This window comes from Stieleria bergensis, assembly GCA_007745635.1.
GTDB classification, from domain to species: Bacteria; Planctomycetota; Planctomycetia; order Pirellulales; family Pirellulaceae; genus Stieleria; species Stieleria bergensis.
In genome coordinates this window covers 4,688,693-4,740,139 of the sequence record CP036272.1, presented here as the reverse complement: position 1 = coordinate 4,740,139, position 51,447 = coordinate 4,688,693, and the positions used below count along the sequence as shown (strand labels likewise).

The 51,447-nt window shown below is 56.3% G+C and carries 38 protein-coding genes and 1 pseudogene (1 of these 39 running past the window's edge); 15 read left to right on the top strand and 24 right to left on the bottom strand.

Translation table 11 applies throughout. The features are described 5' to 3' along the window. The 3 genes and pseudogenes from SV7mr_RS16785 to SV7mr_RS16775 form a co-directional block, all read left to right on the top strand. Positions 1 to 481, top strand: a pseudogene (locus SV7mr_RS16785) (group II intron reverse transcriptase/maturase); the annotation flags it as partial. Between the two features lie 56 nt (positions 482 to 537). Then, the gene (locus SV7mr_RS16780) at positions 538 to 852 is read left to right on the top strand and encodes a hypothetical protein (protein WP_145274713.1); all 315 of its coding nucleotides are present in this window, start codon (positions 538 to 540) and stop codon (positions 850 to 852) included. A 62-nt stretch (positions 853 to 914) separates the two neighbouring features. Then, entirely contained in the window at positions 915 to 1,634 is a 720-nt protein-coding gene (locus tag SV7mr_RS16775; protein WP_419187502.1) for an outer membrane protein, read from the top strand. Between the two features lie 141 nt (positions 1,635 to 1,775). Here the strand turns inward: SV7mr_RS16775 and dnaB are convergent, their stop codons facing one another. Together dnaB and SV7mr_RS16765 are read right to left on the bottom strand one after the other, a co-directional pair. Beyond that, the gene (gene dnaB / locus SV7mr_RS16770; RefSeq protein ID WP_145274707.1) at positions 1,776 to 3,227 is read right to left on the bottom strand and encodes a replicative DNA helicase; all 1,452 of its coding nucleotides are present in this window, start codon (positions 3,225 to 3,227) and stop codon (positions 1,776 to 1,778) included. 312 nt (positions 3,228 to 3,539) lie between these two features. Further along, the gene (locus SV7mr_RS16765; RefSeq protein ID WP_145274678.1) at positions 3,540 to 5,423 is read right to left on the bottom strand and encodes a DnaA ATPase domain-containing protein; all 1,884 of its coding nucleotides are present in this window, start codon (positions 5,421 to 5,423) and stop codon (positions 3,540 to 3,542) included. A 778-nt stretch (positions 5,424 to 6,201) separates the two neighbouring features. Between SV7mr_RS16765 and SV7mr_RS25515 the strand changes: the two genes are divergently transcribed. Further along, positions 6,202 to 6,339: a hypothetical protein gene (locus tag SV7mr_RS25515; RefSeq protein WP_419187501.1), complete on the top strand. Its 138-nt coding sequence runs from the start codon at positions 6,202 to 6,204 to the stop codon at positions 6,337 to 6,339. 5 nt (positions 6,340 to 6,344) lie between these two features. Here the strand turns inward: SV7mr_RS25515 and ndk are convergent, their stop codons facing one another. Then, the gene (gene ndk / locus SV7mr_RS16760; protein WP_145274673.1) at positions 6,345 to 6,806 is read right to left on the bottom strand and encodes a nucleoside-diphosphate kinase; all 462 of its coding nucleotides are present in this window, start codon (positions 6,804 to 6,806) and stop codon (positions 6,345 to 6,347) included. Positions 6,807 to 7,175: 369 nt separating this feature from the next. Here ndk and SV7mr_RS16755 point away from each other — a divergent pair, with 369 nt between their 5' ends. Together SV7mr_RS16755 and ltrA are read left to right on the top strand one after the other, a co-directional pair. Then, a complete protein-coding gene (locus SV7mr_RS16755; RefSeq protein WP_419187500.1) occupies positions 7,176 to 7,946 on the top strand; it encodes a hypothetical protein in 771 nt (256 codons plus the stop codon). A gap of 663 nt (positions 7,947 to 8,609) precedes the next feature. Beyond that, positions 8,610 to 9,893 (top strand): group II intron reverse transcriptase/maturase, encoded by a 1,284-nt coding sequence (gene ltrA / locus SV7mr_RS16745; RefSeq protein ID WP_419187499.1) that lies wholly within the window; start codon positions 8,610 to 8,612, stop codon positions 9,891 to 9,893. A gap of 156 nt (positions 9,894 to 10,049) precedes the next feature. On the opposite strand, the gene SV7mr_RS16740 is transcribed toward ltrA, so the two are convergent. Both SV7mr_RS16740 and aroH read right to left on the bottom strand, forming a co-directional pair. Further along, complete coding sequence (locus tag SV7mr_RS16740; RefSeq protein WP_419187498.1) at positions 10,050 to 11,003, bottom strand: hypothetical protein; 954 nt, start codon at positions 11,001 to 11,003, stop codon at positions 10,050 to 10,052. A 3-nt stretch (positions 11,004 to 11,006) separates the two neighbouring features. After that, complete coding sequence (aroH, locus tag SV7mr_RS16735) at positions 11,007 to 11,435, bottom strand: chorismate mutase (protein WP_145274663.1); 429 nt, start codon at positions 11,433 to 11,435, stop codon at positions 11,007 to 11,009. 298 nt (positions 11,436 to 11,733) lie between these two features. Here aroH and SV7mr_RS16730 point away from each other — a divergent pair, with 298 nt between their 5' ends. Beyond that, positions 11,734 to 11,988, top strand: coding sequence for a hypothetical protein (locus SV7mr_RS16730; protein WP_145274660.1), 255 nt, complete (start codon positions 11,734 to 11,736; stop codon positions 11,986 to 11,988). Between the two features lie 207 nt (positions 11,989 to 12,195). Here the strand turns inward: SV7mr_RS16730 and SV7mr_RS16725 are convergent, their stop codons facing one another. The 6 genes from SV7mr_RS16725 to SV7mr_RS16700 all read right to left on the bottom strand — a co-directional run bounded on the left by SV7mr_RS16725 (position 12,196) and on the right by SV7mr_RS16700 (position 17,308). Then, a complete protein-coding gene (locus tag SV7mr_RS16725; protein ID WP_145274657.1) occupies positions 12,196 to 12,432 on the bottom strand; it encodes a hypothetical protein in 237 nt (78 codons plus the stop codon). 260 nt (positions 12,433 to 12,692) lie between these two features. Next, a complete protein-coding gene (locus SV7mr_RS16720; protein ID WP_145274654.1) occupies positions 12,693 to 13,226 on the bottom strand; it encodes a glycine cleavage system protein H in 534 nt (177 codons plus the stop codon). Further along, positions 13,210 to 14,526 carry a coproporphyrinogen-III oxidase family protein gene (locus SV7mr_RS16715; RefSeq protein ID WP_145274651.1) on the bottom strand — a complete coding sequence of 439 codons (1,317 nt, stop codon included), beginning with the start codon at positions 14,524 to 14,526 and terminating at the stop codon, positions 13,210 to 13,212. Before SV7mr_RS16715 ends, SV7mr_RS16720 begins: the two co-directional genes overlap by 17 nt. 119 nt (positions 14,527 to 14,645) lie before the next feature. Continuing rightward, positions 14,646 to 15,617 (bottom strand): RluA family pseudouridine synthase, encoded by a 972-nt coding sequence (locus SV7mr_RS16710; protein ID WP_145278526.1) that lies wholly within the window; start codon positions 15,615 to 15,617, stop codon positions 14,646 to 14,648. Between the two features lie 177 nt (positions 15,618 to 15,794). Next, positions 15,795 to 16,820 carry a tetratricopeptide repeat protein gene (locus tag SV7mr_RS16705; protein WP_145274648.1) on the bottom strand — a complete coding sequence of 342 codons (1,026 nt, stop codon included), beginning with the start codon at positions 16,818 to 16,820 and terminating at the stop codon, positions 15,795 to 15,797. A 119-nt stretch (positions 16,821 to 16,939) separates the two neighbouring features. Continuing rightward, positions 16,940 to 17,308 carry a DUF2237 family protein gene (locus tag SV7mr_RS16700; RefSeq protein ID WP_145274645.1) on the bottom strand — a complete coding sequence of 123 codons (369 nt, stop codon included), beginning with the start codon at positions 17,306 to 17,308 and terminating at the stop codon, positions 16,940 to 16,942. A gap of 654 nt (positions 17,309 to 17,962) precedes the next feature. On the opposite strand from SV7mr_RS16700, the gene SV7mr_RS16695 reads away from it, so the two are divergent. Further along, complete coding sequence (locus SV7mr_RS16695) at positions 17,963 to 20,365, top strand: ATP-dependent helicase (RefSeq protein WP_145278524.1); 2,403 nt, start codon at positions 17,963 to 17,965, stop codon at positions 20,363 to 20,365. Between the two features lie 38 nt (positions 20,366 to 20,403). Here the strand turns inward: SV7mr_RS16695 and SV7mr_RS16690 are convergent, their stop codons facing one another. The 3 genes from SV7mr_RS16690 to SV7mr_RS16680 form a co-directional block, all read right to left on the bottom strand. Then, positions 20,404 to 21,825, bottom strand: coding sequence for a sulfatase family protein (locus tag SV7mr_RS16690; RefSeq protein ID WP_473163646.1), 1,422 nt, complete (start codon positions 21,823 to 21,825; stop codon positions 20,404 to 20,406). Between the two features lie 189 nt (positions 21,826 to 22,014). Further along, complete coding sequence (gene aroA, locus SV7mr_RS16685) at positions 22,015 to 23,454, bottom strand: 3-phosphoshikimate 1-carboxyvinyltransferase (RefSeq protein WP_145274639.1); 1,440 nt, start codon at positions 23,452 to 23,454, stop codon at positions 22,015 to 22,017. A gap of 101 nt (positions 23,455 to 23,555) precedes the next feature. Further along, entirely contained in the window at positions 23,556 to 23,858 is a 303-nt protein-coding gene (locus SV7mr_RS16680; RefSeq protein ID WP_419187497.1) for a hypothetical protein, read from the bottom strand. Here SV7mr_RS16680 and SV7mr_RS25510 point away from each other — a divergent pair. Next, positions 23,857 to 24,006: a hypothetical protein gene (locus SV7mr_RS25510; protein ID WP_419187496.1), complete on the top strand. Its 150-nt coding sequence runs from the start codon at positions 23,857 to 23,859 to the stop codon at positions 24,004 to 24,006. The two genes, SV7mr_RS16680 and SV7mr_RS25510, sit on opposite strands and share 2 nt — an antisense overlap. A gap of 68 nt (positions 24,007 to 24,074) precedes the next feature. Here SV7mr_RS25510 and SV7mr_RS16675 read toward each other — a convergent pair whose 3' ends face one another. The 3 genes from SV7mr_RS16675 to SV7mr_RS16665 form a co-directional block, all read right to left on the bottom strand. Continuing rightward, positions 24,075 to 24,560, bottom strand: coding sequence for a hypothetical protein (locus SV7mr_RS16675; protein WP_145274633.1), 486 nt, complete (start codon positions 24,558 to 24,560; stop codon positions 24,075 to 24,077). A 55-nt stretch (positions 24,561 to 24,615) separates the two neighbouring features. Further along, positions 24,616 to 25,389, bottom strand: a complete 774-nt coding sequence (locus SV7mr_RS16670; RefSeq protein WP_145274630.1) for a HEAT repeat domain-containing protein — start codon at positions 25,387 to 25,389, stop codon at positions 24,616 to 24,618. Positions 25,390 to 25,783: 394 nt separating this feature from the next. Then, a complete protein-coding gene (locus SV7mr_RS16665) occupies positions 25,784 to 30,784 on the bottom strand; it encodes an Ig-like domain-containing protein (RefSeq protein ID WP_145274627.1) in 5,001 nt (1,666 codons plus the stop codon). A gap of 958 nt (positions 30,785 to 31,742) precedes the next feature. Here SV7mr_RS16665 and SV7mr_RS16660 point away from each other — a divergent pair. Continuing rightward, positions 31,743 to 33,104 (top strand): enolase C-terminal domain-like protein, encoded by a 1,362-nt coding sequence (locus tag SV7mr_RS16660; RefSeq protein ID WP_145274624.1) that lies wholly within the window; start codon positions 31,743 to 31,745, stop codon positions 33,102 to 33,104. Between the two features lie 54 nt (positions 33,105 to 33,158). Here the strand turns inward: SV7mr_RS16660 and SV7mr_RS16655 are convergent, their stop codons facing one another. Next, positions 33,159 to 34,082, bottom strand: coding sequence for a hypothetical protein (locus SV7mr_RS16655; protein WP_145274620.1), 924 nt, complete (start codon positions 34,080 to 34,082; stop codon positions 33,159 to 33,161). A gap of 292 nt (positions 34,083 to 34,374) precedes the next feature. On the opposite strand from SV7mr_RS16655, the gene SV7mr_RS16650 reads away from it, so the two are divergent. After that, positions 34,375 to 35,364, top strand: a complete 990-nt coding sequence (locus SV7mr_RS16650; RefSeq protein WP_145274617.1) for an ABC transporter ATP-binding protein — start codon at positions 34,375 to 34,377, stop codon at positions 35,362 to 35,364. A 65-nt stretch (positions 35,365 to 35,429) separates the two neighbouring features. Here the strand turns inward: SV7mr_RS16650 and SV7mr_RS16645 are convergent, their stop codons facing one another. The 4 genes from SV7mr_RS16645 to SV7mr_RS25505 all read right to left on the bottom strand — a co-directional run bounded on the left by SV7mr_RS16645 (position 35,430) and on the right by SV7mr_RS25505 (position 41,551). Continuing rightward, a complete protein-coding gene (locus SV7mr_RS16645) occupies positions 35,430 to 36,869 on the bottom strand; it encodes an aldehyde dehydrogenase family protein (RefSeq protein WP_145274614.1) in 1,440 nt (479 codons plus the stop codon). A 120-nt stretch (positions 36,870 to 36,989) separates the two neighbouring features. Further along, complete coding sequence (locus SV7mr_RS16640; protein WP_145274611.1) at positions 36,990 to 38,123, bottom strand: acyl-CoA synthetase family protein; 1,134 nt, start codon at positions 38,121 to 38,123, stop codon at positions 36,990 to 36,992. Positions 38,124 to 38,826: 703 nt separating this feature from the next. Then, positions 38,827 to 39,921 carry a carboxypeptidase-like regulatory domain-containing protein gene (locus tag SV7mr_RS16635; protein ID WP_145274608.1) on the bottom strand — a complete coding sequence of 365 codons (1,095 nt, stop codon included), beginning with the start codon at positions 39,919 to 39,921 and terminating at the stop codon, positions 38,827 to 38,829. Positions 39,922 to 40,264: 343 nt separating this feature from the next. Continuing rightward, positions 40,265 to 41,551 (bottom strand): hypothetical protein, encoded by a 1,287-nt coding sequence (locus SV7mr_RS25505; RefSeq protein WP_419187495.1) that lies wholly within the window; start codon positions 41,549 to 41,551, stop codon positions 40,265 to 40,267. Positions 41,552 to 42,013: 462 nt separating this feature from the next. Here SV7mr_RS25505 and SV7mr_RS16625 point away from each other — a divergent pair, with 462 nt between their 5' ends. Continuing rightward, positions 42,014 to 42,367, top strand: coding sequence for a hypothetical protein (locus SV7mr_RS16625; protein ID WP_145274602.1), 354 nt, complete (start codon positions 42,014 to 42,016; stop codon positions 42,365 to 42,367). 154 nt (positions 42,368 to 42,521) lie between these two features. On the opposite strand, the gene SV7mr_RS16620 is transcribed toward SV7mr_RS16625, so the two are convergent. Both SV7mr_RS16620 and SV7mr_RS16615 read right to left on the bottom strand, forming a co-directional pair. Continuing rightward, entirely contained in the window at positions 42,522 to 44,963 is a 2,442-nt protein-coding gene (locus tag SV7mr_RS16620) for a TolC family protein (RefSeq protein ID WP_145274599.1), read from the bottom strand. Positions 44,964 to 45,346: 383 nt separating this feature from the next. Then, complete coding sequence (locus SV7mr_RS16615; RefSeq protein WP_145274596.1) at positions 45,347 to 46,603, bottom strand: hypothetical protein; 1,257 nt, start codon at positions 46,601 to 46,603, stop codon at positions 45,347 to 45,349. A gap of 750 nt (positions 46,604 to 47,353) precedes the next feature. Between SV7mr_RS16615 and SV7mr_RS16610 the strand changes: the two genes are divergently transcribed. The 3 genes from SV7mr_RS16610 to SV7mr_RS16600 form a co-directional block, all read left to right on the top strand. Next, entirely contained in the window at positions 47,354 to 48,961 is a 1,608-nt protein-coding gene (locus tag SV7mr_RS16610) for a PP2C family protein-serine/threonine phosphatase (RefSeq protein ID WP_145274593.1), read from the top strand. A 439-nt stretch (positions 48,962 to 49,400) separates the two neighbouring features. Further along, positions 49,401 to 50,723, top strand: a complete 1,323-nt coding sequence (locus tag SV7mr_RS16605; RefSeq protein ID WP_419187494.1) for a PP2C family protein-serine/threonine phosphatase — start codon at positions 49,401 to 49,403, stop codon at positions 50,721 to 50,723. 34 nt (positions 50,724 to 50,757) lie between these two features. After that, positions 50,758 to 51,447 carry the start of an ATP-binding protein gene (locus tag SV7mr_RS16600; protein WP_145274587.1) on the top strand. The gene runs 747 nt beyond the window's last position, so only the first 690 of its 1,437 coding nucleotides appear in the window; it begins with the start codon at positions 50,758 to 50,760; the stop codon falls past the right edge of the window.

Sequence of the window (51,447 nt, the reverse complement as noted above, 5' to 3'; positions counted from 1 at the left end):
TCGCTTGCTCGAGTTTGGTCGTTATGCGATCGAGCGTCGATCTGAGCGAGGAGACGGTCGACCGGAGACGTTCGATTTTCTCGGTTTCACGCACCGCTGTGATACCAGCCCAAAGACGGGGTGGTTCATGATTCGCCGCGAGACGATCGCGAGCCGAATGGCTCGTACCCTCTCGGCAATCAAGGCGGAGCTTCATCGTCGGCGACACCAGTCAGTCGGCCAACAAGGTCGGTGGCTGGGTAGTGTGGTCCGCGGCTGGCTGGCCTACTATGCCGTCCCAGGCAATGTGAGCCGCCTACGTCGATTTCGGGACGAGGTTAGCCGTCTATGGTTGCGTACGCTTCGTCGTCGCAGCCAACGCCATCGCTGGCCTTGGCCTCGCATGAAACGGTTGCTGCTGACCTACCTCCCTCACGCCAAGGTACGCCACCCGTATCCAGATCAACGATTTCGCGCCCGAATCAAGGCAGGAGCCGTATGAGACAACACTCAAGTACGGATCTGTGCGGGGGGCGGCCGGAAACGGCCGTTCCTACCGTGACTGAAGTGGTTGGCAACGCCAACCACAGGCAGTCACAACGAAACCCTCCCCGGCCGGCCATTGAGGTCATCAATGCCGCCGCCTTGCAACTCTGTAAATTCATCAGCGCGCCACCACTGCAAACCGGCCGACGGAGGGTGTTGTTGAAAGAACCGTTGCCTGCACTCTCCCGCTTGCGGGAGCGTTTTGATGACAACACCGCCGCGAACGCCAAGGCGGCTGATGCGGTTATAACGATTAACACAGAGGATGCGTTCTGGGAAAAAATTGGTGAGGGCAGTCCCTCATTCTGGTCGATGGAGACCCCGTAACGCTGTTCGGTGAGGGTTTACCGACAGCAATGGATGGGTCGTTGTTTCCATGGATTGGTTTGATGAACGCTTTGCTTCGTTGTTTCAGTGTGGTTGTTCTGTTAGCAGCAACCATTTCAAGCGTCTCTGCCAAGCAACCGCGGTTCTATCTCGGCGGGACCTTGGGAACCAGTGAGTTGTCGTTTCGCGGCACCAGCGAGTTCTTTGTCGAGGAGTTCGAGTTTGATGAACGCGATGAGCAGTCAGTGTTCAACGACGACGAGGGCAGCGCCTCGGAGCGACGTGTCTCCGACGATTTCGCCACCGGCAGTGTTCTGTTTGGTGTGGAGCAACCACTGGGGCAGTATGAATTGCGTTGCGAATCGCAGTTCCTGTTCAGCGAAGACGTGAATCTGTTTGGCGGTCAGGAGCGTATGGGGCCTGCCGTGGTTCTGGAGGATCGTTGTGCCTGGTACGGCAACCTTTGGCTTGATCGATCGATCGCCGAGAACGTTCAGCTGTATGCTGGCGGAGGATTGGGAGCCAGTTCGTTCGATGTCTACTCAGACTTCAGCGAATCCACCTTTGAGGAAACCGCGTTTGCGTGGCAATATGGCGTTGGTTTCATTGTGGTTGTCGCGCCAAGAGTTGAGATGGACTTTGGTTACCGTCGCCTTGACCTCGGTGATTACCAGTTCACTGAGGAGTATGGATTCGGTGACGGAGGCACTGAGACGGTCGTCTCAACCGGCCATCAAGCTGCGGATCAGTTTTCGATCACGCTGCGAGTGTTCACTCGTTAAGCGACGATTCGAACTTGGCCCCTGTGGCAGCTTGGCCCCTGTGGCAGCCGGGCCCCTGTGGTAGCTTGGCCCCTGTGGTAGCTTGGCCCCTGTGGTAGCTTGGCCCCTGTGGTAGCCGGGCCCGTGTGGCAGCCTGGCGGACTAGAATCCACCGGGTGACGTGAATTCGGCGTAATCGCTGAACTCGTCATGATGCTCGGGGGCTCGGCTTGAGAACCGTGTGTAGTCGGATTCCCAAGTCAGTTGCACATCGCCAACCGGACCGTTCCGCTGTTTGGCGATGATGATTTCCGCTTGACCGGCGTACTGTGCTCGGTCTTCGCCGCGATGGTAATATTCCTCGCGGTGGACAAACATAACAACATCAGCATCCTGCTCGATTGCTCCGGATTCACGCAGGTGGCTCATTTTCGGGCGGTGATCTTTGCCTTCTTCGGCTTGGCGGTTTAGCTGTGACAAACACAGCATGGGGACTTCTAATTCCCGCGCCATCCCTTTTAAACGCCGTGCAATCTTGGCCACTTGTTCCTGACGCGGATCGCGAGAGTTGTCCGGTTCGATCAGTTGCAAGTAATCCACAACGATCAAGCCCAGGTTATCGTTGCGGCGTTTGATTCGTCGCGCGGTGGCCGCAATCTCGCTGACCGTTCGGCTGGGGGAGTCGTCGACGAAGAACGGTGCGCTGCTGATTTCGTTGGCTTTTTCCAGCAACCGCTTTTGATCATCCGCGCTGATGGTGCCGTTACGCAAGCGGTGGCCGTTCACGCGTGCCAAGGAGCAGAGCATCCGGTCGGCAAGTTCGATTGCTGACATTTCCAGACTGACAAACAGGACCGGCTGGCGGCCTTCAATGGCGCCGTGTTCAGCGATGTTCATTGCCAGAGCTGTTTTGCCCATCGAGGGACGAGCCGCCAAAATAATCAATTCACCGTTGTGCAGACCGCCGGTCATGGTGTCAAAGTCGCTGAGCCCCGTTTCGCAGGTGCCGTCGGTGACTTCACCACGTAGGCGAGCTTCCATGCGGTCCATCGCTGCGTGCAGGACGTCTTCCATGTTGTGCAGCGAGTTTGATGAGCGCCCATCCATGATCGAGAAAACGCGTTGCTCGGCCTGAGCGACCAATTCACGGGCCTCGCTGTTTTGTTCGTAGGCATCGCGAAGAATGTCTGTGCTGGCGTTGATCAGATTTCGGTACACCGCCTTCTCGCTGACGATCCCGGCGTAATAGACTGCGTGGGCGGCGTTGGGGACTGCGGCAGAGAGCTTTGCCAAATAGGCGGCACCGCCCATCTTTTCAAACTCATCGGATTTCTTCAGACGCGAGACCAACAACGTGACATCAATCTTGTCCCCCGAGTCTGCCATCTCGCGCAGATGCTTATACAAGATCCGGTTGGCATCGTCGTAAAAGTCCTCGCTCTTGAGCGAGGCTAAATCATCACAGACGCTGGGCAGGATCAGAATGCTGCCCAAGACTCCCATTTCGGCTTCTAAGTCAAAGGGCGGCTGACGTTGCAGGATCTCTGCTGCCGACGCTTCGGGTTTCTTCTTTTTTCCTTTGCGTTCAAAGCCGTTGAAGTCGTCTGCGGCCATAACCGATCCTTGGTTGAAACTCGAAAGCTTGGTTGAAGCTTGAAAGCTTGGATGAAACGATAAAGTGAACGAAAGCAGGAATCCGCGTGGCAAGCAGCGTTCGCAAACGAGCCGGGTTTGCCATGGAATTCAAACAAGGCAGCTGATTCAAATAAACCCGTCAAGCGGCTTTCTGGCAACGCCGTCGAACGGGTGCGATCATCGGCAGGCGAGACCATGGGCCACCGGGCGCTACCATCGGCAGTGTTTAGTTTCGCGATGCTGCCAGGACGATTCAAGCAGTTGCCCGGAAGATTGTGGCAAATTATCTGATCAGCCGGACTTCAACAGGGATTCGATTTGGCGCAGAGCTTCGGCAGCACTGACGGCAGCTTGTCCGCGACCGACGGCCTGACCTTGTTGGAGCCATTGGCGGACCCGTTGGTGGGCCAGGATCGCCGTGCTGTGACTGCGACCACCAAAGTGACCGCCAATTTCACTGTAGGCACTGCTGGTCAATTCGCGTGACAAGTACATCGCCAACATGCGAGGTTCGGTCACGGTCTTGGTTTGCTTGCTGGATTGCAAGGTTCCCGGTTCGAGATGGAATTTGCGTTCGACTTGTCGCTCGATCGCCGCCAGTGTGATGGTCACACCACGCGATTGCAGTAAATGTGAGCCGTGCTGACGAATCTGATCCATCGTCGGCATTGCACCGTGCATGCGTTGCAGGACGGAAACCAAGTTAACCACTCCGCTAACCAGTCGTCCATCACCACCTAAGGATTCAGCAATCTCTTGCAGGATCGGTTTGGGCCACGCATACAAGCATTTCTCTTTCGAGCATCGTTGCAGCAGCGTTGCTCGTGTGGCAACATCCAAGGGCTCTAAATGACAGACCAGACCAGACGCTAAACGCCCGGAGAGTTCTCCACCCAAACCATTGATGTCGCCGGGCGACTGCGTCCCAGCAAAGACGATGGGCTTGCCTGCATCAGACATCGCTTGCATCGTGTGGTGCATCTCGCGGATCGTGGCTTTCTTTTCAACCAGGAACTGCACATCATCAATCAGCAAGGCGTCGCAGTCACGAAAGCGATTGCGAAAGTTCGGCAGGCCGTTGGTCTGTAAAGCGCGCAAGAACGAATTGGTAAACTCTTCGGCCGACATCACAATCACTCGCGACATGCGATGATGGCGACGCAAGCGACTCGCGATCGCGGCCAGCATGTGCGACTTGCCACAGCCAGCGGGCCCCCACAGGACCAGTGGCGATGCTAAGGTCGGTCGTTCCAAGACCATTGTGCAAGCTGTCCGCGCCATCTCGTTGCACTTGCCAGCAATGAAACGGCTCCAGGGATCGTCCGGCTTGTTCTCGCCGCTACCCTTTGTGGCTGTTGGCGGAGTTGTATTGCCCTGTCCCAGTTGAGTGCCGGTTGATTTGCTGGCGGCTTGGCGGCTAGCGGACGGCTGGTGCTGAGCTTGGTACTGAGGCTGCGGCTTGGTGTCGGTTGCTTGGCGCTGGTGTTTCTGAGGTGATCCGGAGCCGTGTTCGAGCACGTCACCGAGCGACTGAATGGCTGAGGAGGCGTTCCCACGGGGTGACTTGCGACTTGACCTGCGAGGCTGACGCTTGGCTGGACTGGTATTGGCTGGAGCTGCTTGGGCGTTCGATCGGGGTGCCGCTGGGGCGGTCTCTGGCACAGAGAGCGCTGGAGCTGGTACGCGTTCCGTGGCCGCTGTCTGAGCTGTAGCCCCTGTCTGAGCTGTAGCCGCTGTCTGATCAATGTCTGCTGTCTGATCAATGTCAAAGGGCAGTTCGTTCTGTTTGCTGGCAGGTTGAACGCGCACGACGACCCTTGTCGGACGGCCCAAGGTGGCCGCGGCGGCGGCACGCAATGGTTGGCCAAAATCTTTGGTCAAGCGATCGGCGGCAAACTGCCCCGGCGCGATGGCAACCAACTGAAGTTCGTTGCCTGCATCCTGATTCGAGTCTGTTCCAGAGTCCGTGGTTGTGTTCTGCTGGTCATTCTGCTCGCCACCGTTTTCCAAGAGAAAGCGAATACCACCAAACCAAACTTGGTACCGCTCTTCTCCGACACGCTGCCGAATTGCCTCCTTGAAGGTAACGACGGCATCCTGCTCGTCGTGTTCGTTGTTGCAGCCGTGCTGGGATGTCATACCGGAAGCCCAATCCTCCATCATGGATCGTTGCATGTTTCATGTTGTTGTTCCCGGTCTTTCCCAAAACTTGATGCAGCAGCAAGGTGCAGGAAAAGGCGATCGGGGCAATTGATACGGGCGATTAGCTTAGATAAGGCGTCGTCAGGATTACAGGTGGTGTGACCAACTGACTCCTTCAGCAAATCGGGGATGCTAATCGCTGGGGTGACCTGAGGAGGAGCTGGCGATCGGGGTGATCCGACGCCCCGCTGGCAATTCGTTTTGGCGTCGTTCTGACGTGAGCGAAACGATGCACAAACGGTGTGGCGAAAGAGCCTTGTCGTCATCAGGTGGGCCAGATTCTATGTTTGCTAGCATTTAAGTCAAACCGGTTCGGGCGATGCGAAAGTTTGATTTAGATTTTGCTCCCCGGCAGGCTGTGTTCAGGCGACAAATTCGGGAGAGTTCGCCATCGGTCAACGCTTCTTGGCGTTGGCTCGCCAGGGGGCGTTTTTCAAAAATGCACCTGTGGATAACGTGTTGGTCACTGCTATCGTCTTGGAGGCATCTTTCAAGGGTGTCTGTAAGTCCTTGTATCCATGGTGTTTGCGTCGGAATCACGGCGTCGCAGCAGGTGGTGGACGCCAGGTGCGGCTAGCCACGGTCCGTGGGTGAGCCCAGCGTTGCTTGTCGGCTGGCAGCGACCAGTAGGCGCAATGTCGACGCGCCACCACGCAGGGCTGATGCAAACAGGCCGGTGGGGGCTTTCGGAGACGGGCCGGTGGGGCTGCGCCGCGAGTCCGCAGCACCACGGGGCGGGAAAGGCCCCAGAATGGCAACTCATCCGCGTTTGATGAGTCGCCAGATTGACAACGCCGCGCAGCGGGCAGCAGAGCCTTGGGCGGCCCAGTTGACACTGGCCGAGGGCCACGATCGAGGGTCGCTGCGCGCTGCGTTGATCAACGTGTGACGACCTTAGGCTTCGTCAGCAGCGTGCATGAACGGAGTCAGCACGGGTTGGTAGTGGCAGATTTCCGAATCGTCGAAGTACAGCTCCAGCTCGCGTTTGGCGGCTTCGGGGCCGTCGCTGGCATGGACCAGGTTCATTTGTCGGCTGCTGCTGTAGTCACCGCGGATGGTTCCCGCAGCGGCTGCCAGGCCACTGGTGGCACCAAGCATGTCTCGGACGACTTTGATGACGTCCAAGCCTTCGATGGCCAGGGCGACGATGGGCGCTGCCGTGATAAAGGCTTCCAGTGAAGGGTAAAACGGCTTTTCGACGTGTTCTGCGTAATGCTGCTTTGCCAAGTCAGGAGTGACTTGCAGCATTTTCAGGCCGATGATGTTCAGTCCCTTGTTTTCAAACCGCGAGATGATCTCGCCCATCAAGCGACGTTGAACCGTGTCGGGTTTTAACAGAACTAAAGTGCGTTGCATGAGTTTTCTCTAGACGAATAACAGTGTGGATCGAGCGGCTGGCGGTCAGTCAGCGACGGGCCAGTCCGCCATTGAGGTTTCGAGGGGGATTATCGGGAGTCTGGGCGACGGCGCAAAGGCTGAAACCGGCGAGTTCTGCAGCGCCTCAAAGCTGCGGTGATTGGGCCTAACAAATGTGGCACCCTGCGAACTTCCAGCCAATCCGCCTCGCCGCATTCCCCCAAACCCCTTGAGGCTGATAAATTGGGTGGCGATAGCTCCATGCTTGTTGTGCTGATCAGGGTGTCGCAGCCCAGCATGCGTCTCCTGTAACATGCTTATAATGGTGCTCTCCAATCTGCTTTCCAGCAAAGGACTCAAGGTAAAACGATGACCAGCGAAGAAAACAACAGCAATGAAGACAGCGGCAATGACGGTGGTGGCCGAGAAAGGAAGTCCTCTTCCGGATCGAAAAAGCCCCATCGAATTCTATTGGTGCCGTATCCAAAATTTGTCTTCATGTACCCAACGCTGATTGTTTCCTGTGTCTGCTGGTTGGTGCTTTGGGTCGGTGGCTTCAAAACTGCCAATCCCGAAGAAGACATTTTGCCTGTGGTGATGACACAGATTTTTTTGGCCGTGTCGATGGCGAACTTGTTTGTCTTGGTCTTTGATTTTCCCCGCGCCACCTCGCTAACGTTGATCTTTTTAGTGACGACAGCGGCACTGGGGATCTGGTTAACGGTGACGTTCCAGCCGGACCTGATTCCTGCCTTCGTTGGGTTTATCACCAGCCTGCGTCCGGTGGCCAATGCGAACTTCTTTATGTGCACCTTTCTAGGGATGCTCGTGATGTACATCGCGATTTTCATCAGTACGAAGTTCAACTACTGGGAACTGTCCAACAATGAACTGTTGCATCACCACGGCATGTTGAGCGACTTGAAGCGTTATCCCGCGCCGAACCTGCGTGTGGACAAAGAGATCAATGACGTTTTTGAATACATCTTGCTTGGCTCTGGTCGTTTGATTTTGCATCCTACAACTGAGAAGCGTGCGATTGTGCTGGACAATATTCTATGGGTCAGCAAACGCGAGCAAGAGATGACCAAGATGCTAGGCTCCATCAAGGTCAAGATCGGTGACGATAGCGGCAGCTGATGGCAAAACAGTAGGGTGCCGTGCTTGCGCGCAGCAATAAACTTCACTCTCCCGCTTGCGGGAGAGTCGAGCGTCAGCGAGGTGAGGGGAGTGCCGGGATAAAACCGGATTGAGATAGGGAATGAAAGTGTCCTACGTAGAAAGTCTAGCCAACTGCTATGGCCTCCATCGGAGGTGCAGAGAGGGTAACCGATCTGTGCTGAGCGTCCGACAAGGGGGGAAACGCAGGCCAGCTATTGAGCTCCGAAATCTGAACTTCCGTGTGCCGACCCGGTCCCTCTATGGGGAAGGCAACACCGATGGGTTCGTCATTAGGCGAGAACCCATCGGACACGGCGGAGTCACGAGAACCTGCGCATGCGTGGAAATCTCAATCGCGAGAACCGGGAGATCCGATCGGCCACTGGCAAGTATCCAGTGCGGGCAGCGAACCGTCCAGCGGGAAAGGCTGCCATGAACGCTGATCGGAAGTCGGATGAGTCCATAGTACTGCCGACACAGGCGAACAACGCCGGAACTGAACCGGCCGCGGAGTCTGTCGAGGAAAGGGACTCAGCCAAGATGAGCACCTCGCAGCACGATCGACCCCGAACTTCGAGTCGGACCAAGCGTCGTTCTCGCGGGCTGCTGGGTGTGCGCGAAACAGCGCGGGACTGTCCTGCGTTGAAGTTCGAGAACCTGTTGCATCACATCAACGTTCCCCTGCTGCACGAGGCCTTCGATGATTTGAAGAAATCTGCCGCAGCGGGCATCGACGAGGTGACTTGGCAGCAGTACGAGCAAGACCGAGAAGCCTCGATTGAGGCTCTACACGGTCGTATTCACCGGGGTGCCTACCGAGCGAAGCCCTCCAAGAGAATCTACATTCCCAAAGCCGATGGCCGGCAACGTCCGATCGGCATCACGGCCCTGGAGGACAAGATTGTCCAAAAGGCAACCGGGTGGGTCATGCAGTGCATCTACGAACAGGATTTTCTCGGATTCAGTTATGGTGGCCGTCCTGGTCGCGGCGCTCACGATGCACTCGATGCGTTGTGTGTCGGTGTGAGCAGCAAAAAGGTGAACTGGATTCTGGACGCCGATGTGAAAGGCTTCTTTGACAACGTGGACCACCAATGGCTCATGAAGTTCATCGAGCATCGCATTAGCGACAAACGGATTCTCCGTCTGATCGGAAAATGGCTTCGAGCCGGTGTCAGCGAAGACGGTGAGTGGTCCAAGACGACGGTGGGGACTCCGCAAGGAGCGGTGATCTCGCCGCTGCTTGCGAACATCTATCTTCACTATGTGTTGGACTTGTGGATCGACCACTGGCGAAGACAGCGCGGCCGCAAGGACGTCGTTGTGGTTCGGTACGTCGACGATTTTGTGATTGGGTTTGAGAGCAAAGCTGATGCTGAAATGTGCCTGGAAGCACTCCGGGAACGTTTCGGTAAGTTCGGCCTTGAGCTTCATCCCGAAAAGACTCGCTTGCTCGAGTTTGGTCGTTATGCGATCGAGCGTCGATCTGAGCGAGGAGACGGTCGACCGGACACGTTCGATTTTCTCGGTTTCACGCACCGCTGTGATACCAGCCCAAAGACGGGGTGGTTCATGATTCGCCGCGAGACGATCGCGAGCCGGATGGCTCGTACCCTCTCGGCAATCAAGGCGGAGCTTCGTCGTCGGCGACACCAGTCAGTCGGCCAACAAGGTCGGTGGCTGGGTAGTGTGGTCCGCGGCTGGCTGGCCTACTATGCCGTCCCAGGCAATGTGAGCCGCCTACGTCGATTTCGAGACGAGGTTAGCCGACTATGGTTGCGTACGCTTTGTCGTCGCAGCCAACGGCATCGCTGGCCTTGGCCTCGCATGAAACGGTTGCTGCTGACCTACCTCCCTCACGCCAAGGTACGCCACCCGTATCCAGATCAACGATTTCGCGCCCGAATCAAGGCAGGAGCCGTATGAGACAACACTCAAGTACGGATCTGTGCGGGGGGCGGCCGGAAACGGCCGTTCCTACCGTGACTGAAGTGGTTGGCAACGCCAACCGCAGGCAGTGACAACGAAACCCTCCCCGGCCGGCCCTTCGGTATGCGGGAGGGGGTTGCTGATGGGGCTTGTTTAGTGCGATGTGCGAAGGTTTTGCAGCGCGATCGGCATCGGCGTCGACTTGTTCTCTGCCCACCAGTTTTCCACAGCTTGGGCAGCGGCCGGTTCAGCGCGTCGCCATAGGGTGACGGCGGTGGCCACCGGCGGCGGACCCGAGGGGATTAGATCCAATTCTTGTGCCGCGGTGAGAACAACCGGGATGCAGCCCAGGTCCCAAGCGAGGCGGGACTGTTGGAACGTGCCTGACCCAAAGTCTTCCGGGTCCGTGGCGTCTTGGACGGGGGTGGGGTTGAAGGACAGGTTCTCGCGGGTCTGGCTCAAGTGCCGCCCCACCGCGACTCGCAGCACCCAGTAGACCAGACGCAATAGTTCGCTAACCTGTGGATTGACATCGGTCAGCATGGCCTCCATCCAGACTCGGCGTTTGCCCGAATCGAAACCGCCATCACCGCCGCGGATCGGTTGCAGCAACAAGCACTTCACCGCCGTCGGCCACCAGTCTTTGGGTGGCTGGCCTTGCCAAATCACTTTGGCGGATTGGATCAGCAGTCCCGGGCCGTAGGTCATCCAGCGGTCTTTCAGCGGTGACGATCGCAATTCAAGCTGTTGGGGCAGCTTGGGAAAGCGATCTTGGAACGCCAAGCGGCATTGGTCCAGCAAGCTGGCAATTCCCGCCGCGCTTTGCTCGGCGCTCATTTCACTGCAACCGGCTTTGACCAGTGCCAGTGGGCAGGCTTCGCGAGCGGAAACCCCTTCGGCGACGGTTCCAAAGAGAGCAGACCAAAAGGTCCGCACATCGACCATCGAGGAAACCAGGCGAGTGTTGATCTCACTGGTCGGCCCGCGCATTGCCGATTCGGTCTTGCTGTCGGTGCAGTGAGCTCCGGTGGCAACCACGAAGGCGGCGTGAATGGACGACAAATTCACCGCCGGTTCGAAGCTTAATTTGGGTGGTCGCTCAGCCACGAGTTAGGCATCCTCTGCTAACTGTGACTCAATCCAGCGTTCGAGCTCTTCAAAGTCTACCGGCGGCAGGGTGCTGAGATCAGGACGCAGTTTGACGGCGTCGTGCAGATAGAAGTGTTGGATTTCCGATTGTGTTTTGTCGGTATTCCAATGCAGTAGGACTCGAATGCAGCGTGGGAGGGACCGTTCGACGGTGATCTCATAGCCACACAGCAGCGGCACTTCTAGCCAGCCGAGCTGCCTGGCGGCCAGAGCGGGAAACTCGCTTTGCAGGTCCTTGGTGACAGTGAAGAATGCACTGGCGAGGTCAGCCGTTTCAATTTCATTCTGACGAATCATCAAGGCCAGCAACTGTCGGGTGGCAAGCAGAATTTCATCGCGATCATCTGAACTGACCGTTGTCGCCCCGCGAACGCCTCGGCATGCAGTCATCTGTAGGTCTCCTCTGAAATGCTGGTTTTGATCGGCTGCTGGTGTGCCATGCGGATGGCGTCGTGAATGTGGTGCTTGTTGAGCTGGACCGAGCCCCACCAGATGGCCTGTTGGCGCCGCCCAATGGCGCCCCTAAAACTCAGTTTCCGTAGCCACTACTATAGACGCAACCATGCCGATCCGATAAGCACTTCGGCGGCTTGGTTTTTCAAGTTTGTCGGCGTGTTTGCCCTTGTTGGCCAGCTTGGCTGGATCTGACAGCAAGCGACAGTTCACTTTTCAAGGAATGGAACCCCAGATGTCACAGAATCGATCGGCCCATCAAGATCGGATCATCAAGAACTACTACAAGAATCGCGATGCTATCGGGGTTCAGAAAGCCATGGAGTCAGTCACTGAGCTCTATTTTGCCGAGGGCAAGAAGCGAGAAACGCTTTGGAAGCGGCTGTGCAGCCATTTGGAAAAGGCCGGTTTCTCGGAGGCGCAAATCAAGCACCTTCGCGAGCAAGATGATCCCGCCCTGGTTGCCGAAGCGCTCAATAAATTTGCCTAACGCCGGATAGAAACGGCAATCCGATGGATCGAGCCGGCTGAATTACCCGGCTGAATCGTCAAGAGCGGCGCAGACCAAAGCGACCTCCTGTCGCTTCCTGATGGTCCAGCGCCGAAACAGGCGACGTCCTGTCGCTGTTGGTTTGGCAGCCATGAGGCTGATTGCAGAACGCGGACTGCTTGCCGCGTCGCGTTACCAATCGCTGGCTTAGCGGTTCTTGGCTTCTTCAGCACGAGCGGCCGCCAACGCGGCTGCTTCACGTGAAAGCTTCATTTCTGGTCCCGATGGGAAGTACTGAATGTCATCGGACAAGTAGTCGGGGCTGGGCAGGACTTGGCCGTTGTGAACGGTTTGGCAGCCGGTGCTTCCGGCCAAGATTGCGCCGGCCATCAGAGCGGCAACAGAAAGTTGGCAAATGCGATTGATTTTCATTCGAAGGCTCATGGCTGATTGTCGCTGGGCTTGTTTGGGAAACGAGCCTGCAAGGAGAATGGCTATTGATGACGCTGCGAAGAGAATTGCAGCGCGATCCGTCACATTCCGTATCGGCGGAATAATCGGCAATACTGAGCCAAATCGTCAGAAATGCTAGGAATTGAACCCTGGTAAACAGCAATCTGCCGCGATCAGGCCTGCCAGACCGCAGCACAGAGGCTCACGCTGCCAGCGTCCTGGTCTGAATGGGCGAGGAAGTGCCGCAACGATTACAGATTCGCCTGGCCTTTGATCGTGCGCTGGGCGACGACCCAGGCTTGGTCCAGCAGTTCACGGTAGGATTCCGGGGCCAGCAATCCCGCCACCGCTTCGGCAGTCAGTTCCATGGCGAACAGCCAGCCGGCCTGGTAGGTGTCGGCATTGATCAACGAAGGGTTGTCCAGAACAGCTTGATTGATCTGCGTCAGCGTGCCAGCGGCTGGAGCATACAGATCGCTCTCAGCTTTCTTGCTTTCGATGGAGCCGATCATTTGGCGCTGCTTGATGGTGCTGGGGCAATCGAGCTCCCAGTCCAAAAAGTACACGTCCTGCAGGAGTCGAACCGCGTATTGCGTCAATCCAAATCGCAGCGTGGTTGGGCTTTGCAACGGCTGTTGGTCACTCAGCATGTCGTGCCAAGCTTGATCAGGATCGGCCGGGCGTGCCCACATGTGATTCTTGACATACAGACGGTCGCAGGGAAACGTAGCGTCATAGTCACCCATCGCGAAGGTGAACGAGTCAGCTCTAGGTGTATCGGACATTCTGGTGTTCAGGCTCGAAGAAGGCGGGCAGCATCGCGTCAACGCGCAACAGTCCGTAGCGAGTTAATTCAATGCGGTCTGCTTGGACAGTTGCCCAGCCGTCTTCCTGGTACTTGTCCCACTCGCTCTGCCACTGCTTGATGATGTTGACACCAAACTTGTTTTCGAAATAAGGCACTTCCAAGTAGCCACGTTTGAGCAGCAAAATCATTTCGCGAATCAGACGCTGCTTTTCCGTCGGCACAAAGCCCCGTCCCAGGGGCAGTTTGCCTGATTCGATGCTGCCGAGATACTTTTCTAGATCCGCCAGGTTCTGGTAGTGCACGCCGCTGGCATGTCCGAAACTGGCAATCCCAGTGGCCAGTAAGTCGGCACCGGAAAACAGGTTGTCGCGGTAGGAAAAGTTCACCTTGTTGGGATCCTTGACCACCGTGTAAGCGCTGCTGGTGCTGTAGCCCGCTTTGTGGAATTCATCGAAGGCGTAATCCACCCAGGCCCGTTTGGTTGCCCAGTCAGCGACGGGGCTTTCCTTTTCGTTGGTCAGCATGTCTTTGCTGATGACGGTGTTGAATGGAAGTTCCATTTGATAGATCGTGACGCTCTCGGGTGACATCTCGATCGCGCGCCGAACGTTGTCTTTCCAGTTGTCCCAGGTCTCGCCAACCATCCCGGAAATCAAGTCGATGTTCACGTTGGGAAAGTCCGCCTCAGTGATCCATTCCCAAGCGTTGAAGACCTGTTTGGAAAGGTGGGCTCTGCCATTCTCTTCCAAAATGGCATCCGAAAAGTTCTCAACACCCAGGCTTAACCGAGTCACGCCAAGCTCGTTGCGAAGCGTTTTGACTTTGGTTTCACTAAGGGTTCCGGGTTCACACTCAAAGGTGACTTCTTCAGCGCCGTCCCAGGTGATGTGTTCACGCAATCGACCGGCCAGTTTGGTCAATTGTTTTGGGGACAGGAAGCTGGGCGTGCCGCCACCGAAGTACACAAAGCGAAACGGTCGATCTTTCATGATCGCCAACTCGCTGACCATCGAGATTTCGTTGCACAGCGCATCAACGTAGCGCTGGACTTCTGCAGCGTTGACGTCGGTGAAGACTTTGAAGTAGCAGAACTTGCAACGTTTTCGGCAAAACGGAATGTGTAAGTACAGCCCCAGCGGCGTGGTCTCGACAGGCGGCCCATGCAGTGCTTCTTCAACAGCCTGCAGTGAGTCTTGTTTCCACTGGCTGTAGGGCGGGTAGTTGGAGATGAAGTAACTACCGACTTCGGTTTTTGATTCGCTGGCGGCGGAAGACATAAGCCAAATTAATTTCCGTGAAGTCCGATCGGGATGTTCTCTTGCCAGCACACTGCGGGGCAGAGTCGCTGACAAACTCTATTGTACTGTCTACCGGTGAATCACGCGAATGAAGCCCCTTAGCGGTTGGCTTGGGCGTCGCGGATCACTTGGATCGTTCGTTGCAGATCCTCGGGGATCGGGGCTTCAAAGGTCATCATGTCCCCCGATTGCGGGTGCTGAAGGGTCAGTCGGTGCGCGTGCAGGGCTTGGCGTCCTAGCACGATGGGGCTGCCTTCCAGCGAGCCTTTGCCGTGCAGCCAGGATTCGCTGGCCAACGCATGTCCGCCGTAGAGACGGTCGCATAGCACGGGGCTGTTGACCTGTGCCATGTGAACACGGATCTGATGGGTCCGCCCCGTTTTGGGATGCACATTGACCAGAGTGAACCGCCCAATCCGTTCCTGGACTTCAAAGAACGTGCTGGCGGGCTTGCTGGTCATGTGATTTTCGCGAATCGCCATTTTGTCGCGTTGGTAAGGATGACGCCCGATTGGCAAATCAATCACGTCGCGATCACGGTCGATGGAGCCAACGGTGATCGCAAAGTACTCTTTTTGAACTTCACGGTCGTGCCATTGTGCCGCCAACGCCATGTGCATGGCGTTGGTCTTGGCAACCACAATCACGCCACTGGTATCACGATCCAATCGATGCACAATGCCCGGTCGAGTGGGGCCGCCGACATCGGACAGTGATTGGAAGCGATAGGCAAGCGCGCTCGTTAAGGTGCCTTTCCAGTTGCCACGCGCTGGATGCACGACCATGCCTGGCGGCTTGTTGATCACGACAAAGCCGTCGTCTTCGTACAAAACATCCAGCGGGATGTTCTCGGGGACCACGTCATCAGAAAACGGTTCAGGCAATTCGAACCGGATTTGCTGGCCGCTACGAATCTTGAAACTGGGACGGATGACCCGCCCGTCGACCGACGCTTGATTCGCTTGCACGGCCTGACGAATTTGACTGCGACTAAAACCATCGCAGGCACCGGTCAAGAACAGGTCGATGCGCTGGCCGGCTGCCGATTCTGGGACCACAAAGTCACGGATGACCGGCGACGATTCATCATCGCTTAACGGCACGCCGCCTTCGCCACTGACCGGAGCCTCCGATGAACGATCTGAATCTTCCTGCGGTATCGACTGATCGGGAGGATCGTTTGATTCGGTCATCGACAGGTTGCAAGCATAGCACGGTTGGGGATCAGGACGGGACGGGCGAGTGCGTTACTCAGAGTCGCTTTCAGTGCTGGCGTCGTCACCGGCCGGTGTGTCAGTCGTTTCAACTGGTGCGTCAGTCGTTTCAACTGGTGCGTCAGTCGTTTCGGCTGGCTTGGCTTCGCTGGTCGAGTCCTCTGCCGGTGCATCGGTCTGAGCAGGTTTGTCCGTGACCGGTGGAAGAGTGACGGCGGGGGCTGCATTGCCCTGGCTGCTGTCCTGGTCTTTTTCGGCACCAGGTTTGTCTTCCGAGCCAGGTTTGTCTTCCGAGCCAGGTTTGTCTTCCGAGCCGGAGTTTTCGTCGATTTTAGGCAGGTTAAAGTCACCGTCGCTGGGAGTGCCGCCGCCACCGAGATTCATCGGTGGCAAGCCTTTGCCCAAGTCCAGAGTGCCGTCTTCTGGGAAAGATTCGAGGCCGCTAAGTCCAGGCGGAAGGTTGGGTTCTTCGGGGCGGAAGTCTTGTTTGGCAAACCAACTGAGAAACTCTTTGGTGGAGTCGTCATTCAGGCGTGCCATTCGCTCCTTGGCCACCTTGACCATGCTGTCAGACGAATCAAGATCAATGATCGCCTGATAGCTTCCTTCGGCTTCCTTGGTTTTGCCCAAGGCTTCGTTTGCCAATGCAGTGCCATAGTGAGCACGGGTGATCAGTAGCTTGCTAGCGGTGTTGCTCGCAGCCAGTTCGTAACCTTCGATGGCTTCCTTGATCAAGTTGTCCGCTTGAGCCTGATCCACGAAGACTTGTCCCAGAGCTTCGCCAAGGTTCTTGTCGGCGTCAAAGATTTGCGACCAAGCCGCGATTTCGGTTCCCGGGTAGACGGTGTCCAGGTTGTCCTCACCGCGCAACAAGCGAAAAGTCGCTGCACTCTTGTCGGCATCCGATTCGCTGTTGAGCATTGCCAATCCCACTCCACCAACAAACACCACGACAATGACCGTCGAGATGACTTTGGAGTGGGGCTGGATTTTCTTGTACAACGAATCCAGGAAATCCGCCAGAATGTTCGTTTCCAGTTCTTGCTGATGCTTATTCATTGGGTTTCAGCTCATAATTCCACTTGTGCGGGGCGCAACGCTCCGATCGGAGGCCCACATGGCAATCGAGCAGTATAGGAATAAGGGCCAGAAACCGTCAATACAGGGCGAGCGGCGATTTACTGATCGCTGTTGCTCTGATGTGCCTGAAGCTCTTCCAGGCTGACAAATTCAAGCGCTGAAATATGGGTCGACTCAAGCACCACTTGCGGAGCCATCCCCGCCTGCAGGGCCTCCTTCCAGCGGGCGGCGCACAAACACCACTGGTCCCCGGATTTGAGCCCTGGGAATCCGAATGACTCATGCGGCGTGCTCAAGTCATTGCCCCGAGATTGACTGAATGTCAGGAAGCTATCCGTCATCACCGCACAAACCACGTGCAGTCCGCTGTCAGATGCCCCGGTGTTGCAGCAACCATCTCGGTAGTAACCCGTCACCGGATCGTGGCTACAGGGGGTCAGGTCGGTTCCCAATACGTTCTTGGCCATAGTGTCCGTCGATTGAAGTGATTGCCAGCGGTCAGTGCCCCGCCTCTGGACCGAAACCAAGATTGGGCTGAGAGGACTTGCGCCGCTGGCTGAAAAGTAAATTGATTTCTGTGTCAGAATTATTTCGGTGGTTCAAGGCCCTTGAGTGGCAATGGCAGGAAAACAATGTGTTGGCTCACCGGGGCATACTCACTTTGGGTTCATTGCCTTCCCTTGGAAGATCGTCTCCTGGGTTGTCGCAAGTTCAGCTCGATCCCAGTCATTTCAACTTTACTCTATGGATCCGGAAAGGGGGTGCCGGAAAGGGGGCTTTCGGGCTGGCTGGAAAGTTGGGGTAACGGTCAGTGGCGAGCCGATTTGTTGGCGCAGCGGCGTTTTCTCTCTCTCTGTCTTTTGTGCTGCCCTGCATGGATTCCATTGAATCGGCTAGCATGATGTTGGACACGCGACCGCGTCGGAGGATCAGTCGTCGGTTCCGCGTGCCGCACCGCTTGCCGCGGTGTTTGGGATCGCCAGCGATGTTCTGACTTCCCACTGTTTGGCGTGCCGCAGCCGGTTTCAATCATCAAGTCATCGAAAATTCAATCAATGGATGAACCTCATCAGCCTGGACTTCATCATCCCGGAATATCGCAGCCTGGATTAGCGCAGCCAATGGATGCCGGCAGTTTGTTACGTGGAATGACGGAGGCTCAGAGCCAAGCGGTTCAGCACGTTGAAGGTCCTTTGTTGGTTCTTGCGGGGCCAGGCAGTGGGAAAACACGCGTCGTCACGCATCGGATTGCGAACCTGTTGCATCAAGGTGTGCCTGACTGGCAGATTGCGGCGCTGACGTTTACCAACAAAGCGGCCGACGAAATGCAGCTGCGTCTTGAGCGATTGGCGCCTGGACGAGAAGTCTGGATGGGGACGTTTCACCGTTTTTGTGCCCAGTTGCTTCGGCGGCATGCGGCGATGGTTGGTTTGAAAGAAAACTATTCGATTCTGGATGCCAAAGATTCGCTCGTCGCTGTGAAGCGAGCCGTCCAGCTAGCCGGCGTTTCCACCTCGCATACGTCGCCCGAGCGGATCGCGAACGAAATCAGTTCCGCCAAGAATCAGTTGCTGACTCCAGAGATTCTGCTGAGCCAAAACCTTAATCCGCTGCGCGCCGTTGCCGCTCAAGTGTATCCGGTTTACCAGCGTCAGTTGCTGATCGCAAACGCGGTTGATTTTGATGATCTTTTGCTGCACATTGCGAACTTGCTGCGGCAGAATCCAGAGATGCGCCAACAGCTGGACGCTCGATTTCGATTCTTGATGGTGGACGAATACCAGGACACCAACTTAGCGCAATACGCCATCGTGCGAGCGCTGTCCATTGATCACCCCAATCTTTCGGTGACCGGAGATCCAGACCAATCGATTTATGGTTGGCGTGGCGCTGACGTCAACAACATTTTGGATTTCGAGAAAGACTATCCAAGTGTGACCTGTATCCGTTTGGAGCAAAACTTTCGCAGCACACCCACCATCTTGGCGGCTGCGGATCATTTGATTCAGCATAATCGGCGGCGCAAAGCCAAGCGTTTGTTCACCGATAATCTTGACGGCGAGATGGTGGTCCTGCGGCACTTCGTCAACAACTATCAGGAAGCTGATGGGATTGCCGAAGAGATCATTCGCGCGATGGCTGAAGACGGTGCCTCGCTCGGCGATTTTGCCATTTTCTGCCGCACGAATTCGTTGACGCGTTCCTTGGAACACTCCTTGCGAAGCCGCAGCGTCGCCTATCAGATCGTCAGCGGTGTCGCGTTTTATCAGCGCGCTGAAATCAAGGATTTGATCGCCTATTTGAACTTGATCAATAATCCAGACCATGATGTTGCCTTGGGACGCGTGATCAACACGCCGCCACGAGGGATTGGCGCTAAAACGGTGGAGCATTTGCAGCGTTATGCCGATCAGCAAGCCATTCCAATGTTGGAGGCTTGTCGCGAGGTCGACCAGATTGTTGACATCAAGAAACGCGGCAAGACGATGATCAAGAAGTTCGTTGACATGTATGACTTGATCGCGTCCAAGTTTGCCGTGCCGGTCATGGATCAGTTGAAGTTTGTCATTGAAAAGTCTGGCTACGGCAAGCATCTTGACGCGATCGACAAGGAGAGCGAGGGTCAAAGCCGGCGTGAAAACGTTGATGAATTCGTCAATGCTGCTTCCGAATACGATCGCAAGAATCCTGAAGACGGCTCGCTGGAAGGCTTTTTAGAGCAGGTGGCGCTGATCAGCGATACTGATGCCTTCGATGATAGTGGACAAGCGGTTTCGATCATGACCCTGCATGCTTGCAAGGGACTCGAATTCCCGCGCGTTTTCATTATCGCGGTGGAGGATCACTTATTGCCTCACGAGCGTTCGCGCGATGATGAAGCGCAGTTTGAAGAGGAACGTCGTTTGCTGTTCGTCGGCATGACTCGCGCTGAGCAATGGTTGCAATTGAGCTATTGCAAGTCGCGCGCGATGCGTGGTGATCTGCGACCCGCGATCGCCAGTCCGTTCCTCAATGAGTTGCCGCTTCAAGACATGCGGCAAATTGAATCCACGCCTCGTCAGGATTGGTTCGATAACGAATTCGATCAATCCAGCCAGTTCGATGATGACATGCCGGTTTTTCAGGTCAGTGATCGCGGCAGCGCGTCGAGTGCCGATTCATCAGGCGATGATTCATTTGATTTCGGTGCCAATCAAGCAGCCGTGGATGAATTTCCAGAAATTCAACAAGACACCAGCGATGTTCAGAAGCCTGCTGATGAGCCCTCGCCCTCGGAAGCCGCCAAAGCCAAGGCGGCCTCGTTCCTCAACAGCGTGAAGACCGCCGCTGATTTAGCAACTGGAGCGAGTGCTCCGCTGACTGCCTACCGCAAAGGATCCCGAGTGATGCATGAATCGTACGGCGAAGGCACGATCGTCAAAGTGAGCGGCCGTGGACCGAAATGCGTCGCCAAGATTGCCTTCGCTGACGGCGAGCACGATTTTCGGCTCGCCTTTGCCAAACTGCAGCTGCTCGATGACTGAACTCGGCGTCCGTGCCACGGCAAAGACACCGCCTGAGTCTACTGGTCGCTGATTGCACCGGGTTGGTAATCTGACAACGATCCCAGGTCCACTTTGTCGTGAAGGTCTTTCTGTAACTTTTGCAAGTCGGCAAAAAGCTGCTTAATGTTGCCCTGTTGGTCAGAGTCTGATGACAGGTCAAAGCGTTCCAACGGGTCTTGCTGGAGGTCGTACAGTCGATAGACCTTGGCGGCTGGATAGAGAATCAGCTTGTATCGATCGGTGCGAATGCTTCGCTGCTTGTCCAAGTAGGCACCATAGATGGCTTCATAAGGGCTGGCTTGTCCATCGATCATCGGCAGCAAACTGGTGAATTGAACATGCTCCGGTTTTTCAGCTCCAGCCAGTTGAAGCGTGGTCGGCATGATGTCCTGTAAGTACACCGGCGCGTCGATCTGTTTCTCGGCGGGGACTCCAGGGCCAACGACCATCAACGGCACACGTACGCTGTGATCATACAGGTTTTGCTTGCCCATCAATCCATGTTGGCCGCACGCCAGTCCATGGTCTGCCGTGAAAAAGATCCAGGTGTTGTCTGCTTTGCCGGTTGCTTCGACCGCATCCAGAATGCGACCGATCATGGCATCCATGTGCGTGATGATTGCGAAGTACTCTTGGCGATTGGTTTTGACCGCGACCTCGGTGCGAGGAAATGGAGCCAGCTTTTCATCGCGGAGTCCTTTGCCTGAGGCCATCTGTTCGGCGTAGGGATACACTGGCAAGAAGTTCTTGGGCATGCGAACGTTCTTCAGTGGATACTTGTTGACGTATTCAGCGGGCGACTGGCGCGGGTCGTGTGGAGCGTTAAACGCCAAATACATGAAGAACGGCTGATCGATCTGAGAGGCATCTTTCAGGAAAGACTCAGAGTGATTGGCAACGACCTCGCTCCAGTGTGTGCCTCCGGCCCAGAATCCGCCAAACTTTGGATCACTGGGAGACCAGGGGTCGGTGACTTCGCCCGTTTTTGGATCCACCAGGGGGCGGTTGTAGCCAGTGGGCGTCTGTTGAGGCATGCCGCCGCGGACGTCTTGGACAACATCAAAGGACTGATCCGCTTTGGCTCGGCAATGCCATTTCCCTGTCATGTACGTTTTGTAGCCGGCCGCCTGCATCTGAGGGCCCCACCAGCGTCCCGCTTGGCGTTCCTTGTCAGCCTCGCGATAGCGTGATTCGGCGTCCCAAATGAATCGCCCAGAGTTCAACATCATTCGGCTGGCCACGCAAACCGCGCCCGACCAAGAACCCATGTTGTAGGCGTGCGTAAACGTGGTGCCACGCTTGGCCAATCGATCCAGGTTGGGAGTTTCAACCTCTTCGTTGCCCAGGGCGGCAATCGTGTCAAAGCATTGGTCATCGGCAAAGATGAACACAATATTGGGTGGCTTGTTCTTTGTCTCCGCTGTCGCAGGGGCAGACAATTGACAAACCAACAGGCAAGCGAAAAGCGTTGAGGCAATCAGGTGGCGGAGCATCTGGAACCTTATTCAGGAGAGGAAGCGGGGAGAGGAATGGGAAGACGCCGGGCTGGCGTGCGCCACAAATAGGGTCGCAACCTATGATAGTTGCGTTGGCTGACCAGCCCTTCAGGAATCAAGCCGCGAAGCCATTTATTCCATTGACCATCGGTGCGGACGGCCGATCAGAGCTTCAAGGTCAGCAAAAAACTGGGGATAGGTTTTTCCGGTGCAGGCGGGATCCAAAATCTGCACGCCAGGCTGCCGCAATCCCGCCAGCGAGAGGCTCATCGCCATGCGGTGATCATGGTAGGTTTCCAGGACGGCGGGACTTAAGCTGGAACCGGACGCGGATTGTGGGGGCGGAGTGATGGTCAGCCCATCTTCGTGCTCGTCGACCCGTGCACCCAGCTTGCGAAGTTCCGTGGCCAAGTCACCGATCCGGTCGGTTTCCTTGTAGCGATTGTGGGCAACACCGCGAACGCGCGTCGGGCCGTCGGCGAACAACGCCACCACGGCCAGCGTTTGCACGGTATCGCTGATCGCATTCATGTCGATATCGATGCCTTGCGAAGCGCGACCACTGATGGTCATCGAATCGCTGCCAACGGCAAGCTTGCAGCCCATTTTGGCCAACACTTCACAGAATCCCACATCGCCTTGCATGGCGTCAGGGGTCAGGCCTTCGACGGTGACTTCGCCGCCAGTGATGGCCGCCGCCGCCCAAAAGTAACTGGCCGCTGAGGCGTCCGGTTCGATGGCGTACTGACTGGCTTGGTAGTTGCCATCAATGGTGACAGTGGCGGAGACGCCCTCCGCTGTGGCGTTATCGTCATACGTCAACTGAACCTCCGCGCCAAAGGAACGCATGACGTTGGCTGTCATGTCCACGTAGGGCTTGGAGACCAGTTCGCCGATGACTTCGACGGTGATCGATTGCGGTTTGCCGGTTGCTGCTTGAAGTTGGCCGGCAGCGATCGGGCAGGCCATCATCAAGCCGCTTAAGTACTGGCTGCTGATGCTGCCACCGACTTGAATGGTTTTGCCGTTCCAGCCTTGGGACTGAATCAGCACCGGGGGACAACCGTCGGCAGACAGCGCGGTAAGGTTTCCTTGTTGGACGGGCTGCAACGCATCAATCAAGTCCCCAATCGGACGTTGGTGCATCCTCGGCACACCCTGCAGCTGGTAGTGGCCGCCTGCCGCTGAAAGTGCGGCGGTTAAAAATCGGACCGTGGTGCCACTGTTGGCAATGAACAGTTCCTGGCAGTCACGCTCGGTTACGGTTGAGCTTGCTCGATTGGCCCAGCAGTCACCGTTGACATTCAGCTGAGTGCCAGCCGCTTCAACACTGATCTGAACGCCGCAGCGCTGCAGGCTGTCAATCATGACTGCCGTGTCTTCGCTGCGCAAGGCTCCCGTCACGTGAGACTGTCCTGGGGTCATTCCCGCGCAGATCAATGCACGGTTGGTGATGCTCTTGCTACCTGGAGGACGGATGGTGCCTCTGACCGGGCCACCGGGCTGAACGGAGACTTTGGAGGCAGTTTTGGCGGCAGACTGGTCGGCTGGAGCGGTAACGTCGGTGTCCACGTTTTCTTTGTTTGATGCAAGCTAGAACGGCAGGGAATTGCCACAGTATCGCATCAGATCCCCTCGCTCGGCAATCGCCCTGGGGAAAACAGGGAAAACAATCAGATCACCCCTCCCACTGGCCGGTCGCTCACAGCGTGAAGATTGTGTCGGCTGGGGACCAAAAATTGCCCCAAAACCATCAACGCCAGTGTCAGCATGTGGACGAACCAGACGTTGGCATCGTCGGTCATCACTGCATGCAGGGTCGCCAAGCTAACCGTCAGCAGGATTCCCATGAAGCAGCGTTCCGCCCAACGTAATCGGTTGCCAACCATTAGTTTGGTTGCCAGCAGTGCCCAGATTCCAATGGTCGGAATGATGGCCGCATGCAAGATGGCCAGAAGAATTGGTGAGCTGATCATGGCTTCGATGCCCTGTTCGGTGAGTGTGCTGCACGCCAAGGCGTCGCGAGAAGACTTCGTCGTTGGCCGCACTGTCACCGTTGCAAGTGCCAGCGCCAACAAGCATTACCATTTCAAGCCAGCGAAGGGGCGCGAAGATCAGACTTGAGACATTCTGTCAAATTTTGACATTTTGAATGTTTTTCTTTGCGGACTTCGAGTCCGTTTGGATTCCGGTCACTCACTGATGGTGGGGCGTTTGAGTTTCAATAACAGCCAGCCAACTTGGGCAAACGCTGCGTAACCTGCAAAGGCCCATGAGATCGGTTTCTGCGCGTCATCAGGACTCCATTCTTTGAAGTAGATCACAAGGAACACGCCAATGGCGAGGGCAACGGTGACGCAGGGGAACTGCCACCCATGCCATGGGTTGAGCGCACTGCGACGACGCGTTGCTAGATAGCAAATCAGAATCAGCAACGCCAGAATCGATAAGATGGGCCCACTGCCCATGATCGTTTCGATGTCCCAGAAGGCGAAGCCTGCACCAATTGGACAGCCAATCATCAGGATGACTGCCATGATTTGAACTAGGCGAATCGACAGCGGTGGAGGCCAGTCTTCTTGGGCCGCTGAAACCTGACTGAGATGAGAGACCTCAGCGGTGGGCGCGTAGGGATTGATCGCTGGATCGTCCTCATTTGACTCGAATCGATGCGTCAATGGATCGGATCTCTTTCGTTCGCTGGTGTGCTACAGTTTTGGGATTGCAGGTGTGCTACAGTTTTGGGATTGCCGGTGGCTCGTTGGCCATCCGTGGATTATTCCCGTCCGCCTCGGCTGGAGAGGCTTGGTCTAATTGAGCAATCCATTCCGCAGGGTCTGTCCCATAATCTTCGTTGGTGACGTTGCGAAGGCTATTGATTGCCAGGTCAGTGGTCGCCGGGTTTAAATCGTCGAGCACTAAACGCAGCGAATTCACAGCGGTTTTACCATCGTGCTGAGCGATCGCTTCGATCGCGGCGTGCTTCACGTCCAATTCACTTGTTGAACCAATCGTGGTGGCCAAAATCTGTGCTGCGCGGGGTTCGTTGCGGTCGCCAAGCGCTTTGCAGGCTTGCATTTGAACGATCAAGTTGTCGTCCTTGAGACCCGTTTCGATCAGCGTCAAGGCGTCAGGAGTGGCGACTTTAGCGGCCGTTAAAACGCACAGGCGGCGCATCTCTGGGCTCGGATCGGATTCCATGATGTTCTGGACTTGTTGGTACCAGAACGCTTGTTCTTTGGGCTCCATGCGGTCGATGACCTTGGCCAATTTTTGCAACTCTTGTCGTCGCTGGTGGTCTGTGACGCCGAACGCGCGATCCTGCTGCCATTCGTGATGGAAGTAGGGATTCGTATATTTCAAAGCATACAGCGGCCCATCGTGGCAACCAGTCAAACTGGAAATCACGGTGGCAGCGATGATGTATCCACACACCGCCTGGCGGCAAACGCTGCCGCGGAGTGATGGAGTGGACGGGGAAAGCTTGGGTTTAGCGGAGAGGGACATCCGTTATCCTGGGATTCATACCAACAGTACGAGACGCATCTCGGGTCCGGCGTACGGTCAACGGAGTACCAAAGATTAAACCGCTCTTGAAAGGGCAATTTCAGGGGATTTCAAACTTGAAACGATTCGCGTTCAGGCGGCGATCGGCGAGTCTTTGCCCGGATTGTCGCAGGCTCCTTGCTTGCCACCCTGGGCTGGGGCCGCCAGCAGAGTCCCCAGCAAGATCCGCCAGCAGACGGTTCTCAGTGGCCGAGGGAGCGTTCGAAGGAGCGCCGAGGGAGCGTTAGGACGTCTCTGGGGCTCGGTCGAGAGAATAGGCCCGGCCACGCTGGCATTAAAAAAGGCCGGTTCGTTTCCGAACCGGCCTGAGATCATTTGTTCATCGCGTTGATGCTTAAGCCAATCCAAACTGGTCGGCGGCCAAGACGTTGATTAGGTCGTCATCGTCGTCGTCGGCCACCAAAGCCAAGTCAGCTTGTTGAGCCGCTCCGCCAAGGCCTTCGCCCTCACCCGTGTTGATGCCAAAGTTTTGCGACAGGTAGTTGATCACCTTGATCGCGTCCAAAGGCGTGGTGCGGAAGTCGCCGTTGACGTCGGTGAACAGGTGTTTTTTGCCCGGAGTCGATTCGCCCTCGGGGTTCGCTCCCAGGGATGTGATCACATTGATCGCGTCCAGTGGAGTGACTCGTCCGTCACCGTTAACGTCTTCTGGCAGAATGCTGTTCTGCAGCGAGTTGGCTGGCTTGAGTGTGATGTCCAGCACGTCGTAACGAATGTGGGATCGCTCAACCGAGTTGTTGAATCCACCCAGCAGTGTGTCGTGGAACGGCAGGCTTTCCACGGGGCCGCTGATGATCTGCGTTGGCTGATCGAACAAGGCACTTCCGGTGGCGTCGAAGAAGATCGTTGCAACCAAGCTGGGCTCATCGACAGGGCGAGTGCCTTGCAGGTACTCGTTGGCGATGTTTAGCTTCAGTGCAGTCCCGAATTCATCAACGATGCCAGGTCGGCGAGCACTACCCGAAGCGACGGTGCCGTCCCAAAGCGGGCCGAAGGTCACGTCAAATCCAAGCAGCGGGTCACGGCCTTCGGCGGTGTCGGCGACGGTGATCAAATCACTGTCAAACATCATGTCTTGGAAAGCGGCGAAGACGAACGATGACGTGATGCCGCGAATGTCTTCTGCATAGAACTGAACGCCGAAGCGATCACCGGTGGTGACTTCGTTGTTCAGGATTGGATTGCCGTCGGCATCAACCAACGCCATGGTCAAATCAACTTCATCGTCGTTGAACGAGTTGGTTCCAACGTTGAGAGTGACTTCCGCTCGGCTGACCACGCCATCAAGAGTTGTGATGGTGTAGGTGAACGATGCAAACCCGCTCACGTTATCCGCTGGGGTGAAGGCCAGGACATCGTCCGTCAAATCACCCGGTGTGCCATTGATGTCGACGACATCGATTTCCCCGAGCGTGTTGCTGAAGTTAACAGAGATATCTGTCAACTGGCCTGTCTCGCCGAATTGATCGTTGGCCAGGACATCCAGAATGAATGGCTGTTCAGAGCCAGGGACAATCAATCGACCTTCGGAATCCAGAGCTTCGGGGAAGGAGTCATCGATGGCAGCTGGGAACACGCCGTTGGCAGGAGGAAAAATCTCCAGTTCAGTGCTTCCGAAACGCATCTGTGGAACGGTGGTTGGCGAGTTCTCTTCGCCGATCAATACCGTTTCAAAATTGTTGACGTCGGTGGGATCGCCCTTGAAGCTTGCAATCCCGCTGGAGTCGGCCTTCATCTTGATGGTGAACAGGACGGTTGGGCCAGAGTGGGTCACAAACAGCGGGTGTGAGCTGTTGTTCTGGTTGGCGTTTCCTGGAGGCTGAACGGCACCGAAGTATTCCAGCAGCCCGGGAATCTCTGCACTACCGGTGGTCAGGTTGGTCGCTCCAGTGCTGCTAAAGAGTTCTCCGAACTCGACATCAATGTTGCCTGCACCGTCGGTGACTGGTGAGACCAGGAAGTCGGTGTAAAGAACGTCCAAGAAAGCCGAAGCCAAACCGTCAAACGCGTTGGCAGGATTGTCTAGGTCGTCAACGGTGACTTGCAAGTAAAACTCTTCACCCACCTCGATGCTGCCGGGGATCGGCTGGCGGTTGGGGAAGTCAAGCACTTGCAGATCGAATTCCACGCGGTCATCCAGGTTGGCACCTGGTAGCGTGTTGATCGTCACTTGAGCCGTGCTGAACTCGCCATTGGCGTCCGAGATCGTATAGAAGAACTGCTCGGTTCCGCTGAAGCTCGGCTGGGGTGTGTAACGGATGGTTTGCTGGCCACCTTCGATGGTGACCTGGCCACCTTGGTCACCGGCGGTGACACTGACGATTTGAGTTCCGCCAACAAGACTGAAAATGTCGTTGTCCAAGACGTTCAGCGGCTGGTTGCTGACGGTTGATGGGAATTCAAAGATGTCGTCAACAGCGATCGGCTTGTTGGACTGGAAGGTCACATTGACTTCAACTCGCGTCGCTGGTTCATTTAGGGCGGGGTAGATGTTGCCGTTTTGATCCTGAACGCGGTAACCGAACGAATCACGTCCGACAAAGCCATTCGGTGGTGTGTAGATCACCGAGCGGCCGTCTTGACTGATTTGGACTGTTCCGGCGGTGTCTGTGGCGTCGGTTCGATCGACTTCCAGTTGAACGCTGGAGCTTTCGAAGTCATTGGCCAAGACAAAGATTTGATTGGCGACGCTGTTTCGTGTCACCGTGACGCTGTCCGCGTTTGTGATGCTTGCTTCTTCCAGGATGTCGATCTGGTGATCTTCAACTTCGCCTAGGTCCGCTTCGCCATTGGGGCCCAAGTTCAGAGTGGGGCTGTAGCGGAATCGAGTGAAGGTGCTGCCGACAACGGCATCCTCTGGAACGACGACAGGCAAGTTGTTCACGCCGTTACTGAGCGGCACGTTGGTGAAGACTTGTTCGTCGTTGTCGAACGTTCCACTCGCATCGAAGTCAACCCAGCCTTGCAGGTAGGCAGGCTCTCCACTGGTGTTGCGAATGTAAACGTCGATCGCTCCTGTGCCACCAGGTCCAAAGGGAGCGGTCAGCGAAATGCCGTCCTCGTCGTCGATGCCGTTGTTGTCATCACCCAAGGCCGTGGATGAAGGGGCACCGTTGGTCTCGCGGTCGACTAGCAAGCCAAGTCCAATGTTGGAGCTCAAGCCGTGGCTGGGACCACCACTGGTCGAAAAGGTGCCGTAGGTGTCCGGTGCGTCCCCGTAATCTCGCGAGGGCAGCAATCCGAAGAAGAAGTTTTCTGTCAACGCGATGCCGTCAAAGTCGACACTGTATTCGCTTCCCACCGGAGAGGTTTGCTGGAAGCCAGCTGGAACGTCAGCACGCAGTGTGTAGGTGCCAGCTCCGGGGAATTCGATGCGGTAGCGGCCGTTGGCGTCCGAGACGGCGGTCACGTCGCCAGCGTCCAGGATGTCGTTGTCGTTTTGATCCAAGTAAACGGTGACGCCCTGCAGGCCAGGCTCGGTGTTGTCTGGATTGCCGTTGCCGTTGAAATCGGCGAAGACGACGCCGTCGGCGTCAGGGATCAACTTGTAGAAACCAAAGTTGACGTCCGTTGCTCCGCCGGCAGCTGCGACAGGGTTTGTGCTTGTGGAAACGTATTGCACGTCGGGAACCGCAACGATGTTCCATTGCATGCCCGCTGCGACCAACAGTGAGTAGTTGCCGTTTACATCGGTCACATCGGATGGTTCCGATGGATCTTGAACGCCATCACCATCGACGTCAGCGAAGATCGTGACGCCTTCCAGGCCGACTTCACCGGCGAATCGTCCGTCTTGGTTCGCATCGTTCCAGGCAGTCCCGGAAATCGGCGTCCCAATGGTGCCTGTTGACAAGCTGTGGGATAGCGAGGGGCCGGTTCGGCTGTATCCAAGCAACCCTTCGTTCAGATCAAACGCGTCCGTATCAGGGAAAATGGAGTTCGTGTCGTCAGCGGTACCGTACACGCCGTCGAAACCAACGCCCAGGTCGCCCTGTTCGATGACTAACGGGCCAGGACCATCAACGATGTTGTAAATTGTGTTGGTGCCATCGGTGTGTCGTTCACCAAACGTGTGTGCCGCTTCGTGCACAATCGTGTTGGCAATCAGTCGCGCCATGGCGGACGACTGTGAAGCCGAAGGCGACAATGGAATGGTTGCCGCACCGGGAACCGCATCCATTAAGACCAAGCCGATTTCGCTGGTATCAAAGTTGCCGACGTCAACCGACTGGGCAATGCCTAGCAGGCCGGTTAAACCCACGTCCGCTTCTTCAGCACCCACCAGCATACGCGTTAGCAGCGGGTTGGATGACAGATTGAGGTCGTAATATTGCGAATCCGGATCACGCAGGCTAATCAGCTCTGGGACCTCATTGGATCCGATGATCTCAATCCCAAAGTCGCCACCGACGCCGGTCGAGTCGTAGTCACCGTTGGTGCCGAAGGTCGCCAGCGTCCCAAACGCTCGCCGAACCTCTTCCATGATCTCTTCTTGCAGTTCGATGATGTCAACCGCGTTCGGGTTGGTGAACCCAAGCACGTCGAGGTTTTCCTGCAACGATGGGAAGCGAACCAGGCCGCGGGGCAGAGTACTGCCAGAGATCAAGTCGGTTGAGTAGTAACCGCCGTCAAAGTCGACGTACAAGATCTGCTTGGTGCCTACTGGAGTTTGTTCCATAATGGGGCGATACACTCGCATGCCCATCGAGTAGACCGATGTATTGAAGGTCGGTGCCAAAGCAATGTAGTAACGGCCGTCTTCAGGAATCACCTGAGCGGCAACCGCACTGCCCACATCTTGAAGCGGCGACCCATCGCCGTAGAGAATCGCTTGGCTGTCGTCAGCACCAAAGTAGAACTGCCCAGGACGCGATGTCCCTTCCCCGTAGTAAACCGACATGTTGCCCACTGCGCCGGTCAACGCCAAGTCAAGAATGTCACCGGCTCGCAAGTCGACCGCATAGGTGTCGACGTCGGTGATGAAACGCCCCTGAGCGTTCCGCGTTGAACTCATCTGACCATTCAGGTCAATGGTGTTCTGCTGACCAGGCAGCGTTCCCAGAGGCACGAACTCGGCGCTGTTGAACGTGTCATTACCGCCAGGGCTGTTCGCCAATTCTTGCTCGTTGAACTGGTACGCCGCAACCGTGCCGACGTTACGAGGAAGCTGGGGTTCAAAAATCGATGGATCAATGGTCACCGCTAGCATGCGACGGTCTTCCATGGTTTCCATCAGCAAACGCCGCTTCTGTTCCGCACTTCGGCGGACGTCAGCGCGTTTGCGGAGTTTTGAACTAGCGTTGCGAGTTGTTTTCGAATTCGATCGGTGGGTCATCGACTATCTCTACCAAACGTGTCAGGCCGCCTAAGGCAGCAGTGACGATGGAGCGGGGTGTTGCACGCGGGATTCCATTGAATCAAATCTGATGGAATCTCGCGTCGTTTTCATTCCGTTTCTCTCAACTGTCTTCGCTAACCAGCGAAGGTCAGCCTCACTAAGTCGTGGAGGGAAAACCGTCATCGGAAGAGGTGACCCTTCCAGACCGTTTCCCCGCCAAAGCTCACTCTGGAGATTGGGGGGGTAGCTTAAGGGGGCTGGGTTATCTGGACAAGTTGATGTGCGATTCTAATTAGGGCTTGGGCAGTGTCAACGAATCGTGGTTGATGAGACGACCAACGTTTTGTGCAAGTTCCGGAAGAATCGCGGAATATCCTCCAAATTCGGCATTGCTATCAAGAATTTTGAGGCAGAATTTACTTCTATTGCTTGTAAATCCCGGAATACAGAATGCTACGGGCTCAGATTGAGAAGATTTCCTCCTTTGCCTGATCGCCGCTGATGATCTTGAATTCTTTCTTTCGCAGTGGTCCAGAAGTTCACTAATTTACGCAGCTTGCCAGCCGCAGTTCTGGTCGGCTTACCGTAACTCCCCATGCCCCCGGTTCTGGTGCCACCAATTCTCTTTTGCGGTGGTTTGTGTCGACTGATCGCCAGAGGGCGGTCCGCCATCAGTTCATTGGTGGGGTGTTTCTTTGGTGTGTTGCCTGGCACCAGTGGAGTCGGCGGTCTCGGGACGTTTTCGGGTCAGCCAAGCGTGGATCGATGCTGTTTGTCTCCCGGATTGCAGTTTGTTGGGGGCAGGTGTACCGTCATGCCAGCGGGGCGTGTTGCCGGTCCATGGGCTTGACGGCCTGGCATTGGACCACAGATGGCCCTGTCATTGCAAATTCGCCAAAAAAAGTCATTGAAAATTCGCCAAACCGGGCAAGATCAACAGAGGAAAAGACCGTTTATGACCGCGATCAAGCATTTCGAATTGTCACTGCGAACGGAAACCTATGACTATCGAACGCCGATGAAGTTTGGCGGTCGTGTCGTCAATGACGTAGCGGTGTTGTCGGTTGACTGTGAAATGCAAACGCAGTCCGGGACGGCTGCGGGGCAAAATCGCGGCCTGGGATCCATGACCATGGGCATCGCCTGGGCTTGGCCAAGCAAGCAGGTTGACGATGAGACCAAATTGCAAGCGGTGATCGCCTTGGCTGGCGAGCTTGCCGCGGCGTACCAAGCAGTTGATCAGCAAGGGCATGCGATGGATGTCTGTCACCGCGTGTCCCCGTTACAGAAGGCGGCAGCGATCAAGGTCCAACAAGAGTTACAGTTGCCCGAAGCGATTCCCGAGCTGGCAATCTTGCTGGCCGGTTCGCCTCTCGAGTCTGCGATCTTTGATGCGCAGGGCAAGGCTGCCGGTGTCAGCAGTTACCAATTGCTCTCGCGCGACCATCTGACGCATGACATGGGGCACTACCTGGACCAGGAGTTTGACGGGCTTCACTTGTCAGATCTGATCAACAGTACGCCCGTTGCTCGCATGCCGCTGTATCACTTGGTCGGTGCCCTGGATCCACTGACGGATGATGAAGTCACCGAGCCACTGGATGACGGTTTGCCGGTGACGCTGGGGGAGTGGATCAATCGCAATGGGCTAAGCCACTTGAAAATTAAGCTGGACGGTGATGATTTAGATTGGGATGTTGCTCGGGTGGCCAAGATTGACAAAGTCGCCAGCGAATCGCGAGACGTTGATTGGGCGTATTCATTGGATTTCAATGAGCGCTGCCAGGACGAAGCCTATGTCTTGGAATTGCTAGAGCGTTTGGAAGCGATGGGAGGCAAGGTCTATGACCGCATCCAGTACATTGAACAGCCAACCAATCGTGACTTGGAATCCCCCGGCCAGCCCACCATGTTCCGGGCTGCCAAGCGTCGTCCCGTGGTGATCGACGAATCCTTGGTCGGTTTGGAAAGCTTGCGTTTGGCTGCCAGCCAAGGCTACAGTGGTATCGCCTTAAAAGCCTGCAAGGGTCACAGCGAAGCGTTGTTGCTGGGCGCGGTGGCTCGGCATTTAGGCATGTTCTTGTGCGTGCAGGATTTAACCTGCGTAGGCGCCTCTCTGTTGCACAGCGCTTCACTGGCTGCACACATTCCTTCGGTCGCGGCCGTCGAGAGCAACGGTCGGCAATATGCACCGGCTGGAAATCAGCGTTGGATGGAACGCTTTGGCGACTTCTTTGAAATCCGCGATGGTCAGATCCCAACCGGTCAGCTCAATGGACCAGGGCTGGGGTATGGAAGTGATCCCTGCTTGGATTGATCAATCCGTTTCAGTTGATCAATGCATTTCAGTTGATCAATGCATTTCAGTTGATTAGGGAACTGCAGCGATGAAGCCAATGATTGCAGCCGCTTCGACCAGTGCTGCCCGGCGCTGGTAGGGTGCTCGCTGCTTCAGGCGTGGCACACAGGAGCCAGCGCGGTAATAACCCAGCGTGTACTGGCATTCACAGGGCGGATTGATGGTGGCCAAGTAGGGCAACAAGACAATCTGAGCGGCCATCCGTCCACTGCTGACCAAGGGCTGGATCGCGGGATGGCGTTGATGCCCATGTCGTTCCAGCATTCGATCTTCAAAGTACAGTGGATGGTGAAACGTGTTAGGCGCCTTCCAGGCATAGCTGTTCCACTGCCATTGGCCGGCACGATCTGCAGGGGATTCCGGCAAGGGAATCTCTGATGCCTCCGCTAGTTGCTCCACGCCGATTGGCACGACGCCGTTGCCAATCTGGTCTTGGCGAGTGGTCAACGCGCGAATGTTTGGCAACTTAAAGTGTCCGTCAGAGAAGGAGGCTTTGCGATCTTGAAACTGCATGTTGTCGGTGGGGGCGACGATGCTTTGCGCGGGAGCCGTCTGCAGATCGATGCCTGGAGTTGCAACCGGTTCAACGCTGTCTGTGCCCGCAGCGGGCTGGTCTTGAGTCTCGTCTTGAGCAATCGGCTCCAGTGATTCAGCGGCGGGCTCTTGAGCGTTGGTCACAAGCGTTGCAGCCTGTGTGTCGGGGGTGGTGAGACCACGCTGGAGATCATCGATGTGGATCGGGGACGCTTGGCGCTGAAGCGGCTGAACCAGAATGGTTTGTGTGTTTGCTGGATCGCTGGTTGTGGCGGGGCGATTGAGTTGTTGGCCCAGTGCGGTACTACTCAGCAGGGTGCTACTCAGCAGGCTCGACATGAGGACCGCGCCGATGGTGTTTTTCGCAGCGCGTGTGCTGGATGAAAAAAGCAGACGTGTCATCGACAAAGCTCCGTTCAAGTTCAAGGGTTCAGCCGCAGCGCATGATGATCGCACCTGATGCTGCTCTCATTGCTTCGACCTCTTTTCTTGTTAACCAAAGAAAATTGCGACCAATCGCCAGGGCTCACGCAATGCGGCAAAACTTGTTAACGCGAAACCATTGTCTAGCCGTTAGACTTTATCAGTCTTTTCCTTCACAACAGTGGGGGGATGGCGGTCTGCCGGTTAAGCTGGGGCTCCGTCGCAGGCCGTTGAATGCCTGTCTTTCCTTGCTTGATGAGGGCGTTTCGCCATGGTGGCCGTAAAGCTTGAAGAGGTTTCGCTGTTCTACGGCAATCAGGCTGCGCTGCGAGAATTGTCCTGCACCGTTGGTCCCGGCCAGTACGTGGTGGTGCTGGGAGCCAGTGCGAGTGGCAAATCGACTTTGTTGCGAGTGATCGCTGGGCTGGTTTTCCCTCACGCCGGGAGAGTCTATTTCTCGGACGTTGACGCCACGGGGTTGCCACCGCGCAAACGCGATGTTGCTTGGGTGCCTCAGGCCGGCGGCCTGTATCCGCATCTGACGATCGAAAAGAACATCCAAGTGGCAATGCGTGGTCGGGTGGCTAAGTCAAAGCGGGCCCAGCAGTTAAGCATGGCGCTCGATCGTGTCGGTCTGGTCGAACAGCGAGACCGGTTGCCGCAGCAGTTAAGCGGCGGTCAGCAACGCAGAGCCTCGCTAGCGCGTGCGATCGCAACCGAACCGGCGGTGCTCTTGCTGGACGAACCGCTCTCGGCGCTTGATGCCGGGCTGCGTTTGCCGCTCGAAAGAGACTTGGCCGAGTTACATCGCAGTCGGCAAGAGGGCGTTGCGGTGTCCTCCGGCAGTGTCACCATTCATGTGACTCATGATGGGCAAGAGGCCATGCGACTGGCCGATCAGATTGTTGTGCTGGACAAAGGCCAAGTGGTTCAGAGCGGCGAACCGGAGCAGGTGGCAAGTCGTCCCGCCACCGCGTCGCTTGCCGCGGCACTGGGCAAGTCCCTGTTCATTAGCCTGCCTCTGCAATCTGTGGCAGGCGGTTGGCAGGATGAGCGGGGCAATGCAATGCCTGAAGTTTGGTCTCAGACCCTGTCGAAGTTGCCCCCTGATGCCCAGCGCGTTTCACTCGGCTACTACCAACATCAAGCACGACCCGCAGCGGCGGATGTGAAACAGGCAGACGACTGGTACGACGCCATCAATCACAACGTAGTGCGTGTTCAGGACACGCATGTGTTCGCCGATGGGCGTCGCCAGTGAAAGCGGCATGTGGCCGCTTTTCGTGATGGCGAATCGGGCGCGTTCAAAGCGCCGTGCCTGTCCGACTAGGCGGTGGCACCGACGGGCAGTTCTGCCACTTGATAGGCACGCGAGCGGAACAGGAAGTCGATGATGTTGCCTTCGTGAGGCTGCAACCAGTTCAAGCGATTCGTTGGAATCGGGCCCACGTTCAAGCGATCGATCTCGGTGCAGGCACCTGCCGCTTCGATGAAGCTCTCGTCACGCGTCAGCACCGTGCCAACCAAGGTGGGGCCAATGCGACGCAGCATTTCAGCCTGTGGACATTCCACCACGCTGACAAACGGGAACATGTACTCCTTCATCGCCACGCCACGTTCGGGCGAATCGGCGTGAACGACCATCGGACGCAGGTAAGCGCAGTGCTCTTTTTCGATCAGCTTTTCACCGTAATCGGCCGTCATGTCAGTGACACCGGATTCGGCCAGGTCTTGCTCGACCATGGCATAGGTCCCGGTGGCCATCGCGGGGACCGTGAAGGCCGCCAGTTGAGCTCCCGGGTCAGTCGGTGGCAACACATCGACTGAACCGATGCGTTCGGCGATCGCTTGCGAGATCTCACGCGTGTGGCGGCTGGCCCAGATGCCACTGCAGTTGATGCATGAGCGACCACTGTTGCTGAGGACGCTTTCGACCATCATGTCCAGGTACAGTTCCCAGTCGTCGACGACGTCATCACAGAGGATGACTTTCGACCAACCAGGGCCGTGGGCTTGCACCTTGGGATTGCCCGCGTGTTGGGCCACCGTTTGAGCGCTGCCGAAGATCATGCTGCGTGGCGTTTTGGTCATGATCGCACCACCGGCATCGTGTCCACCGGGATACAGGCCGAAAGCTTCGCGAGGGACACCGGCTTCGATGAACGCGGAAACCATCCGGTACGGCGTCCACGGCTCTTGCGAACCCGGTTTCAGTGCCAGGCCAACCTGCAGCGGAATCGCCGGCAGCCAGAGGGTATGCACACCAGGCGAATTGTTCGGCAACACGGCGCCCAAGATGGGGGTCTGAGCCTGATAGCTGACCGTCACGCCGCGGCCTTCGTCACCGTAACCACGCGACAGAATGCTGAGGTCTAAGCCGCGTGTCAGGCACTGGAGGATCTCTTCCATGTTTGCCAGCACGAAGCCGTTCTTCTTCATGTTGGAACGGCACATGTGTTCAGGCAAACCGGTGGATGCCGACTGCTGGTGAACGAACTGATCGACCGATTGAGTGCTGTCGCCCACGGGCAGATCCGCTGACTCGAACAGTTCAGCAGCTTTCTTGCACATCGACAGCAACTCGTCAGGCGAGTGTTGCAACAAGGCCTTGCGGGCATTGCCGGCACGCTTCATATCGCGGGCAACAATTCCACCGCCTACGGAACCGAAACGGGCAATCGGCTCTCCGGTGTCGAAGTGAACAACGTCCTTAAGCTCCATGGATTCGTAGGGCTTGCCCCAGCGAAGCGGTTGCAACGTGATCATACAAGTTAACTCAAGCAAAAAGTAAAATTGAATCGAAAGCTTTCACGCAGACGCCACGCAGTGCGACGTGACGTCATGAAGAAAGCAAAGTTTTGAAGGGGACGGATGAATGAGCGGCCGTTAATAGACGCCCACTGTGGTTCCGCTGGCGATTTCGTGGAAGGGGCGAACGCCACTGACTCCATCCCAGGGATAGGTGTCGAAGGGAGCTTCGCGTTCGCCTTCGTCGCGTTCCATGAAGCCCGGTACGAAGAACTCATCGGTCAACGTGTAAAGCTTCACACGTCCGGTCTGACCATAACCGACCACTTGGTTGTAATCTTCGAACTCGACGACTTCTGTGACCGCGCGAGGTTGGGGAGCGTAGTAGCTGATCTTGTATTCATCAGCGGCGGTGATCGGCTTGCTGCAGGCCAGACCCATCAACGTGTTTCCGTAGGTCGGAGTCATGAAGACGCCGCCTTCTTCGACCGGACCACCCAGCAATTCCTCGACACAGAACCGCGTCCACTGGGGAGTGAATTCGGTTCCGCCAGAGAAGATGCCTTTGATGCCAACTTCTTGCAGGCTGGTGCCACGATCTTCCAGGGCATCGCCCAAGGATTCCAGCAGTTTCGGGGTTGCGAACATGCACTGGATATTGTGTCCGGCAGTCAGCACCGTGACGGCTTGGTCAATGCAGTGTTTCTTGTATTCTTCAAGGTGTTCCATCCAGCCTTTCTTGATCAACTTGACCACCCATCGTGGGTCCAGGTCGATGCAGAAGCACATGCCGTCGCGATGCTGTGCCAGGTGTTCGACAGCCAGTCGCAGTCGACGCGGCCCACTGGGGCCCAGCATCAGCCAGTTGGCCCCGCGGGGAAAATGTTCATCCGGCAAGGTTTCGCTGAACAGCTCGTAGTCTTTCCAGTGGTCTTCGATCACCATCCGGCTCTTGGGTATCCCCGTCGTTCCACCGGTTTCAAACACGTAGACCGGTTTGCCAGCATGCCCTTTGGGAACCCAGCGATCGACCGGACCACCGCGAAGCCACTCGTCCTCGAATAGAGGAAACTTCTTGAGGTCGTCAAAGCTCTTGACGTCCGAGAGTGGATCGAAATTTAGCTCGCGTTTCTTTTCCAGCCAAAACGGGCTGCCGGTTTCATCACTGAAGTGCCAGTGCACGGTCTTCAAAGTGTGTTCATTAAGACGGCCACGAGCCGCTGAGGCAGCTGCCGCCACCTGCTCGCTGATTGAAGTTTGAGCTGAACTCATAAGGTTATCGATCTTGCGGAGGGAAGTTGTGGTAGGAGAGTTTATTGAGCTGGCAAATGGAGCTGGCGATCGGTCAGTCAGAACCCTTGGTAAGGCAATCCCGTTGGGCGGGACGCCGAATCAGCTGCGGTGTGACAGCCTTGGGAAACCGCTCGGTCCCAAATTTGGCATGTAAACAATGTAACTTGGCCCAACAGTTTAGTTAACACCCCCTGAAACCGGGCGTTGGAACAGGTCGGAATATGAATCGACTTTCAATAAAAGCAGTTGCGGAGGGAACATTGCGGTGAGGTCATTGCGGAGGGATCAGCAGCCAGCGAATCAAGCCCCGCCCGCTTCGCCAGCCTTGTTCCACCCGTGATTTGCACGGCAAGGCAACTGCCAAAGCGTGATCAAGGGCGGGAATGTATTGTTGCCGCTGTTTAGGGGCGACGAAAGCACTCGCTGCCAAACCGCTTGCGATTGCCCGCCGACGTTCTCGCTCTGTGTCGGTGCGTGAATCGGCGCACGAAATGACTGAAATGACAAACAGATAAACCGCGCCGTTGGGCGGTGAGTTTACCGTTTACCATGACGCTAGCACGGGCGGTCAGCAGGCAATCCGCTGGGGGGCAAGCCAGGCGAGAAGAGGCTGGCTAGGAGAAGCCACCAATGAGAAGCCGCCCATAAAAAGCTCAGGCGGTCGTCGTGCGGCACGCTCGTCTTACGGATTGACCGGGCTCGCTGGTGGAGCGATGTTGACCGGATCATTGTCTTGGTTGGCCACTGCGGCACCGATAACAATGGCTGCTGCGGCAGCCGCTGCACCACCGCTTCCGCCAGCACCTCCGCCTCCACCGCCCCCGCCGCCACCTGCAGCGTTTGCGACTTCTGGCTCGGCAGCGAGTTCTTCTTCGTCTTCCGGCTCTTCCTCTTCTTCAACATCAGCCAATTGACCAATTTGAAGCACGAAGATGTTAGCGGGATCGATCGGTTGGCTCACGTAGCTGATGGTGTCGCTGGGCTGTGAGCGAGCTTGGCTTTGTTCTTTAGACAGCAGGTTGACTCCCATCACGCCGACACCATCGGCCCCAGCGGCGACCACGGTGTAACTGCCTGCAGGCAGGTTGGCGATAAAGAAGTCACCTTCCGTGTTGGTGACCGTTCGTGCGACCCAGCGATCGCCCCGATAGATCAGAACGTTGGTGCCAACGGATGCCATTTGAGCATCATCCTTAGAGAATCCCGCAACGTTGATTCGGCCACGCAGCCCCTCTTTGCGTTGCAGGATCTCAGTGATGCTCCCCTTGGCCGCGCGATCGGTTTCCAGTGGATTGAACTGGGGGTCAAAGTTTGCCAACGATTTGGCTGTGTCACCCTGATAACGCAAAGCGATCTCCTTGACCAATTGAGGAGAGATCAGTCCGGCGGTGAATTCAAAATGATCCGGGGCCTCAATGTCGGCTGACATGACATGCAGTGTGCCGTAGCCGAACGCGTTTGCGCCGCTGATCTGCAGCGTGTAAACTCCGGCGGTCAGGTTGGGGAATTGAAATCGGCCGCGCGGGTTGGCAACGGTTTTGGCAATGACTTCCTGGTCCGATGAGCGAATCAATGCGACGCGGGCATTTCTCAGCGATTGGATGCTCTGATTCTTGACCGTGATCGCTCGACCGGTCACCAGACCCTGCTGATCAGGTTTGACCCACTGGTGCTGGGACACATCAATGGTCTGAGCAGAAGCCTGGCGTGTGGCCAGAGCGACAACCATTAGAATCAGCAACGAAGCGAGCCTGGAAATACCACTGAAGGATGTCATCGAGCTTGTCCGGCGTCTTGGCAGAAAAGAGTGGGGATTACAGACAAACTATAGATGTCGAATGCCCGTCTTGCAATCAAACCACCCCTTAATTCGCAGGCTGTCACCCTGATTGTGGTTGTTTGAAGGCGTCCAGCTGGAAGCAGAAGTGACGCTTGATGCCTCTGTGGAGTGGTTTTTGGCCAGGCTTGGCGGCCGATTCAGGGCGAGAACCCCGCCTGATGGTGCGGCGCCAAGGGGGCCGCAGGCAGGTGGACACCGAGCGTTTCGCCCGATGTTTGGGCGTTGCCGGAGAGATGCCGGAGAGATGCCGAGGTGGAATCCGTTCGGGACCGAAGCTCTCTTAGGGAACCGCAGGGCTGCTTGCGTTTGGCGATGCGATGCCTTCGCCTTCGCCGCCAAGTAATCCGCTCAGCCCAGCGACGCTCCCAGCTCCGATTGAGCTCACTCCAGCAGCGCCACCCGCAGCAGCGCCACCGGCTCCGCCAACGCCAGCGGTCAGTCCGCCTGCCGCCGCCGCCGCGCCCCCCGCAGTTGAGGTCGGTGCCACAGACGATATTGAACCGCTGACTTCTTGCTGCAGCGGCTGGAAGGATTGACCTACATTCGCCAAGTTGATTTGAATCGTCGGCGTTCCCGACGTCTGTAGCATGACCGCTGCGACCGGTTTGACGGTTGCCGAGGCCTGGCGAGTGACCAGTTGGAGTTGGCCGGCTGGCATTCGAAAGCTCAGCGGACCTCGCCCCCTGCTCTGCGGTAAGTCTTGCAACAGGTTGGGCGCCTGTTCGGCAACGCCATTGCGTTTGACGTGCAGGGGAACAATCGCTGCGCCTGATTGATGGAACACCGCCAGAGTTGAGACGCCGGGACGAACGGTTTCAAAGAAAAACACCCCGTCCTGGTCTGTCGTGGTGCGTGACACGATGACATCACCACGCAACAACAGAACGTTTGCGCGATGTGCCGTCGTTGATTTGCCTTTTGTCTTGGTCGGTCCGACGACGATGCCGTTTAATGATCGGTCGGTCTCAACGTGCAAGTCTTGATGCGTGGGAAGCGTCGGTGAGAGCTTTTGATTGACGAAAGTCCTGCGATCGTCGTGCTCATTGATCACTGGTTCTTGCACCATGTAACGTTCAACCAGTTGGTGCAGTCGACGCGTTGACAGCATCGCCGTAGGGATCGTCATCGTCGCCATTGCTCCGTCAGTCGCCATTGATTCGTCTGCTGGGGGGGCGCTGGCTTGAAAGAAAAAGCGGTGCATGACAACGGTTTCAGGACCGCGAATGTAAGCAGAGTAGCTGCCGGTGGGCAGTTGCTCGGCGACAAAGAAGCCCGCTTCTTGAGGGTGTTTCTGAAGCTCTTGGTGCGTGCCATCGGGGGCGACTAAGTACGCAGAAAAATTCTCCGAGGGGTGCGTTTTTCCATGAATATTGGTGACACGAATCTTTAAATCTTGGCGCTGTTTCGAATTCGATCTGGACCCTGATGGGGCCTCCGGTTCCTGTGCCGTCGCAGGTAGGCAGAGGCTGAACACGAACACCAAACTGGCAGCGACGGTACAGCCACAACGGATGAGAGACCATTGACTGATGCGAACGGAGGCTGATTTCGATTGTGTCGTGTTCATGACTTTGTCTTTCCAGGGGCCCGGATGAACGAGTTGGGGATCGTTATCAGATTTGCCGGGACAGTAGAGATCGCATTGGATTGGCTGGGAAGCAAACCGCTTCACTATCGGTCGCGCAATCTTAGGTTGCGTTTCACCAAGCAAAGGCGGGTGATCTGGCGGATGTCGGGTATCTTTTGAGCATTGCCCCTCAAGCAGGTTAAAATCAGGACTGATTGGTGGTTGTTGTTTGAGGCATTGTCCGTCGGATGACGGCGTCTGTCCGTTGACCGTCCTGTACCCTGACTGGACCGCGACCTGTTGTCCCCACTAGCTGGTTTAGCCTCGCGGTCTTACATTGCCGGTGACGCAGGTTGGCGCGACAAATGTGTCACTGGCCAGGTCACAGCTTGTTCCAGTTGTGATTCAGCACAGTTTGATGCGTCAATGGGTTCGAACAAGAAGCACCGGAGGGAAATGATCGTGAACCCTTACGCATTCATTCCAAAAACAGAATCCAAGAGCAGTCACTTCGGTGATTTTGCCACTCGGCTTGGGGCCGGTTTTCTGTTCCGACAGATTGAATTGACAGGCCCGGTGCCGGTCACATTGACCTACAACGGTTGGTGGTTTCGTCAGCGGATCTTGGTTGACCAGCAAGTGGTCTTTCAGTGCATCAGCTGGATGAAGATCCGCAATCGTCTGGAATTCGAATTCACTGCCGCTGACGGTCAGATTCACCCAGGACAGATTGAAATCGACTTTTCCAAAGGCTTGCGGATTCAGCGTTTCCGAATTTGGATCGACGGCTTCATTGTTTACGACGAAGTGGTATGAAACGACGAAAAGCCCGAGGCGCTTTTCAGCGCAACTCGAGCTAGTCGTTGGTGTGTTCGGGAAACGCCGCTAGCGTGCTAGTGACGGTCCCCTCCACACTTCCTCCGCCCTACGGATGGATTGTTGATGATGCTCGTGGCATCATTGGGACCGGTTAGAGATGGTCGGGCGGAACACTGGTTGTTGATCGGCCGGTGATCGGCTTGCGTCGCACAGGCTCGATGCCCAGACTCTTGGTCGCGGGGCTGGATTGACGCAGTCCAGAGCCGATGGGTTGGGATTCCACGTTGGCGACGTGAACTTCTTGTGAGCGATTGTCGTTCCACGTCGCCTGAGCAATGTCGGCACGGGCTGCCTGCTCGATCGCAGATGGCTCGATCGCAGATTGATCAGCCGAAGTTGGCATCGCAGGTCGATTCAGTTCTGGCGAGATCAAGTCTTTGGGAGTCGGCAAGGTCTGCAGGGACTTGTCGTTGACTTCTGGAATTGCCATGCCTTGGGGAGTGAGCAAGCTTTCGCCCAGGTTAGCAGGCACACTTTGAGTGTTGATCTCGTCGCCGTACATCAGTACCGCTCCCTCGGCGTTCTTCACGGGGCCGCGGCGAATCACACCGGGCCGTGTAACACCGTATTGCCACTGCTTGCCAGCTGCACGCTCACGTGCTCGTTCCAAGGCGTCGCAATACGCTTTGCTATTCCAAGGTCCTTCACGAAGAGTGATGCCGCTTTGAGCCAGGAGTGTGCCTCGCAAGTAGTCAACGTAGTTCAGTGACTTGTTGTATTCGGTCAGTGCACGGTAGTAGTTGATCTGTGCTTCAGCCAGACGTTGTTGACTCTGCAAGACGGTGTTGGGATCAATGCGTTCGGGGCGATTTTGGAACTGGTACAAGCGAGTGTTGGCTTCCAATTCCGAGGCCTGCCATTCGTTGGCAGCCATGTGCAATTGTGAGTAATGGCTCTTGGTCTTCGCCACCGCGTCACTCAGTTGACTGACAGCCATTCGTTCTGATTCACGCAGGAAGTCTTCGCGGCTTCGCAGGGTCAACTGTGCGTTGCGGATCCGAGCCTTCTCGCGGCGGACACCCACTGGCATGTTGAATTCCAAACGGATTTCGCCTTCCTGAAAGTCACCGCTGGTCAGTTCCGTCAAGGCGGAGCTTTCCGGTGATGGGAAGCGAGGGCTGCGACTGGTCGAACCGAAGTGCGATCCAACACCGACCCAGCGATACAGCAGCGACAGATTCACGTCAGGCAAGAGTTGATTCTTGGCCAAGGCAAGCTCTAGCTGAGCCTGTTTGATCTGATACTTCTTTTCTCGCAGCTCAGGGCTGAGGTACAGCATTTGTGCGACCGACTGTTCCCAGTCAAAGTCGACGCGGGCTTGCGTGGGTTCGTGGGTGGGGCGGATCAAACGGCCATCGGTGATCGTGATCCCTAACAGTTCACGCAACGCTCGTTCGCGGCCGTACACACCGAAACGATCTTCACCAGGCAGGTTGCTGCCGTTGAGTGCACCGATCAGGCGACGCTGAAAGTTAAAGTACTGTGCACGGGCCTGTGAGACCGCTTGCAGGCTGTCTTCACCAAACTGTTCTTTGAACTCAGAAACCTCAGCGGTCAACTGTGCAAAGTCACGGGCGGTGGTCGCCGTCGAAACAGCTCGATATGCCAGGTACAAGTCCCAGTAAGAGTTCTCAACATCGCGAATCAGGTTCCGGACTTGAGCCTCATAGTTGGTAATGGTGATGTCTTCGTTCGTGCTCGCTAACAAGACCGGAATGCGGTTGATGTACGTTCCACGATTGCGCGACAATGGGTGCTGGACCTGAGCTTCGATCGCGGTGGTGTAATCGGAATTGCTGATCTGGTTGACGATGTTACCGCTATCGTTGCGGCCGTACTGCAAGATCTGTCGCATCGAAGCCACGCCACCGGTCGCCAGTCGCTTGCTGATGGCGGATTGTTGCGAGGTGTCAAAGCTTTGCAAGAACTGAGGATTATTGTCGTCGTTGGGATCGGCATCGAAAGCCGAGGTGTTTTGCGGACGATCAATGTTGGAAACATCAACGAAGCCACTGAAGACTGCATCGAACTCCGCCAACGCGTCCTCGACACCACCGACTTGGTTGGCGCGGACGACGCCTCGTGGCAACAAACGGTTGCCATTACCATCGATGGCCAACGCAATGCCTTGAGTCGTTGTTTCTTGCAACGCAACATCGTAGACGCTGCCAAACTGAGCCGCCGTGCCACTGACAAACTGCGACGCAATGCCCTGACGGAATTCAGCGGTGCCGCTGGTCGTCGGCAAAAAACGAGCGTTTGTCAGCGCCATCTCCACACATTCTTCGAGCGACATGTCCCAGAATACATATTCGTGGTTGTCGACCGTTAGTGGTGCTAACGACTCGGTTGTCTCAGGCAATTTGCCAACTTCCACGTCGGGATATTCAACCGACGCGACACTATTGAGATAATGCTCCAGTTGCGGTTTCTCATGCATGAAGTACGGCTGCACAGGAGTGCATCCGGTTGACATGAAGATGGCAACGGAAAGTTGTAAATAGGTTGCTAACTTAAACAGAAAGCGATTCATGCTTGGCTTCCATTGGGCCACTGTTGTAACAAGTCTGAACGCCAAACGAATTTGGACATTTCAAACCCGCCAACAAGTAGCGGTTCGATCGGAAGCCCCCCTTCAAGGTTCAGGCCTGTGCACACGACGCACGAGGTGATGAACCCTTCCCAGAAGACGGTATCGGTGGAAAGCCTGGTAGACTTTGACGGTTTTGCAAAAAATAACGAGAAGGTTGACTGGATCGACTCAATCAACCCAAACGTGAAACCTTTTAGCGTGAAACTGGCGCGTTGACGCCAGAGAATGGCTGGTTTCATCAAGCCAGCAAAAGAACCCAGCTAAAGAGAAGCACAGCCAGAGATCACACCGCAGCGCGGGAGCTACCAACGCTCGGCGGCAAGCTATTTGGATAGCGTTTCCAATTCGTCGGCGGGCACGAAGCCATCGTCGCGAAGGATGAAATTGAAAGAAGCTGGTTGATTGGACGATGGCGTGGGCAACTGTCCAAACGGAATGGCGATCTCCGGCGAACGGCGCTCGGCATTGGGCAACTCAGCTTGGTGAGCCGCTCGGATGGTGCCGGTTTGCTTCTGGCCGTTGATGCCAGCAGCCAAGGCTCCAGTGCGAACAACTCGCACTGGCTGGGTCGAGCCTTGTTCTGCTGCGCTGTGTTGACCGATCCCTTGATTTCGATTTGCACTTCCCTGGCGATCGCTGGCCGCGACATGAACTTGACGCTCTTTCCTTAACCAACTGGGGGTGATCAAGTCCACCATTGCTGCGCTGACGGGCAACTGAGAGGCATCGGATTGTGGTTCGGTGGATTGTGGAGGCAGGTTGGCCCGAATGAGGGCGGCATCGCCTAGCCCGGTGTTGGACTTAATGTTGATCACTTGCGCCTGAGCCATTTGTTGCACTGCGGCGGTGGCCGACGATTTGCCGGGCAAGGGATGTTGCAGTGAGCGGTCGGTTGGCGTCACCTGATCCGTAGCAGGGGTTTCAACCTGGCCGAAAACGGTGTCGGATTCGATCAGCATGCTGCCAAGCGTCTCGGTGGTTTCAGCCGGCGGCTCAGGATCTGCTGGTTGCTGCGGCGAGTTCTCCACTGGCAGTTGCGGAATTGCAGGTGGTTCCATGATCGAAGGCCCCGGTGCAATGTTCTCTGCGTCCAGCCGCCGTTGCTTTTGACGTTCAGCTGATTCCCGTGTGATCGGCCGCGGGCCAACGGGAAGCAGCTGCCAAGGTTTGGGATAAAAGTACTGCTGATAGATGTATTGGTGTTTCTTGGGATCCTTGTAAGCATTGGCGTGGACTGCTCGGTGCCAGCTCATCGCTTCTTGGCTGCTGGGGGCAATCCAGTAGGCGATCTTTCCACCGATGTAGCTGGGCCGATTGTATTTTCGTCGATGTCCGGCCGGTAAGCGATTGCCCACCGGGCTAATCACATCATATCGCTGATGCACCGGCTGGTTCTGCTTGTCCGGTGTGTGAGCCTGAATCTGATCGCTATGGATCGCCAACAGGCCGTTGCAAAGCAGCAACGCTGGCAACATGGATCGAGAGACAAACCGAGACGCTCTGAGGCGTCGTACAGATTGACAGCAGCGCATGACAGGACGGTTCAGCAAAGCGATTGAAACGAGCAGAGGGCGGTTCATCTTCAAGTCCATCGATCGTATCGAAGCAGCTTCGACCTGAGTCAGTTCAGCCAACCCCAGCGTCTTAGCAAATCTATCAGTGTTATCTAGCGTGATAGCCTGCGAATGATTTCGGCGCAATGCTATCGCTGAGGGAGGTTCCTAAACCCACCAGCCTCTTGATGTACTGGATCGACCTTTTGCAGGTGGGGTATGCGTAGTATTGCGAAAAGTCCCGGTTGTTCCGGTCTGGCAAGCTTTAGCGATTGGATTCAGTACAGCGAATCGATGGTGGGGGCTTGGGAAACTTCACGGCTTTTGGCGTTGAAACGGTTCAGGAAAAGTTGGCGGCTTGTCGATCGACTTTCGTAACACGGAAACTCATGCCCTGCCCAGCAAGGTGAGACGAGCAATCGGATCAAGTGGGTGCCGTTAAGGTGACAGACCTTTGCGGCAAGCATGAGGAACGCAATTCGACGATGGATGGTGGGGCACAAGGATCTGTGGGCAGCAAGGTCCGCAGCACCGTCGTTCGATTTGCACTTTGGAACAAGCATGCCGTTTGCAGACGCATCGGCACCAGCGCAGGACGGTGATTCGAATCCCGTTTGGCTCGGTGGTCACGCGTCGCCGGTGATGGATCCATCGATTCATTCGAGCGGATCATTGCATTCCAAATCAACAGCCTGTTGACCGTGTGGGCAAGGAGTGCCCAAGCACAGTTTCTCGGTTGGATGCTGTGCTGATTCCTTACCACTGCAGGCAAGATTTGTGACACAAACTGTACCCTCCTATCTCAAAGTGCATCGCGGTGAAGCCAGTTCGCCGTCGCACTTTAGCCTTTCCTCTGCAAGTGAGCAGTTCTGGCAAGCGTTTTCAAACGCCACCGGCTGGCGACTTGATGAACAGCAGCCGCGCAAGCGTCCTCGGGCGGCCAAGCTGAAACCGGTGGCCACCGCGACCCAGCAAGCAGCTGCGTTGCCGGTTTCCAGTGCTCAGTCGGCCTCGATCAACGCCCCCCCGTCGCCTCGGTCCGGGGCGCACCCTGCGGCGGATTCTCGCGATCATGATTCCAACGCGACGTTACGCATCGATCGTCAGACCGCTGAATCATTGGCCCAACAGGCAGCCTCACTCACCCATGAGATCGACCGGTTGCAGCATGTGGTTCGCGAGCAAGAAGTTGAATTAGCTGCACACGCCGTACGGACCATTGCTCCGTCGAAGGTTCACTCGACCAGCGAAAACGTTCGTGACTTGTTGGGTGACACGCTGGCCGCCGGCAGTTTTGACGCCGCGGCGCTCTACATGCTCGATGATGAGACGCAATACCTGCACACCCGAGCGGTTTTTGGACTGCCTTCGGATCGCTTGGGTGCCCAGCCGCGTGAGCTGCGTGGTTGCCGAGCGGACTTGGAGGCGATGGTGCAGGAGGTCGTGCTGATCGACAACTTGCACGATGCTGCCGGGCACACTTGGAACGCTCCAGAACAGTTTGCTTCGGCCGTTTGCGTCGCCATCAAGAAGAATGATTTGCCGATTGGCACTCTGTGGCTGTTCGGTCAACAGGCTCGCTCGCTGGGATCACGCGAAGCCACGATCGGCAAGTTGGCGGCGCGACAGATCGCGTTAGAACTCGCCACCGCTTCACACCATCGCACTCAACAGACTCTTAAAGGTTCAGCAGACGCGACTCGCGATATCGCTGAATGGCAATACACTGGGCTGCCGGCCGGAAGCCATTTGGCACCGGGGTGGAAAGTCGATGGGATGATCGAATCAACCAACGACTGGGCAACTGGCTGGCATCACTGGGATGTGCTTCCGGATGGCACATTGATGTTAGCGATGGCTCAGTCTCTGCAAGCCAGCGCCACTGGGGCGATGGTAGCCGCGTCAGCGAAGTCGGCAATGATTGCTCATTTGGGATATCGGCACACGCCGAGCGAAATCCTGCAGCGGATCAATGATACGTTGTGGCAATCATCCAGCGCCGAGCAAGTGGTTTCAATGATTTACCTGCGTGTCTCCCCGGAGACCGGAGAAGGCCAAGTCGCACTCGCCGGCGACATCAACAGCCTCATCGTTGGGCCCTACGGCTACCGTCCCCTGGTGGGTCAATCATCTTGTCCGCTCGGTCAATCGATCGATGTGGACTGTGTCGAATCGACCTTTCACCTGGGCAACAACGAATGCTTGTTGACCTTCAGCGATGGATTACCCTCCGATGGCATTAGCCAAGAAACCGTGGGCTGTGCTCTGCGAGCGGCGCTATTGGCAAAGGACAATCCACTGGCCAGCCTGCGAAGAAAAATCGCCTCATTCCCGCTGCGGAACGAACGCGGTTTGATGTCGCTAACACGGAAGACCGATCGCTAGCGGCGCCTTCCGGACGAGGGAACTGGTACGGCTCGATGGGGTCGCAGCTCGATGGAGTCGCTGGGCCCCACAGAACAGCGAATCGCCGTGATCGACGCGAGGGCCATTGGTTTTCGCTAGAATGGCTGCGGAGGCGGTCGCCCGACGATGGCGGCACGCTGCGGACGGCACGCTGCAAAATCGCGAAAGGAATGGCCGCTCGACAAGCACAACCGGCTGTTGCCTGTGGCAAGTCGCTGGCGGTCAAGCACTGGTCTGGCGAGTCGCTGGCGACGTGATTTTGTGGCAGGATCGGTGGATTGGGGCATGATCGTTGAAAAATCTTGCCCCAGCACCCACTCCGTGGTGGCACACCGGTCACACTGGCGAGCATTTTCGATTATCTTTTTGGATGACCACTCCCGCGTCAGTCCTTTGTTATAACAAGAACGAGTCTTCGGTGTCGAAATCCTGGAATCCTGGCGTCACGCACGCGGTTCGCACCGATGTTGGTATGCGCCGGACGAATAATCAGGATTCGTACTGCGTGATCGAAGCGCAGTCGGAAGAACGTTTCTCGACGCGTGGTCATCTCTATGTGGTCGCCGATGGCATGGGAGCTCATGCCGCTGGTGAACTGGCCAGTCAGATGGCAACCGAACTGATTCCGATGCACTACTTTCGTGGATCGGCAGACCAGCCAGCCAGCAGTCTGCACCGAGCGGTTTTCAACGCCAATCATGAAATTCATCAGCGCGGCCAGCAGAACCCTGAATTTCACAGCATGGGAACCACTGCGAGTTCCTTGTTGTTGTTGGAAAACGGTGGCGTGGTTGCGCATGTCGGTGACTCCAGAGTTTACCGGCTTCGGCAGGGCGTCTTAGAACAATTGACGTTTGACCATTCCTTGGTTTGGGAAGTTCAGGCCAGCGGCCATGTTCATCCGGGCAGCGCTTTGGGCCAGTCATTGCCAAAGAACGTGATCACCCGTTCCTTGGGGCCCAACGCAAAAGTCAACATCGACATGGAAGGCCCGTTCCCGGTGCACAGCGGGGATCGCTTTTTGTTGTGCAGTGATGGACTGACAGGGCAAGTCGAAGACGAAGAAATCGCCACGTTGATGGATTGTCTCAGCGAAGATCTGGTCTCAGAAGTCTTGGTCGATTTAGCGAACCTGCGTGGTGGGCCTGACAACACGACGGTCATCATTGCCACCGTGAACAACGGTCAAGTCGTCGGGTCTGCGGCTAATGTGCCTAAGTCCAGTGCCGCACAACGTGATCCGCGATTGCTGTGGGGGGCGGTGGCTTCCTCCAGCATCTTTGTCTTGTCGTTTATCATTGCTGTGATCGCAGCGGTCCAAAAGTCAGAGTCACTGCTGGGCTTTGCAATGATCGCTGTGCTGGTCAGTGGTGTAGTGGCGGCGACACTGATTGCCAGCCAAATGAGCGGCAAGAAAAAGCCACGTTCAAACGGGGACGGACCCGAGGTCACGCCGCCGATGGGAGGCAAAGGCCCCTATCGCCGTTACCACTCCAAACCGGATCGCACCTTGTTCGATCGTCTCGGCAGTACCGTTGATGATTTGCGCAATGCTGCCAACGCAAAGAACTGGTCAATTGATTGGCGAGAGATTGACCAATTGCAGGCCAAGGGTCTGGGGGCGATCGAAGCAAATGATGGCAAGACCGCCATTCGCTTTCAGGCGGAAGCCATTGTGCAAACCATGTATCAGTTGCGGCAGCAACACAATCGTTCGGCTGGCGAAACCGCGATCGAATAACCGCTCGACATGATCTTTGGGCGTTAGCTCCTCCATGCAATCTGCCAAGCCTCGTTCTCTCTTTACGTTCATTCCCGCAGCCCCGATTGGATCGTCCACGTGGTTGTTGCACCTGCGCTGGTTTGCCACCGCGGGCCAATTGATCACGATTGCGTTTGCGGCCTTGGTCATCGGGCTGGAAATGAATTACGGAGCGTTGACCTGCTTGGTGGTGGTGACCGCCTTGACCAATCTGGTCTACGCGTGGTGGTTGCGTCGCAATCAGCTGGCAGAGCTGCCATCGGTCAACGGCGCCGAAGCTGTCGATCAGGCCTCGTTGGATTCATCCGATGCGGTGGCTGAGCCTGATGCGTTGGAGTTTCAGCCTCATGCCTCCCAACGCGAAGCGGGCTGGCGAGTTCAGCTGGTCGCGCTGGGCTTGATGCTCTTGGATTTGATCACGCTGACGGTGATGTTGTACTTTTCCGGCGGAGCAGCCAACCCTTTTTCGTTCTTCTATTTTGTGAATTTGGCTGTGGGTGCGGTGATGATCCGCCCGTCGGCAACCTGGTCATTGGCAGCGGTTGCGACCGTCGGTTACACCGTCGTTCTTTTCTTCTATCAGCCTGTTGAAGATCTAGGACAGATCTTTCCCAATCACTTGGGATTGCGAACGATCGGATTGATGTTGGCGTTTGTGACCTGTGCTTCGGTGGTGACTTACTTTGTCAGTCGCACGAGTGGT

Excerpts from the sequence above, each read along its gene's own strand:
- SV7mr_RS16775 (WP_419187502.1), top strand. The coding sequence starts at position 915 with ATGAACGCTTTGCTTCGTTGTTTCAGTGTGGTTGTTCTGTTAGCAGCA.
- dnaB (WP_145274707.1), bottom strand. The coding sequence starts at position 3,227 with ATGGCCGCAGACGACTTCAACGGCTTTGAACGCAAAGGAAAAAAGAAG.
- SV7mr_RS16765 (WP_145274678.1), bottom strand. The coding sequence starts at position 5,423 with ATGCAACGATCCATGATGGAGGATTGGGCTTCCGGTATGACATCCCAG.
- SV7mr_RS25515 (WP_419187501.1), top strand. The coding sequence starts at position 6,202 with ATGGCAACTCATCCGCGTTTGATGAGTCGCCAGATTGACAACGCCGCG.
- ndk (WP_145274673.1), bottom strand. The coding sequence starts at position 6,806 with ATGCAACGCACTTTAGTTCTGTTAAAACCCGACACGGTTCAACGTCGC.
- SV7mr_RS16755 (WP_419187500.1), top strand. The coding sequence starts at position 7,176 with ATGACCAGCGAAGAAAACAACAGCAATGAAGACAGCGGCAATGACGGT.
- aroH (WP_145274663.1), bottom strand. The coding sequence starts at position 11,435 with ATGACTGCATGCCGAGGCGTTCGCGGGGCGACAACGGTCAGTTCAGAT.
- SV7mr_RS16730 (WP_145274660.1), top strand. The coding sequence starts at position 11,734 with ATGTCACAGAATCGATCGGCCCATCAAGATCGGATCATCAAGAACTAC.
- SV7mr_RS16725 (WP_145274657.1), bottom strand. The coding sequence starts at position 12,432 with ATGAGCCTTCGAATGAAAATCAATCGCATTTGCCAACTTTCTGTTGCC.
- SV7mr_RS16720 (WP_145274654.1), bottom strand. The coding sequence starts at position 13,226 with ATGTCCGATACACCTAGAGCTGACTCGTTCACCTTCGCGATGGGTGAC.
- SV7mr_RS16715 (WP_145274651.1), bottom strand. The coding sequence starts at position 14,526 with ATGTCTTCCGCCGCCAGCGAATCAAAAACCGAAGTCGGTAGTTACTTC.
- SV7mr_RS16705 (WP_145274648.1), bottom strand. The coding sequence starts at position 16,820 with ATGAATAAGCATCAGCAAGAACTGGAAACGAACATTCTGGCGGATTTC.
- SV7mr_RS16700 (WP_145274645.1), bottom strand. The coding sequence starts at position 17,308 with ATGGCCAAGAACGTATTGGGAACCGACCTGACCCCCTGTAGCCACGAT.
- SV7mr_RS16695 (WP_145278524.1), top strand. The coding sequence starts at position 17,963 with ATGGATGCCGGCAGTTTGTTACGTGGAATGACGGAGGCTCAGAGCCAA.
- SV7mr_RS25510 (WP_419187496.1), top strand. The coding sequence starts at position 23,857 with ATGGCTTCGATGCCCTGTTCGGTGAGTGTGCTGCACGCCAAGGCGTCG.
- SV7mr_RS16680 (WP_419187497.1), bottom strand. The coding sequence starts at position 23,858 with ATGATCAGCTCACCAATTCTTCTGGCCATCTTGCATGCGGCCATCATT.
- SV7mr_RS16670 (WP_145274630.1), bottom strand. The coding sequence starts at position 25,389 with ATGTCCCTCTCCGCTAAACCCAAGCTTTCCCCGTCCACTCCATCACTC.
- SV7mr_RS16665 (WP_145274627.1), bottom strand. The coding sequence starts at position 30,784 with ATGACCCACCGATCGAATTCGAAAACAACTCGCAACGCTAGTTCAAAA.
- SV7mr_RS16660 (WP_145274624.1), top strand. The coding sequence starts at position 31,743 with ATGACCGCGATCAAGCATTTCGAATTGTCACTGCGAACGGAAACCTAT.
- SV7mr_RS16655 (WP_145274620.1), bottom strand. The coding sequence starts at position 34,082 with ATGACACGTCTGCTTTTTTCATCCAGCACACGCGCTGCGAAAAACACC.
- SV7mr_RS16650 (WP_145274617.1), top strand. The coding sequence starts at position 34,375 with ATGGTGGCCGTAAAGCTTGAAGAGGTTTCGCTGTTCTACGGCAATCAG.
- SV7mr_RS16645 (WP_145274614.1), bottom strand. The coding sequence starts at position 36,869 with ATGATCACGTTGCAACCGCTTCGCTGGGGCAAGCCCTACGAATCCATG.
- SV7mr_RS16640 (WP_145274611.1), bottom strand. The coding sequence starts at position 38,123 with ATGAGTTCAGCTCAAACTTCAATCAGCGAGCAGGTGGCGGCAGCTGCC.
- SV7mr_RS16635 (WP_145274608.1), bottom strand. The coding sequence starts at position 39,921 with ATGACATCCTTCAGTGGTATTTCCAGGCTCGCTTCGTTGCTGATTCTA.
- SV7mr_RS25505 (WP_419187495.1), bottom strand. The coding sequence starts at position 41,551 with ATGAACACGACACAATCGAAATCAGCCTCCGTTCGCATCAGTCAATGG.
- SV7mr_RS16620 (WP_145274599.1), bottom strand. The coding sequence starts at position 44,963 with ATGAATCGCTTTCTGTTTAAGTTAGCAACCTATTTACAACTTTCCGTT.
- SV7mr_RS16615 (WP_145274596.1), bottom strand. The coding sequence starts at position 46,603 with ATGAACCGCCCTCTGCTCGTTTCAATCGCTTTGCTGAACCGTCCTGTC.